Source organism: Mesorhizobium sp. B2-3-14 (genome assembly GCF_006442175.1).
GTDB classification, from domain to species: domain Bacteria; phylum Pseudomonadota; class Alphaproteobacteria; order Rhizobiales; family Rhizobiaceae; genus Mesorhizobium; species Mesorhizobium australicum.
Map to the genome: position 1 here is coordinate 57672 of NZ_VFVP01000014.1, position 55369 is coordinate 113040.

Annotated in this window: 52 protein-coding genes, 1 tRNA gene and 1 pseudogene; 18 read left to right on the plus strand and 36 right to left on the minus strand. The window is 65.3% G+C overall.

Annotation, left to right across the window (positions count from 1 at the left end; all coding sequences use genetic code 11):
• Positions 1-84: 84 nt before the first annotated feature.
• Genes FJ950_RS26500 through FJ950_RS26510 form a run of 3 tightly spaced genes read left to right on the plus strand, consistent with a single transcriptional unit; the run spans position 85 to position 1695 of the window.
• On the plus strand, positions 85-681 hold the full coding sequence (locus FJ950_RS26500; protein WP_015314667.1) for an NADPH-dependent FMN reductase: 597 nt from the start codon (positions 85-87) through the stop codon (positions 679-681).
• 26 nt (positions 682-707) lie between these two features.
• Positions 708-1391 carry an orotidine-5'-phosphate decarboxylase gene (gene pyrF / locus FJ950_RS26505; RefSeq protein ID WP_181171452.1) on the plus strand — a complete coding sequence of 228 codons (684 nt, stop codon included), beginning with the start codon at positions 708-710 and terminating at the stop codon, positions 1389-1391.
• Positions 1392-1407: 16 nt separating this feature from the next.
• Positions 1408-1695 carry a DUF1330 domain-containing protein gene (locus FJ950_RS26510; protein WP_023781950.1) on the plus strand — a complete coding sequence of 96 codons (288 nt, stop codon included), beginning with the start codon at positions 1408-1410 and terminating at the stop codon, positions 1693-1695.
• Here FJ950_RS26510 and FJ950_RS26515 read toward each other — a convergent pair.
• The 8 genes from FJ950_RS26515 to FJ950_RS26550 all read right to left on the minus strand — a co-directional run bounded on the left by FJ950_RS26515 (position 1692) and on the right by FJ950_RS26550 (position 11322).
• A complete protein-coding gene (locus tag FJ950_RS26515) occupies positions 1692-2750 on the minus strand; it encodes a D-alanine:D-lactate ligase-like protein (protein WP_140619796.1) in 1059 nt (352 codons plus the stop codon). The two genes, FJ950_RS26510 and FJ950_RS26515, sit on opposite strands and share 4 nt — an antisense overlap.
• A gap of 140 nt (positions 2751-2890) precedes the next feature.
• On the minus strand, positions 2891-3772 hold the full coding sequence (locus FJ950_RS26520; RefSeq protein ID WP_140619798.1) for an SMP-30/gluconolactonase/LRE family protein: 882 nt from the start codon (positions 3770-3772) through the stop codon (positions 2891-2893).
• The gene (locus FJ950_RS26525; RefSeq protein ID WP_140619800.1) at positions 3772-4410 is read right to left on the minus strand and encodes a 2-dehydro-3-deoxy-6-phosphogalactonate aldolase; all 639 of its coding nucleotides are present in this window, start codon (positions 4408-4410) and stop codon (positions 3772-3774) included. Before FJ950_RS26525 ends, FJ950_RS26520 begins: the two co-directional genes overlap by 1 nt.
• Positions 4407-5366, minus strand: coding sequence for a 2-dehydro-3-deoxygalactonokinase (locus FJ950_RS26530; RefSeq protein WP_140619802.1), 960 nt, complete (start codon positions 5364-5366; stop codon positions 4407-4409). The genes FJ950_RS26525 and FJ950_RS26530 overlap by 4 nt, the downstream gene beginning before the upstream one ends.
• Entirely contained in the window at positions 5363-6130 is a 768-nt protein-coding gene (locus FJ950_RS26535) for an SDR family oxidoreductase (RefSeq protein WP_015314674.1), read from the minus strand. The genes FJ950_RS26530 and FJ950_RS26535 overlap by 4 nt, the downstream gene beginning before the upstream one ends.
• Before the next feature lie 169 nt (positions 6131-6299).
• On the minus strand, positions 6300-7649 hold the full coding sequence (locus tag FJ950_RS26540; RefSeq protein WP_140619804.1) for an EAL domain-containing protein: 1350 nt from the start codon (positions 7647-7649) through the stop codon (positions 6300-6302).
• A 209-nt stretch (positions 7650-7858) separates the two neighbouring features.
• Complete coding sequence (locus FJ950_RS26545) at positions 7859-10090, minus strand: GtrA family protein (RefSeq protein ID WP_140619806.1); 2232 nt, start codon at positions 10088-10090, stop codon at positions 7859-7861.
• Positions 10087-11322 (minus strand): glycosyltransferase family 2 protein, encoded by a 1236-nt coding sequence (locus tag FJ950_RS26550; protein ID WP_140619808.1) that lies wholly within the window; start codon positions 11320-11322, stop codon positions 10087-10089. Before FJ950_RS26550 ends, FJ950_RS26545 begins: the two co-directional genes overlap by 4 nt.
• Before the next feature lie 219 nt (positions 11323-11541).
• Here FJ950_RS26550 and gshB point away from each other — a divergent pair, with 219 nt between their 5' ends.
• Entirely contained in the window at positions 11542-12483 is a 942-nt protein-coding gene (gene gshB / locus FJ950_RS26555) for a glutathione synthase (protein ID WP_015314678.1), read from the plus strand.
• Between the two features lie 170 nt (positions 12484-12653).
• Here the strand turns inward: gshB and FJ950_RS29610 are convergent, their stop codons facing one another.
• A complete protein-coding gene (locus tag FJ950_RS29610; protein ID WP_210242368.1) occupies positions 12654-12875 on the minus strand; it encodes a hypothetical protein in 222 nt (73 codons plus the stop codon).
• Between the two features lie 233 nt (positions 12876-13108).
• Here FJ950_RS29610 and FJ950_RS26565 point away from each other — a divergent pair, with 233 nt between their 5' ends.
• Positions 13109-14641 carry a YifB family Mg chelatase-like AAA ATPase gene (locus FJ950_RS26565; RefSeq protein WP_140619809.1) on the plus strand — a complete coding sequence of 511 codons (1533 nt, stop codon included), beginning with the start codon at positions 13109-13111 and terminating at the stop codon, positions 14639-14641.
• 25 nt (positions 14642-14666) lie between these two features.
• Here FJ950_RS26565 and FJ950_RS26570 read toward each other — a convergent pair whose 3' ends face one another.
• From FJ950_RS26570 to FJ950_RS26595, 6 genes are all read right to left on the minus strand, one after another.
• Positions 14667-15287 (minus strand): class I SAM-dependent methyltransferase, encoded by a 621-nt coding sequence (locus FJ950_RS26570; RefSeq protein WP_140619811.1) that lies wholly within the window; start codon positions 15285-15287, stop codon positions 14667-14669.
• A 177-nt stretch (positions 15288-15464) separates the two neighbouring features.
• The gene (locus FJ950_RS26575; protein WP_140619813.1) at positions 15465-17648 is read right to left on the minus strand and encodes a malate synthase G; all 2184 of its coding nucleotides are present in this window, start codon (positions 17646-17648) and stop codon (positions 15465-15467) included.
• A gap of 136 nt (positions 17649-17784) precedes the next feature.
• The gene (locus FJ950_RS26580) at positions 17785-19827 is read right to left on the minus strand and encodes a hydantoinase/oxoprolinase family protein (protein WP_140619815.1); all 2043 of its coding nucleotides are present in this window, start codon (positions 19825-19827) and stop codon (positions 17785-17787) included.
• Positions 19828-19947: 120 nt separating this feature from the next.
• On the minus strand, positions 19948-20574 hold the full coding sequence (locus tag FJ950_RS26585) for a CDGSH iron-sulfur domain-containing protein (protein ID WP_140619817.1): 627 nt from the start codon (positions 20572-20574) through the stop codon (positions 19948-19950).
• A 171-nt stretch (positions 20575-20745) separates the two neighbouring features.
• Complete coding sequence (locus tag FJ950_RS26590; protein ID WP_140619819.1) at positions 20746-21117, minus strand: hypothetical protein; 372 nt, start codon at positions 21115-21117, stop codon at positions 20746-20748.
• A gap of 116 nt (positions 21118-21233) precedes the next feature.
• Positions 21234-21470 carry a DUF1127 domain-containing protein gene (locus FJ950_RS26595; protein ID WP_015314698.1) on the minus strand — a complete coding sequence of 79 codons (237 nt, stop codon included), beginning with the start codon at positions 21468-21470 and terminating at the stop codon, positions 21234-21236.
• Between the two features lie 235 nt (positions 21471-21705).
• Here FJ950_RS26595 and FJ950_RS26600 point away from each other — a divergent pair, with 235 nt between their 5' ends.
• Positions 21706-23226 carry a winged helix-turn-helix domain-containing tetratricopeptide repeat protein gene (locus tag FJ950_RS26600; protein ID WP_140619821.1) on the plus strand — a complete coding sequence of 507 codons (1521 nt, stop codon included), beginning with the start codon at positions 21706-21708 and terminating at the stop codon, positions 23224-23226.
• Between the two features lie 32 nt (positions 23227-23258).
• Here FJ950_RS26600 and FJ950_RS26605 read toward each other — a convergent pair whose 3' ends face one another.
• Genes FJ950_RS26605 through cysK form a run of 3 tightly spaced genes read right to left on the minus strand, consistent with a single transcriptional unit; the run spans position 23259 to position 26251 of the window.
• The gene (locus FJ950_RS26605) at positions 23259-23615 is read right to left on the minus strand and encodes a hypothetical protein (RefSeq protein WP_015314700.1); all 357 of its coding nucleotides are present in this window, start codon (positions 23613-23615) and stop codon (positions 23259-23261) included.
• A 49-nt stretch (positions 23616-23664) separates the two neighbouring features.
• The gene (locus FJ950_RS26610; RefSeq protein ID WP_140619823.1) at positions 23665-25152 is read right to left on the minus strand and encodes an aspartate aminotransferase family protein; all 1488 of its coding nucleotides are present in this window, start codon (positions 25150-25152) and stop codon (positions 23665-23667) included.
• A 13-nt stretch (positions 25153-25165) separates the two neighbouring features.
• The gene (gene cysK, locus FJ950_RS26615) at positions 25166-26251 is read right to left on the minus strand and encodes a cysteine synthase A (protein ID WP_140619824.1); all 1086 of its coding nucleotides are present in this window, start codon (positions 26249-26251) and stop codon (positions 25166-25168) included.
• 197 nt (positions 26252-26448) lie between these two features.
• On the opposite strand from cysK, the gene FJ950_RS26620 reads away from it, so the two are divergent.
• Positions 26449-28491: a BTAD domain-containing putative transcriptional regulator gene (locus FJ950_RS26620; RefSeq protein WP_246681376.1), complete on the plus strand. Its 2043-nt coding sequence runs from the start codon at positions 26449-26451 to the stop codon at positions 28489-28491.
• A 100-nt stretch (positions 28492-28591) separates the two neighbouring features.
• Complete coding sequence (locus FJ950_RS26625; RefSeq protein ID WP_181171149.1) at positions 28592-28768, plus strand: hypothetical protein; 177 nt, start codon at positions 28592-28594, stop codon at positions 28766-28768.
• Positions 28769-28806: 38 nt separating this feature from the next.
• Here FJ950_RS26625 and FJ950_RS26630 read toward each other — a convergent pair whose 3' ends face one another.
• The 11 genes from FJ950_RS26630 to FJ950_RS26680 form a co-directional block, all read right to left on the minus strand.
• Entirely contained in the window at positions 28807-29115 is a 309-nt protein-coding gene (locus FJ950_RS26630; protein ID WP_140619828.1) for a UBP-type zinc finger domain-containing protein, read from the minus strand.
• 68 nt (positions 29116-29183) lie between these two features.
• On the minus strand, positions 29184-30863 hold the full coding sequence (locus tag FJ950_RS26635) for an FAD-dependent oxidoreductase (RefSeq protein WP_140619829.1): 1680 nt from the start codon (positions 30861-30863) through the stop codon (positions 29184-29186).
• Between the two features lie 152 nt (positions 30864-31015).
• Positions 31016-31100 (minus strand) — tRNA-Leu (locus FJ950_RS26640).
• Positions 31101-31173: 73 nt separating this feature from the next.
• Positions 31174-31794 carry a 2,3-bisphosphoglycerate-dependent phosphoglycerate mutase gene (locus FJ950_RS26645; protein WP_140619831.1) on the minus strand — a complete coding sequence of 207 codons (621 nt, stop codon included), beginning with the start codon at positions 31792-31794 and terminating at the stop codon, positions 31174-31176.
• A gap of 87 nt (positions 31795-31881) precedes the next feature.
• On the minus strand, positions 31882-32721 hold the full coding sequence (dapB, locus tag FJ950_RS26650) for a 4-hydroxy-tetrahydrodipicolinate reductase (RefSeq protein ID WP_140619833.1): 840 nt from the start codon (positions 32719-32721) through the stop codon (positions 31882-31884).
• A complete protein-coding gene (locus FJ950_RS26655) occupies positions 32718-34577 on the minus strand; it encodes an ABC transporter ATP-binding protein (protein WP_015314709.1) in 1860 nt (619 codons plus the stop codon). Before FJ950_RS26655 ends, dapB begins: the two co-directional genes overlap by 4 nt.
• Before the next feature lie 77 nt (positions 34578-34654).
• Positions 34655-35701, minus strand: coding sequence for a glucokinase (locus tag FJ950_RS26660; protein WP_140619834.1), 1047 nt, complete (start codon positions 35699-35701; stop codon positions 34655-34657).
• Between the two features lie 183 nt (positions 35702-35884).
• Positions 35885-36970 (minus strand): penicillin-insensitive murein endopeptidase, encoded by a 1086-nt coding sequence (mepA, locus tag FJ950_RS26665; protein ID WP_140619836.1) that lies wholly within the window; start codon positions 36968-36970, stop codon positions 35885-35887.
• Between the two features lie 64 nt (positions 36971-37034).
• Positions 37035-37943: an SDR family oxidoreductase gene (locus FJ950_RS26670; RefSeq protein WP_140619838.1), complete on the minus strand. Its 909-nt coding sequence runs from the start codon at positions 37941-37943 to the stop codon at positions 37035-37037.
• A complete protein-coding gene (gene queG / locus FJ950_RS26675) occupies positions 37940-39094 on the minus strand; it encodes a tRNA epoxyqueuosine(34) reductase QueG (RefSeq protein ID WP_140619840.1) in 1155 nt (384 codons plus the stop codon). The genes FJ950_RS26670 and queG overlap by 4 nt, the downstream gene beginning before the upstream one ends.
• On the minus strand, positions 39075-39767 hold the full coding sequence (locus tag FJ950_RS26680) for a glutathione S-transferase family protein (protein WP_015314714.1): 693 nt from the start codon (positions 39765-39767) through the stop codon (positions 39075-39077). The genes queG and FJ950_RS26680 overlap by 20 nt, the downstream gene beginning before the upstream one ends.
• 232 nt (positions 39768-39999) lie before the next feature.
• On the opposite strand from FJ950_RS26680, the gene FJ950_RS26685 reads away from it, so the two are divergent.
• Positions 40000-40806, plus strand: coding sequence for an undecaprenyl-diphosphate phosphatase (locus tag FJ950_RS26685; RefSeq protein ID WP_015314715.1), 807 nt, complete (start codon positions 40000-40002; stop codon positions 40804-40806).
• A gap of 118 nt (positions 40807-40924) precedes the next feature.
• On the opposite strand, the gene FJ950_RS26690 is transcribed toward FJ950_RS26685, so the two are convergent.
• Together FJ950_RS26690 and rsmI are read right to left on the minus strand one after the other, a co-directional pair.
• Positions 40925-41302 carry a YraN family protein gene (locus FJ950_RS26690; protein WP_015314716.1) on the minus strand — a complete coding sequence of 126 codons (378 nt, stop codon included), beginning with the start codon at positions 41300-41302 and terminating at the stop codon, positions 40925-40927.
• Between the two features lie 81 nt (positions 41303-41383).
• A complete protein-coding gene (gene rsmI / locus FJ950_RS26695) occupies positions 41384-42280 on the minus strand; it encodes a 16S rRNA (cytidine(1402)-2'-O)-methyltransferase (protein WP_140619842.1) in 897 nt (298 codons plus the stop codon).
• Positions 42281-42447: 167 nt separating this feature from the next.
• Here rsmI and FJ950_RS26700 point away from each other — a divergent pair, with 167 nt between their 5' ends.
• Together FJ950_RS26700 and FJ950_RS26705 are read left to right on the plus strand one after the other, a co-directional pair.
• Complete coding sequence (locus FJ950_RS26700) at positions 42448-42633, plus strand: hypothetical protein (protein ID WP_015314718.1); 186 nt, start codon at positions 42448-42450, stop codon at positions 42631-42633.
• A 7-nt stretch (positions 42634-42640) separates the two neighbouring features.
• Positions 42641-42829, plus strand: coding sequence for a hypothetical protein (locus tag FJ950_RS26705; RefSeq protein ID WP_015314719.1), 189 nt, complete (start codon positions 42641-42643; stop codon positions 42827-42829).
• A gap of 104 nt (positions 42830-42933) precedes the next feature.
• Here the strand turns inward: FJ950_RS26705 and FJ950_RS26710 are convergent, their stop codons facing one another.
• From FJ950_RS26710 to FJ950_RS26730, 4 genes are all read right to left on the minus strand, one after another.
• A complete protein-coding gene (locus tag FJ950_RS26710) occupies positions 42934-44103 on the minus strand; it encodes a PLP-dependent aspartate aminotransferase family protein (protein ID WP_140619844.1) in 1170 nt (389 codons plus the stop codon).
• Positions 44100-45539, minus strand: a complete 1440-nt coding sequence (locus FJ950_RS26715; RefSeq protein ID WP_140619846.1) for a pyridoxal-phosphate dependent enzyme — start codon at positions 45537-45539, stop codon at positions 44100-44102. Before FJ950_RS26715 ends, FJ950_RS26710 begins: the two co-directional genes overlap by 4 nt.
• A gap of 837 nt (positions 45540-46376) precedes the next feature.
• Entirely contained in the window at positions 46377-47720 is a 1344-nt protein-coding gene (locus tag FJ950_RS26725; RefSeq protein WP_140619850.1) for an FAD/NAD(P)-binding protein, read from the minus strand.
• 31 nt (positions 47721-47751) lie between these two features.
• The gene (locus FJ950_RS26730) at positions 47752-48240 is read right to left on the minus strand and encodes an Rrf2 family transcriptional regulator (RefSeq protein ID WP_140619852.1); all 489 of its coding nucleotides are present in this window, start codon (positions 48238-48240) and stop codon (positions 47752-47754) included.
• A 633-nt stretch (positions 48241-48873) separates the two neighbouring features.
• Between FJ950_RS26730 and tauA the strand changes: the two genes are divergently transcribed.
• From tauA to FJ950_RS26750, 4 genes and pseudogenes are all read left to right on the plus strand, one after another.
• Positions 48874-49887 (plus strand): taurine ABC transporter substrate-binding protein, encoded by a 1014-nt coding sequence (gene tauA, locus FJ950_RS26735; RefSeq protein WP_015314724.1) that lies wholly within the window; start codon positions 48874-48876, stop codon positions 49885-49887.
• Between the two features lie 109 nt (positions 49888-49996).
• Positions 49997-50770, plus strand: a complete 774-nt coding sequence (locus FJ950_RS26740; RefSeq protein WP_140619854.1) for a taurine ABC transporter ATP-binding protein — start codon at positions 49997-49999, stop codon at positions 50768-50770.
• Positions 50767-51627: pseudogene (locus FJ950_RS26745) on the plus strand (ABC transporter permease subunit). The gene FJ950_RS26740 and the pseudogene FJ950_RS26745 overlap by 4 nt, the downstream one beginning before the upstream one ends.
• Positions 51628-51646: 19 nt before the next feature.
• Positions 51647-51835 (plus strand): hypothetical protein, encoded by a 189-nt coding sequence (locus FJ950_RS26750; protein WP_140619856.1) that lies wholly within the window; start codon positions 51647-51649, stop codon positions 51833-51835.
• 51 nt (positions 51836-51886) lie between these two features.
• On the opposite strand, the gene FJ950_RS29615 is transcribed toward FJ950_RS26750, so the two are convergent.
• On the minus strand, positions 51887-52072 hold the full coding sequence (locus tag FJ950_RS29615) for a hypothetical protein (RefSeq protein WP_015314728.1): 186 nt from the start codon (positions 52070-52072) through the stop codon (positions 51887-51889).
• A gap of 309 nt (positions 52073-52381) precedes the next feature.
• Between FJ950_RS29615 and FJ950_RS26760 the strand changes: the two genes are divergently transcribed.
• From FJ950_RS26760 to FJ950_RS26770, 3 genes are all read left to right on the plus strand, one after another.
• Positions 52382-52750: a septal ring lytic transglycosylase RlpA family protein gene (locus FJ950_RS26760; RefSeq protein WP_015314729.1), complete on the plus strand. Its 369-nt coding sequence runs from the start codon at positions 52382-52384 to the stop codon at positions 52748-52750.
• Between the two features lie 288 nt (positions 52751-53038).
• Positions 53039-54316, plus strand: a complete 1278-nt coding sequence (locus FJ950_RS26765) for a polyhydroxyalkanoate depolymerase (RefSeq protein WP_140619858.1) — start codon at positions 53039-53041, stop codon at positions 54314-54316.
• A 159-nt stretch (positions 54317-54475) separates the two neighbouring features.
• Positions 54476-55090: a transglutaminase-like cysteine peptidase gene (locus FJ950_RS26770; RefSeq protein WP_140619860.1), complete on the plus strand. Its 615-nt coding sequence runs from the start codon at positions 54476-54478 to the stop codon at positions 55088-55090.
• Positions 55091-55369 lie beyond the last annotated feature (279 nt).

Here is a 55369-nt window from a genome sequence, read left to right on the forward strand (position 1 = left end):
CCTACTGCCCTACTGCCCTTCCCCCCATCCAGCCGTTGATTTGATCGAACCTTGGCTGTACGTGTCCCAGAACAAGGGTGGCCAATGGCAGTGATCCCGAAAATCCTCGTCTTCGCCGGCTCGGTGCGCAGCGGCGCCTATAGCGGCAGGACCGCCGACGTGGCACAGAAGGAACTTGCGGTGCAAGGTGCCGAGGTGACCCGTATTTCGCTTGCCGATTACCCCTTGCCGATCCTCGACGAGGACCTGGAAAAGGAAAACGGCGTTCCGGAAAACGCCCAGAGGCTGGCGCGGCTGATATCAGCCCATGACGGGCTGCTGATCGCCACGCCGGAATATAACGGTTCGATCCCACCGCTGCTCAAGAACACGATCGACTGGGTGAGCCGGGTGCGACGGGATGGCGGCCGGTCGGTCAGGCCACTTGCCGGCAAGGTCGCCGGCCTCTGCTCGTCCTCCAACGGGCGCTTCGCCGGCATCCGCTGCATCAACCATTTGCGTGCCGTGCTGGTGCGCTGCCAGATGGAAGTGGTGACACCGGAATGCTCGGTGCCGGAGGGTGGCGACGCCTTCGACGGGGACGGCCATTTCCGTGACGAAAGACTGCACAAATCGATGGAGCACCTATGCCGCACGCTGATCGAAACCTCGCGCATGCTGTCGACCAGGGTCGAGGCGTGACCGCCGCACCCCTGCAGCCTCATTGCATGCAGGAGCGATTGATCGTCGGCCTCGACGTGCCGACCGTGAAGGAGGCCGAGCAGGCGGTGCGCGAGCTCGAAGGCGTCGTCTCCTTCTACAAGATCGGCTATCAGCTGGCTTTTGCCGGCGGCATCGACTTCGCCAGGGAACTGGCCAGCGGCGGAACGAAAATCTTCCTCGACATGAAGCTGCTCGACATCGACCACACGGTGGCCAAGGGCGTCGAGAACATCGTCAGGATGGGCATGACCATGCTGACCATCCACGCCTATCCCAAGGCGATGCAGGCGGCGGTGGAGGCGGCGCGCGGCAGCGAGCTTTGCCTGCTCGCCGTCAGCGTGCTGACCTCGATGGACGAGCAGGACATGATCGACGTTGGCTATGAATATGACCCGCACACGCTGGTGCTGCGGCGGTCCGAACAGGCGCTCCATGCCGGCATGGGCGGCATCGTCTGCTCGGCCGCGGAAGCCGAAGCGGTGCGCCGCATCGTCGGCCCGGACATGGCAGTGGTGACGCCGGGCATCCGACCGACGGGGAGCGACCATGGCGACCAGAAACGCGTGGTGACGCCGGCGCAAGCGGTCCGCAACGGCGCCAGCCATCTTGTGGTGGGCCGCCCGATCGTCGCGGCAAACGACCGCCGCGCGGCAGCGCAGGCGATCCTCGACGAAATGCGCTCCGCGTAGAATAAGGGAGAGAACAATGCCGAAGGGATACTGGATCGCCCGCGTCGATGTGCGCGACGCCGAAGGCTACAAGGATTACGTCGCGGCGGCAAAACCAGCTTTCGAGCGCTTCGGCGCGAAATTCCTGGCCCGCGGCGGCGAGCATGAGAAAGCCGAGGGCCCAGGGCGGGCGCGCAATGTGCTCATCGAGTTCGAATCGCTCGCCGCCGCGCATGACTGCTACCACTCGCCGGAATATCAGCGCGCGGTGGCCATCCGCCAGAAGGTCGCCGACGGCGAGATCGTCTTGGTCGAGGGTATCTAGCGCAAAAGCCTGTTCGCCGCGGTTTCAGCCATCGCGTCGGCCAAGCTCAACCCCCATTGCTGGCGGCAATAGGCGCGGAAGTCGAAGCAGGGCAGGCCGGGACAGACCTCGAATTCGATCAGGTGAACCGTGTCGTCGGCCTCGACGCGCAGGTCCATGGAAAACACATCGCGCAGGCCGAGCCCGGTGATCAGCCGTTCGGCGATCCCCTTGATCCTCGCATCGGCCGCCGGCTGGCTGTCCGCGACCGCAGCGAGTTCGGGTTCGGCGTATTGCCCGGCAGCCTTCGCCGCCTCGCCGGTGGCGCCATAGAGAGCCAAACTGTCTTCCATGGTCTGGAAATCACCTCCCGACTCGACAAAGGCGACGCCGAGCGCTTCAACGCCGGTATCCGGCATCAGCCCAAGGAAGCTGGCGCGGACGTTGCGGCCGGCGACATAGGGCTGGACGACGACATCGTCGCGATAACAGGCGAAAACACGCCGGCTAAGCTCCAGCGCGTGAGCGAAATCGGTTACGCGCGAATCCGGCCAGATGCCGATCTTGGCGCCGAGGCGGTTGGGCTTGACGAACCAGCCGGCGGCGGAGGCCGGCGCCTCGACCAGCCATTTGCCATCCCGCGCGAGACCGGCCTGCGGCACCGGCAGGTCGAGCGCGCCAAGCACGGCGCCGGAGCGGAACTTGTCCTGGCAGAGCGCGAACAGCGAATCGTCGGCGCCGATGGTGTTGAAACCGCTCAGTCTTGCCAAAGCGGGTGCCGCGCCGCCACGGAAATAGGCGACGCCGTCGGTCAGCGTCCAGACCAGCGCGCTTCGCGGATCCTCCCCGTCGAGCACCTTGGCCGCATCGTCGAGCACCACCGGCGCAAAGGACAGGCCGCGCGCCTCGCAGGCGGCGGCCAGCGCATCGAATTCGAGAGCGAGATCGGTCGACTGCGCCAGATAGGACGAGATTTCGGCGGCACGCCGCGATGCATGACCGTCGGCGAGCAAGCGGTCGAAACAAGCCTTTTCAGGCTCGTGGACAAGGACCAGTTTCGGCTTGTGCGTTGGCATGATGTGGCGGTTCCCGACGGTGCGATGACCTACCATCGCACGGCCCGCACAATCGGCTTTCGCGAAATCGACGCGCCCCGGACGCCTGCGTGACAGCGCCAGGATTGAGACCAAGGCCTCGGGGCTCGCGTCCGGCAATGTCAGGCGATCAGGACGCGGGGTTCCAGGCGGCCATTGACAGGAATGTCCAGCAGGAAGGTCATGCCGCCCTGCAGGTCGAGCAGACGCTGCTTTTCATTCTTGCCCGACCAGGCCGAGGTCACGGCCAGCCGATCGGCATTCCTGCCGACGAAGGCCGGGCAGGATGGCTGCGTCACCGGCATGGCGACCGTGCGGACGAGCTCGCCGTCCGGCCCATAGGCCTCGATGACGCTGCCACCCCAGACGGCGTTCCACAGGATGCCGTCGCGGTCGAGCACCGAACCGTCGATATAGCCCTTGGCCGAGCGGTGATCCACGAAGATCTTCGGCTCGCCGACGGGCAGGCCGGTCGCCGGATCGCAGGCAACGCGCATCAGCAATCCGGTCGAGGTGTCGGTGTAGTAAGCAAGCGTGCCGTCTGATGAAAAGCAGATCGAGTTCGAGACGGTGATATCCGAAAACAGGCGGCGCAGTTCGCCTTTGAAAAACCAGTAGATCGAGCCCGCGCCCTTCTCCTCGCCCTTGCCCATGGTACCGACCCACAAGGCACCGCAGGGATGGACGCGGGAATCGTTGGAACGGGTGACCGGGTTGTCGGCCTCGATGGCGGTGTGCAGCGTCATTCCGCCGGTGGCGACGTCGCGGACAAAAAGCCCGGTTTCGGTGGCGATCAGCTGTCGCTTGTCATCGATGATGGCGATCGCGCTTGCCATCTGGCCAAGCTCGTGGATTTTCAGCGCGCCGCCTGCCAAGGGCTTTTCCAGGAGCTGGCTGTTGACGATGTCGAACCAGAACAGCGCATCCGTGCCGGGATCGTAACTTGGCCCTTCGCCGAGCTGGCAGACATGATCGGAAAAGACGGAAACGATCGGTTCACTCATCATGCTTCTCCGAATACCGCGTCCCAGGCAGCGACGGCTGCGTAGGCGCGCGCCGCCACATCGTCGACGCTCATGCCTGGCTTGAACAGGCTGGAGCCGAGCCCGAAGACCGTCACGCCAACCGCCTTGTAGCCGGCAAAGTCCTTTTCCGAAACGCCACCGACCGCGCCGACCAGAGTCTGCGCCGGCAGCACGGCCCGGATAGCGGAAATGCCCGATGCGCCGAGCACGCTGGCGGGGAAGAATTTCAGCGCCGAGGCGCCGAGCCGGATCGCCTGGAAGGCCTCGGTGGGAGTGAACACGCCAGGCATGGTGACCATGCCGTAATGCGCGGCGCGGCCCATCACCTCGGCATCGATGTTGGGGCTGACCAGCAGTCGTCCGCCGGCCGCGTGAAGACTATCGACATCGGCCGCAGTCAGCACCGTGCCGGCGCCGACCAAAGCTGTCTTCGGCAGCACTTGAACAAGCCTGGCGATCGACGAAAACGGCTGGGGCGAATTGAGCGGCACCTCGATAGCCTCGATGCCGGCATCGAACAATGCCTGGCCGATGGCGATCGCCTCGCTTGCCTTGAGGCCGCGCAGGATGGCGACCAGACCGCGCTTAAGTTTTGGAAAGGGTGCGGTCTCGGTCATATGGCGGCTCCACTTCTGGCAATCATGCCATTCTCCCGCGCGGCCTCGATGAGACCGGCGCGTACAGCCTCGTCCGCGTCGACTGTCCGCACACCAAGCCCGGCAAGGCCGAGGGCGGCCTGGTAGAGCCCGGCCAGCGCGCCCGAGGCAATCAGCACGACCGATGTCGCGCCGGCGCCATGCCGGCGCCGGGCAGACGCGATCTCGCCGCCGATCAGCAGGCCGGACAGGCAGGCGGCGGCATTATCGGCCTGGAGGTCCTGGAGCAGGCCGGCGGCGCGGATGGCAAACAGCCGAGAGGTGACATCGCCGCCATCGCCTAGCGCTGTTTCGCACCAGCGGCGGAAGAACGGATTGTCTGGAGCAACCGGGCTTGGATGTTCACCCAGCGAATGGCGCAGGATCGAGTGCGCGGCAAGCACGGAAAACAGCTCGCCCGTCGGCCAGGTGCCGAAGCCGGCGACGGCGCCGTCCTCCACCAGCACCCATTTCGAATGCGTGCCGGGCATGCAGACCAGTTCGCGGCCCCTGGCGGGCAGGCCGGCGCCGGCAAGCTGCGTCTCCTCGCCGCGCATGACATCGGGCGCGTCGGCCAGGCGCTGGGCAAGGCCGGGAATGATGCGGATGTCGCGCTTCTGCCCGGGCACCCTAGCGGCGCCGCCGAGAATGGCACCGAGCGGCGACGGAACGCCGACATAGGGTGCCTCCAGCCAGCCCTGGCGGGAGCCGGCCATGCCGCAGATGATGACTGGCAATTCCTCCGGCGCGCCCATCGCTGCCAGATGGCCCTCCAGAACGTTGGCGAAGCCCTTTTCGCGCGCGGTGATCAGGCCATCGTCGCCGCGCCGCTCGGCAAGCACCTTGCCGCCGCCGTCGATCAGCCAGGCCCGAAGCCGGGTCGTGCCCCAATCGAGCGCCGCGACTGCCGGCACGCTGCTGGCAAACCCCGGGCTCACAGGAAACCTCCATCGACGATCAGCATCTGCGCGGTCAGCATGCGCGAGGCATCCGAGGCCAGGAACAGCACCGTGCCGACCATGTCGTCCGGCCGCATGACGTCCCTGATGCACTGCTTGGCGACATGGGCGGCAAGCGCCTGTTCAGTGACCCAGAGCTGCTTCTGCCGCTCGGTGATCACCCAGCCGGGCGCGATGGCATTGACGCGGATGCGGTCGGGCCCGAGCTTGCCGGCCAACCCCTTGGTGAGGCCGAGGATGCCGGCCTTGGCGGCGGTGTAGGCCGGCAGGTCGGGATGATTGATCAGATAGGACGTCGAGGTGAAATTGATGATTGAGCCGCCGCCGGCGCGCTTCATGCCCGGCGCCACCGCCTGCGCGGTGAAGAAATGCGGCCGCAGGTTGATCGCCTGGTTATTGTCCCAGAACTCCACCGTCACGTCTTCGACGGCGTGACGTTCGTCCCAGGCGGCGTTGTTGACCAGCACGGTGACGTCGCCATGCGCTTCGGCCGCCTTCGCGGCGGACGCCCGCAGTGCTTCGATATCGCGCAGATCGGTCCTGAGATAGAGCGGCCGACGGCCGAGCTCTTCCTCGATACGGTCGGCGAGTGCGATGCTGGGCTTGTCGGCGATGTCGATGAAGGCGACCTTGGCGCCCTGGCGCATGAACCCTTCGGTCAATGCCGCGCCGATGCCGGAGCCGCCGCCGGTGATCAGCACCGAAGCGCCTTCGAGGTCGGCAAAACGCGCCGATGGCATCATGATTTTTCGTCTCCCGGGTCAACCGGCGCGCATCCTAGCCAGACACGTCCGGCGGGCAAGGGCGAAAAGACCGATTTCGGGCCTTATGTCTGACAAAAAGGCGATCGCGCCCGCGCTCGACCCCGCCAGGCGGCATCGCCGCATCGCGGGCAGGGCCGAAACCCGCCGCTCAGATTGCCTTGGCGCGCAAGGCGCCACGGAAGGAATCGCGGAGGTAGCCCAATGTGGCGTCGGCATCGGCCGGCTTGCCGAACAAATAGCCCTGCCCGCCGGCGCAACCGAACTGGACCAGGCGATCGGCCTGCGCCTCCTCTTCGATGCCTTCGGCGACCACATCCATGCCGAGCCCTTCGCACATGGCGAGGATGGCGCGGATGATGTGTTCGGACGGCCGGTCGTCGAGAATGGAGGAGACGAAGGCTCGGTCGATCTTGAGCTTGTCGAAATGGAATTCGCGCAAGCGGCCGAGCGAGGACTGGCCGGTGCCGAAATCGTCGAGCGAGACACGGATGCCAACGCGGCGCAGGTCCTCGACGATCTGCGCGGCCGAGGCCGGGTCGTTCATCAGGCCGGTCTCGGTGATCTCGATCTCCAGCCGGCGCGGGTCGAAGCCGGTGCGGTCAAGGATCGCCAGTATGTGCAGGCCGGTGTTCTGGTCGACGAGCTGCGAGGGCGACAGGTTGAAGGACAGGAACAGGTCTTTCGGCCAGCTCCTGGCGGCCTCCGTGGCCTTACGCAGCACAAGCTGCGACAACGGGCCGATGATGCCGCGCTCCTCGGCGATGGGGATGAAGACGGTCGGCGGCACCGAGCCGAGGTCGCGGTCTGTCCAGCGCGCCAGCGTCTCGAAGCCGATGGTGCGGCGCGTGGTGAGATCGACGATCGGCTGGAAATGCGGCTCCACCTCGCCGGCCGAGACGGCGCGGCGCAGCGCCTGTTCGATGCGGGTGACGCGCTTGGCGGCCTCCTCCATCTCACGGGTATAGACGACGACGCGGCCGCGACCGGAGCGCTTGGCATGGTAGAGCGCCGTTTCGGCCTTGTTGATGAGGATCTCGGTGGTCTCGTCGCCGGAATAGAACAATGAGCAGCCGACCGAGGCCGAGAGCCTGGCGGTGCGTTCGCCGACATCGTAGGGCGCCGACAGGATCTCGATCAGCATGCGGGATTTTTCCGCCGCCGCCTCCTCTGAGAACACAAGGGGGTAGAGGAAGGCGAATTCGTCGGCGCCGATGCGGCAGACCGTCGAATGGCCGTCCATCGAGGCGCGCAGCCGCATCGCCACCTGGATCAGGATGTCGTCGCCGGCCTTGTGGCCGAACAGGTCGTTGATCGGCTTGAAACCATCGAGGTCGAGAATGCCGACGGTGAAGGGCGCGGGATCGTCGGAACGGTCGCTGATCAGGCGATCGACCTTGTCGAAGAAGCGGCGATGATTGCCAAGCCCGGTCAACGGATCGGTGAACGCCAGATCCGTGCTTTCCCTGTTTGCCTGACCGGTGCCAAACGGAGTTTGCATCGGTGTCCCTGTTCGTCCCTGCTTTTGTCGTCGGAATTTATTTTCCAGACTGGCAGCAAACCCTTTAGGAAACGTATCCCACGGACCGATTTTTGTGGCCGGAGCATGATCCGAAAAATGGGGTCCGGCTTTCGCCGCGAGCCGTGCCCAAACCGTAAGCCGGATACCTCCGTGGAGCCGGCTACAAGATACGTCAAGCGCTTGGATTTTCAGCCGTTTGTCTTGACGCGATACAGTTCCAGGGGTCTTCCCTTGGTCTCCGCCACCGGCTCCAGCCAGTCCGGCACGTCCCCGCTCATCAACCTGGCCAGGAAACCGTCCGGCGCCCTGGCCAGGAGCAGGCGGCTTTCCGCATTGCCACGGCAGAGTGCGACAAGGCCGACATGATGCCTTTCGACAACGGTTCTGGCATCGGCATCCGAGCCCAGCAAGGCATCGAGCGCGACCAGATTTCCGGCGACGTTGCGGTGGTAGAGTCCGGCCAGCACGCGGTGACCGGTAAAGGCCAGTATCGGCGAGCCAAGATTCGAGAGCGAAAGCACGGTTGTGGCCGGCATCCGGCCGAGCGCCGCGAACGATGCCTTGCCGAGGCAAGCCGTGTCTGCGGCCTTGGCACCGGTGGCAGCCGCGTCGGTTTGGAAAGCACTCGACGCCGCCCCGGCAGCGCCTGCCCAGATTGCATTTACCGATATCAGCCAGGCCGCGGCCATCCTGAGTGCGGCGCTGTTGGACGGACTGGTTTGCGCACGCTGCCGCCAGCAGGCGATCCATGCCGCAAGCGGGATCACCGCGAAGGCGATGGAGAAGGTCGAGCCGCGAACTTCCCAGGCGCTGACCAGGAACGCCATAACCAGCAGCGAGCCGACAAGGCTGTCCTGCCGACGCCAGCCATGGCCGACGCGGAGCGCCATCAGGATGATGGCCACCAACGGCGTGGCAAACCGTGCCACCGCTCTGGCCGGATCATTGGTGACGATCTGGAACAGCGGCTGCGCCTCGTCGATATGGCTGAGCCACATCTCCTTCAGGCGCGGATCGAGGTTGGCATAGGGCGAGGCCAGGCATTGCGGGAACAGGAATACAACCACAGCCGCAAGGGCTAGCCCAAGCAGGCCGAGCGAGGCCAGGCGGCCGGCGACGGTGGCACTGGCGGCCTTCCACGAGGCGATGGCCGCCAGCCCCGCGCCGGCAAGTCCGGCGACGGCGAACTGCACAATCGAAAATGTGTCGCACTGTGCCTGGGTCCATGCGGATGCCGGGACGGTGGCGACGAAGACGAGAGCCGAAACAGCGGCGACGCCCAGGCCAAAGTCCCTCGCGGTCAGCCTTTCCCGAGCACCATTGCCAAGGGACAGCAGCGCGACAGCGGCGCCAAGGGTTCCGGCGTAGGGAGCGCTTTCCATGCCGATGGCCACGCTCAGCGTGGCGCAGATGCCCGAGAGCAAGGCGGCCGGCCGCAGCAAGGGAGCCTCGAGCAGCAAGGCAAGGCTCGCCAGGATCAGCGTCAGCTGCACATTGTGATGATCCAGCGAACCTGGGGAGAAAATACCGAGGTAATAGAGCGCGGCGCCACCGACGACGGCGGCGGGCAGGACAGCGTGGCCGCCGGCGAAAGCGCGCGCGGCGCGGATAATGAAGAAGACCGCCAGCCAGAACAGCAGGGCAGGCCAGGCCACCTGCACGACCTGTTCAGCCAGGGCGACGTTGCCCGTCAGGGCCGATACGGCAAGGACGCCAAGGGCCAGTGGCGCGTCGAGCAGCCGCGACCAATGCATGACGAAGCCGCCGTCCAGTCCCATCCTGTACTGGTGCAGGTCGAACCAGCCCTGGCCGGCCAGAAGATCGCGGACCTCGACCAGTTGCAGCAGGCTGTCATTGTCGCCCGCCGGGTTGGCCAGTTGCGGAAATCCGGTCACGGCAAAGACCGTGAGCGGCACCAGGGCCGCGAGCAGCGCCGCCAGCATGTCCGCCCGCCAGGAGGGACGGGCGGTGTCCTTGGAAGGCATCGCGGCATGTCCAGCGGTCATTTTGCCGGGATAGCCGTGGCCGCGCGCCGGAAACACCCAAAGCCTCGAAACCAGATAACTGATGGTGCTTGTCACGACCGTCGTCAGCGCCGACATCGCGACGGGCGACAGGCCGAAACGCGTCACCGCCACCTGCGAGACGAGGCCGGCAAAAGCGGCGCATCCGGCTTGCAGGGCAAGATAGCGCGGGAACGCGACCTTGTGATCGTGTTCCGCACCGAACGTCCAGCCCCGCTGCGCCCGATAGGCAACGACGAACGCCGTCGCATAAGCGACGGCACTGCCGGCGAACGGCGGAACGCCCAGCGAAACCAGCAGCCACGAGAGCGCGAAAAACAATCCCGCCGCACCGATGCCCACCACCATGAAGCGGAACGGGCGCGCCTGGACAAGCGCCGGCAGCACGTCGGTCATTGCTGATCGCGTGCCGTCGCTTCCCGCGACAGCCCGGCCTTCAGCCGCTTGACAGGGATCTCCAGGACACCGAGCAGGAATGCCGAAAAGAAGACCTGGAACGAAATGACGATCAGGCTCAAGCCCAGCACGACGATGCGCGGAATTTCGGAATCGTTCAGCGGACCGAAGCCGAGATGGGCCCAGCGCGCCACGGCATAGAGGCAGAACAGGAAGCCGGCGGCAAAGCAGATGCCGGCATTGGCGGCGAGACGGTCGGTGCTGATGGTCCTGGTCAGCCAGTCCGACCCGCGGCTTGGCGGCAGGATGCCGGTAATTTCGGCGTAGTATCGCGAAATGGCACCGAAGGTGATGAGCTGGATGCCGGTGACGATCATGAAACAGGCGGCGACGAAGGTGTTGAGATCGAGCGAAAGATTGTCGACCACCCGCAAGGGGCCGAACACCAGCAGCGCCGCGAACAGCGTGCCGAGGCCGGAAAGCACCGCCCCTGGAATGAAGAACATCCAGCGCGGATTGTAGACCAGCAGGAATTTGAGATGCCGCCAGCCGTCGCGCCAGGTCCTGAGATGCGGCGGCCTGCTGCGGCCGTCGGGCTTGAGCGTGGTCGGCACTTCCTCGATGCGCAGCCCGGCAAGCGCGCTGCGCACCACCATTTCGCTGGCGAATTCCATCCCGGTGGTCTGCAGATCGAGCTTCCTGATGCTGCCGGCGTTGAAGCCGCGCAGGCCGCAGTGGAAGTCGCCGGTCTTGATGCGGAAGAACAGGCGGCCGACGAAGCTCAGCACCGGATTGCCGAGATAGCGATGCAGAGCCGGCATGGCGCCAGCCTCTATGCCGCCGTGGAAGCGGTTGCCCATGACCAGGTCGGCGCCGCCGCGCAGCCGCGCCACGAATGCCTCCAGTGCACCGAAATCATAGCTGTCATCGGCATCGCCCATGATGATGAAGCGTCCCCTGGCGGCAGCGATGCCGCCCAGAAGGGCCGCGCCATAGCCCTTCTGCGCCACCGGGACGACACGAGCACCGCCTTGCGCTGCGATCTCCCGCGAGCCGTCGGTGCTGCCATTGTCTGCGATCAGCACCTCGCCCGCTATGCCGGATTGGTCGAGAAAGGCCTTGGCCTTGCCGATGCAGACGGCGAGCGTCTCGGCCTCGTTGAGGCATGGCATCAGGATGGTGAGTTCGAGCTGCTGGGTTGAGGCTGCGCGGACGGCAGTGAGCGCGTTCATGATCGTCGTTCCATCGGGTGCCCGGCGCTGCGTCAGGTCGGCCGGCTGCATTCGGAGCTTACCGTCGCACGGCAAGGCTTAAGAAAGCGATGATGTCAGTCCTCGTCTTGTCTGCAACCGGCAGGCGCGCCTTGCTGATCCCAATGTTCAAAAGGTCGCGATTGGCAGAACGCGCCGCGACGCTTATATCGCTTGCGTCGACTATGCTGGGGACCTGCCATGAAGTTGAAAATCGCCGTCCAGATGGACCATGTCTCCACCGTGTCGATCGCCGGCGACACCTCGTTCGCCCTGTCGCTGGAGGCGCAGCGGCGCGGTCACCAGCTGTTCCACTACACGCCCGACCGGCTGTCGATGCGCGACGGCAAGGTGTTTGCCCGCGTCGAGGAGATGACGGTGCGCGACGAAAAGGGCAGCCACTATTCGCTGGGCGAAAAGGTGCGCACCGACTTGTCCGAAATGGACGTCGTCCTGCTGCGCCAGGACCCGCCCTTCGACATGAACTACATCACCACGACCCACATCCTCGAGCGCATCCATCCAAAGACGCTGGTCGTCAACGACCCGGCCTGGGTGCGCAACAGCCCGGAAAAGATTTTCGTCACCGAGTTCCCGGACCTGATGCCGGACACGCTGATCACCAAGGATCCGCTCGAAGTCGCCGCCTTCCGCAAGGAATTCGGCGACATCATCGTCAAGCCGCTCTACGGCAATGGCGGCGCCGGCATCTTCCACATGCTTGAAGCCGACCGCAATCTCGCCTCGCTGCTCGAAATGTTCGGCCAGATGTTTCGCGAGCCCTATATCGTGCAGCGTTACCTGAAGGATGTGCGCAAGGGCGACAAACGCATCATTCTGATCGACGGCGAGCCGGTCGGCGCCATCAACCGGGTGCCGGCCGAGCACGACTCCCGCTCCAACATGCATGTCGGCGGCCGCGCCGAGAAGACCGAGTTGACGACACGCGAGCGCGAAATCTGTGCCCGCATCGGGCCGTCGCTGAAAGAGCGCGGCTTCATCCTGGTCGGCATCGACGTCATCGGCGACTACATGACCGAGATCAACGTCACCTCGCCGACCGGCGTGCGCGAGGTCAAGCGTTTCGGCGGCGCCGATATCGCCAGCCTGTTCTGGGACGCGGTGGAGGGGAAGCGGACATAATTTGTTTTCAGTTTGTGTTAACCATGTTCCGCTTTTGCAGCCGGGTACAACCGGCGCGCAACCTGTGCGGCTACCGGTTGCGCCAATGTTCCCGATTTGGTCAAGAGGCCGGCGAAACCCTTGGCGCAAAGCCGCCGGACGATCGCGTCGTCTGAGGACTACGCGGTCCGTTATGACGATATTGTCGGGTGAACGACAAGGCCGCGCTCGAGCGCGCCGCGGCGATCGCCGGAGCGGGCGGCCGCGACACGGACTTCCTGGAGGGCCTTGGCGTCGCGGTCCGGCGGACCGATGCCACACGACGCTTTCTCGAACTGCAGGCCGCGCGGCAAGGCAGGCGGACTCCTCGACGTGATCACCGACGAGCGCAGGGACGCCTTCGCGACGCGCATCGAGGCCGCCGGCATGGAGCTTCTCAGCCACAGCTTCCGCAACGGTAGAAATGAGCAGGGCTGGACACCTTCCTGGCGATGAGCCGTCATGATCGGGTGTGCGTCTCCATGCGTTTACTCCGCTTTGTTCCTGTAATGTTCTTGCCTTGACCTGAAATCTGTGGTTGTCTTGCGTTGACGTCGCTCGCGGCCTGTTCACAGAGGCAAGGGCGAGCCGGCATCGGGGGCAGACAATGGTGGCGCGGGTTCGTACGGTTGCTTTCCAGGGCATCGAGGCAGTGCCGGTCGACGTGCAGGTGATGATCGCGCCCGGCAAGGTCAACATGCATATCGTCGGCCTGCCAGACAAGGCGGTGGCGGAAAGCCGCGAGCGGGTGCAGGCGGCATTGCATGCGTCGGGCCTGTCGATGCCGTCGAAGAAGGTGACCGTCAACCTGGCGCCCGCCGATCTGCCGAAGGAAGGCAGCCACTACGATCTGCCGATCGCGCTCGGCTTGATGGCAGCCCTTGGCGCCATTCCGGGCGACATGCTGGCTGGCTATGTCGTGCTGGGCGAGCTGTCGCTCGACGGTACGATCACCGCCGTTGCCGGTGCCTTGCCGGCGGCGATCGGCGCCAATGCCGAAGGCAAAGGGCTGATCTGTCCCTTCGCCTGCGGGCCGGAAGCGGCCTGGGCGGGGCGGGATTTCGACATTCTCGCGCCGCGCAGCCTGATTGCGATCGCCAATCATTTTCGCGGCACGCAGGTGCTGTCGCGCCCGGAGGCCGGCATCCGCGCCGCACCGCGCGACCTGCCCGACCTTGCCGACATCAAGGGCCAGGAGACGGCGAAGCGGGCGCTGGAAGTGGCGGCCGCCGGCGGACACAATCTGCTGATGATCGGTCCGCCGGGCTCAGGCAAATCGATGCTGGCGCAGCGCCTGCCGTCGATCCTGCCGCCACTGGCGCCGAAGGAACTGCTCGAAGTCTCGATGATCGCCTCGGTGGCTGGCGAACTCGGCGAAGGCAAGCTGACCGACCGGCGGCCGTTCCGCGCCCCGCACCATTCGGCCTCGATGGCGGCGATGGTGGGCGGCGGCCTGCGCGCGCGGCCGGGCGAGGTGTCGCTCGCTCATCACGGCGTGCTGTTCCTCGACGAGTTCCCCGAATTCACGCCGCAGACGCTCGATGCGCTGCGCCAGCCGCTTGAAACCGGCGACTGCATGATCGCACGGGCCAACCATCGCGTCACCTATCCGGCCCGCATCCAGCTGGTGGCGGCGATGAACCCGTGCCGCTGCGGCATGGCCGGCGAACCGGGTTATCGCTGCCTGCGCGGCGATCGTTGCCGCACCGATTACCAGGCGCGCATTTCAGGTCCGCTGCTCGACCGCATCGATCTCAGGATCGAAGTGCCGGCGGTCTCGGCCAGCGACCTGATCCGGCCGGATCGAGCGGAAAAGAGCGCCGACGTGGCGTCGCGCGTGGCGCGTGCCCGCACCATCCAGCGCGAGCGTTTCGAGCGGCTCGGCGTCAACAGCGCCACCACCAACGCGCATTGTTCTCCTGCCGTCATCGAGACGATCGCCATGCCGGACGCCGCAGGCCTGTCGCTGCTCAAGGATGCCAGCGAAAAACTCGCCTTTTCGGCGCGGGCCTACCACCGGGTGCTCAAAGTGGCGCGCACGCTCGCCGACCTCGACGCCAGCGAATGTGTCGGCCGCATCCATCTGGCCGAAGCGATTTCCTATCGCATGAGTTCGGAGCGCATGGCGCAGGCGGCGTAGCCGCGTTCCGCCCAGCTCCGGTTACCTATCGCAAGGTCCCGATGAAATGCAGGCGACGGTCGAAAAACACGCTGGCCGGGAACGGATAGAGCGACAGCTTCTCACGCCAGGTGCGGGGTGTGATGCCCGCGGCGGCAAAAATGGCGTCCCACTCGGCCTTCGAGAGATAGTTGTAAGGCAGGCGCACATTGTGCCCCTTGTTGCCCACCCAATCCATGAAACGAAGCGTCTGGTAAGCCGCGAAGCCTTCGCGCAGGTGATCCTTGATGACAACGCCCTTGCGCGCCACCCGGGCCGCCTCGCGCACGAGATGGCCCGGGTGGTCGGCATGATGCAGCACATCGACAATCGTCACCCAGTCATAGGAGCCATTCGCGGCGGGAATGGTGCTGCCATCGAACAGTTCTACCGGGATATGGGTTTGCGGCCTGATCAGCACGTCAATGCCGCGAAACGTCAGCCCCGGCTTTTTTTCCATGATCGCCTTGGCGATGGAGCCGTCGCCGCAGCCGAGATCGAGAACGGTGCCGGCCGGGCCCAGTTCGTCGGCCAGCCGGTCGGACAGGATGCGCACGCGGCGCTGGAAAACCGCCCGGTCATGGACGGAATTCAACAGTTTCTTTTCGATCGCCATCGTGTTGGCCATGCCAATGCTCCCGAGCCTTCCAGCCAGCACTAACTGAAAAAAGCAAAGGAACCGTATCCAGCCATAAGAGCCTGCCGCCTTCGGCACGACATTGCCGCTGGGGCTGACGCCGCCGTCTTCGCCGCTCGATGGCCGACTACGCGGACCGGCGACATCCAGTCGGCGCTCCAAACCCTTTCAACGTGGCATCGCCCTACCTTGACGGGCCTTCAACTCCAGCCTGCGCTTGTGCAGCACAGGCTCGGTGTAGCCGTTGGGCTGGCTTGTTCCCTTGAACACCAGGTCGCAGGCGGCCTGGAAGGCGATGGAAGCGTCGAAGTCGGCGGCCATCGGCCGGTAGAGCGGGTCGCCGACATTTTGCAGATCGACAATTGCCGCCATGCGCCGCAAGGAATCCATTACCTGGATTTCCGAGCAGACCTTGTGGCGCAGCCAGTTGGCGATGTGCTGCGAGGAAATGCGCAGCGTGGCGCGGTCTTCCATCAGGCCGACATCGTTGATGTCGGGAACCTTGGAGCAGCCGACGCCCTGGTCGATCCAGCGCACGACATAGCCCAGAATGCCTTGGGCATTGTTGTCGAGTTCGCGCTGGATCTCGTCGGGCGTCCAGTTCGGCCGCACGGCCACCGGCACCGACAATATGTCGTCGAGCTTGGCCTTGGGCCGGCTCTTCAGCGCCGCCTGGACCGCATGGACATCGACCTTGTGATAGTGCGTGGCGTGCAGCGTCGCCGCCGTTGGCGATGGCACCCAGGCGGTGTTGGCGCCGGCCTTGGGGTGGGCGATCTTCTCGGCCAGCATCGCGGCCATCAAGTCGGGCATCGCCCACATGCCCTTGCCGATCTGGGCGTGGCCGGCGAGCCCGCATTCCAAGCCCGTGTCGACGTTCCAGGCCTCATAGGCGGAAATCCAGGCGGCCTGCTTCATGTCACCCTTGCGGATCATCGGGCCGGCTTCCATCGAGGTGTGGATCTCGTCGCCGGTGCGGTCGAGGAAGCCGGTGTTGATGAACACCACGCGCTCCCTCGCGGCGCGGATCGCTTCCTTGAGGTTGATTGTGGTGCGCCGCTCCTCGTCCATGATGCCCATCTTGATGGTGTTCCGGGCCATGCCGAGCAGGGCTTCGACACGGTCGAACATCTCGACGGCGAAGGCAACTTCCTCCGGGCCATGCATCTTGGGTTTCACGACATACATCGAGCCGGCGCGGGAGTTCATCCGCCGTCCCTTCGGCCCGACATCGTGCAGCGCGATCAGGGCCGTCATCGCCGCGTCCATGATGCCTTCCGGCACCTCGTTGCCGTCGCGGTCCAGGATTGCCGGATTGGTCATCAGGTGGCCGACATTGCGCACCAGCATCAACGAGCGGCCAGGCACTGTCACCGTGCCGCCGGCAGGGGCGATGTAGGCGCGGTCGGGGTTGAGCTTGCGGACGAAACTCTTGCCGCCCTTGCTGATTTCTTCGGCGAGGTCGCCCTTCATCAGGCCGAGCCAATTGCGGTAGACCACGACCTTGTCCTCGGCATCCACGGCCGCGACCGAATCCTCGCAGTCCTGGATGGTGGTCAGCGCCGATTCCAGGATGACGTCGGCAATGCCAGCCGGATCGGTGCGGCCGATCTGGTTGTCGCGGTCGATGACGATCTCGACATGCAGCCCGTTTTTCACCAGGAGCACGGCTTGCGGATTGGCGGTGTCGCCGCGATAGCCGACGAATTGCCTGGGATCGGCCAGCGTCGTCGAGCCGGCGCCGGCGCTGAGCTTCAGGGCGGCGTTGGCAATCGACAGGCCGTTGACCCCTGCCCATTTGCCCGAGGTGAGCGGCACCGACTGGTCGAGAAAGTCCTTGGCCCAGGCGATGACCTTGGCGCCGCGCGCCGGGTTGAAGCCCTTGCCCTTCTCAGCGCCATCCGTTTCGGGGATGGCGTCCGTGCCATAGAGCGCGTCATAGAGCGAGCCCCAGCGTGCATTGGCGGCGTTGAGCGCATAGCGCGCGTTCATCACCGGCACCACCAGCTGCGGTCCGGCCACGACCGCGATTTCCGGGTCGACATTGTCGGTCGAGACGCTGAAGGCCGGCCCTTCCGGCACGAGATAACCGATCTCCTTCAGGAACGCCTTGTAAGCGTTCATGTCGATGGGCGCGCCATTGTCGCGATACCAGCCATCGAGCTTTTCCTGCATGGCATCGCGTTTTGCCAGCAGCGCCCGGTTCTTGGGCGCCAGATCATGGACGATGACCGAGAACCCGTCCCAGAAACGCGCCGCTTCGATGTCGAGGCCGGGCAAAGCTTGGTCGACGACGAAGTCATGCAGCTCGCGGGCAATGCGCAATCCGGCGATCTCGATGCGATCGGTCATCAGGCTACTCCAGATGAAAGGCTTTGCGGGCGTTTGGCATGTCAGGGGTGCAGGGTCAATTCAGCTTAGGGTGTAGGTGGGGCATTTTGGGCGGTTGGCCAATCTCCCCGAGGAGGGCGGAGATGGCTCTTCTTCCTCAAACCGCAATCCTCGGCCTGCCCGAGGCCACCGCCACGATATGCGCTTCGATGAACATGCGCTGCGCTTCGACAGTCGAAACCCGGAACTCCGTCGCCACGTCGATCTCGGCGCTGTCGGTGCCGGCATCAAGAGCCCGCTGGGCGACAATGGCGCGCACATCGGCCTCGGCGGCCGCGATCGCCGCCGCCTCGTCGAGGAAATCGCGCACCATCTCACCCGAGGCAAGCCGGAACAGGCCTTCCTTGGGCTGGCTGACGCGGGCCTCCGCCGAAACCCTGACCTGGCCGACGACGGCGCCGAGCGCGTTGGCGACGTCGGTATCCCGGGGCACGACGCAGTCATTGCCGACCAAGGGCGCCAGGCCGGCATAGTGCAGCGGCGCCGAAGCGCCGAGCCCGATGACGGGCCGGTCGAGCGCGACGCTGAGGCGGGCGATGCCGGGGTGGGCATCGACGGCGCGCTGCACCAGCGCATGCGCCACCGTCGCCGCGCCGTCGAGCCCGTCCTCGGCAAAGGCTGTCTCCAGGATGTATTCGGCCGACCAGCGCGTCAGGGTCAAGAGCACCCGTTCAGAGATCGCTTCCGGGGAGGCCGCGATCGCCTGGCCACGGCCGTCGCGCCTGCGGGCGAACAGTTCGGCGCCAAGGCGGGCGGCGGCGGCATCCCAGTTCGCCTGTTTGCCAAGCACGTGCGCGGCGTCCGACGGGGTGAAGCCCGAGATATGCACCAGCCCGCGCGAGACCAGCCGGTTCAGCGTGGCATTCTGGGCATTCGAGGTCAGCAGCCTGTCGAGGGCAAGCGGCGTCGCGCCGATCGCTTCGTAGAGCTTTGCCTCGGGGGCGGTCAGCCCCGCGGCAAGCCTGTCGGGCACGCCGGTGCGGACCGCGAAGCGGCCATCCATGCGGCCGGTGTTGGGCGCGCGCAACTGGCGTTCGAGTTCCGCTGTCACCGCCTCGCCATGCGCCATGCCGGACAGCGCCAGCGGCACCAAGCGGCGCGGCCCGAGCAGGATTTTCGGATTGAGCGCGCCATCCTCCAGCATCACTTCGGAATCGCCGCCGAGGCCGAAAGTGCGCATCGCGACCGCCTCGACCATGGTGCGGAAACCACCGACGGTGGCGCCTTCCGGATCGAGCCGCGGCCGGCCGCCGTCGAGGACCGCCACGTCGGTGGTGGTGCCGCCAATGTCGGAGACCACCGCGTTGTCGAGCCCGGTCATGTGGCGGGCGCCGACCAGGCTGGCGGCGGGGCCGGAGAGGATCGTCTCGATCGGCCGCTGGCGGGCAAACGCCGCCGAAACCAGCGCGCCATCGCCGCGCACCACCATCAACGGAGCGGCGATGTTGCGGGCCTGAAGGAACCCCTCGGTCGCCGCCACCAGCCGGTCGATCATCGAGATCAGCCTGGCATTGAGCAGCGTGGTGAGCGCCCGGCGCGGACCGCCGAGCTTGGCCGACAGCTCATGGCTCGCCGTAACCGGGAGGCCGGTCCTGTCGCGGATCAGCTCGCGGGCGGCGATCTCGTGCGCCGGATTGCGGGTGGCGAAATAGGCACAGACGGCAAAGCCGGACACCGACACGCCGAGTTCCGGCAGCATTGCCTCCAAACCGGACAGGTCGAGCTTGGCGGCATTGCCATGCACATCATGACCGCCCGCACAAAACACCACCGGGTCGGTGCCGAGTGCCGTCTTCAAGCCGTCGCGAGCAAGATCGGCCTCGGAAAAGCCGATCATGACCAGCGCCACGCGGCCGCCCTGGCCCTCGACCAGCGCATTGGTGGCGAGCGTCGTCGACATCGAGACCAGTTTGATGTCGGCCGGATTGGTACCCGCCTTTTCCAGCACCGCATCGACGGCGCCCGAAATGCCGACGGCCAGATCATGCCGCGTGGTCAGCGCCTTGGCCTTGGCCAGCACCTTGCCCTTGTTCGGCCCCTCCCGTGGACCTTCGGTCTCGGACCACAACACGGCATCGGTGTAGGTGCCGCCGGTGTCGATGCCGAGGAAGAGAGGGGCAGACTTGGTCTTGGCGGTCATTTTGGGCGAAAGTCCGGGCAGATTGTTTGGTTGCCTGCCCTTAGCCGATACCGGCTTGCGGATAAAGCCGGGAGAGATGGGCCACAAGCGATCTCCCCCCTCGTGGGGGAGATTGGCTACCTACGCCACAAACCCAACCTTCTTGTGCGACCCATCGCAGAACGGCTTGTTGGCCGAGTGGCCGCAGCGGCACAGGAAGACCTTCGTGGTGCGGTCGATCGTGTGGCCGGTGCCGGTGACGATCTCGACATTGCCTTCGAGCTTGAGCGGGCCGTTCGTGGTCGGCGTCACCTGCAGCGGGCCGTCGCGGACCTCCAGCGCCGGCGCGTCCTTCAGCGCCGGTTCTCCGGTGGCGGCAAAGCCCGCCTTGATATGGCTGTTGTCGCAGAACGGCTTGTTCTGGGAGGCGCCGCAGCGGCAAAGCGTGGCGCGGAAAAACGTCTCGGCGCCGAGCACGATCTCGGCATGCACCGCCAGCGGGCCGTTTTCGCGCAGCCGCACGGTGTTGACCACGGGCGGCTTTTCCCGCGGGCCGCCATCCTTGCGCGCATAGGTGATGGCGCCCGAGGGGCAGTTCTCGGCCAACCCGACGATCTTCTCGACGCTGGCCGCCTCGGGATGAATCCATTGGCCCGGCGCGTTGGGCTCGAAGACATGCGGGTCGCCGAGCACGCAATTGCGCGAATGGATGCAGCGCTTGCCGGAAAACCCGACGTCGATTTTTTCGCCCTCGACCGTGCCGGCCATCGCGGTGCTCCTGTTGCCTGGAGTACGCCGCGCCTGAATGCACAGGCGCGGCGTGCCCTTGGTATGGTCTTGTTTCGATGCATGTCGTCGCGCCGAAACCGGAACCGATTTTGGGCGGCATGCATGGCCAGGCTATGGCTCGAACAGGAAACCCGTCAAGCCGGCAACCGGTCAGGGGACCAGATCGATCTCCTCGGTTTCGCCGCCGCTGCAGGTGTAGCAGCAATCCTCGCATTTTTCCTTGTTGCCGGGGCCGACGCCCCAATAGGTGCCCTCATCGCCATCGACCCAGGCGCCGTAGCAGATCGATTCGCCTTCGTTGCAGGAAATCGGCAGCTGCTTGGTCTCGCCGTCGTCGAGATAAAAATCCTTGCCACTGCCAGGCCAGACATAGTCGCGGTCCTGGCTGTAGAGTTCCAGACGCATGGCGTTGGGATGGCTGTTCTTGACAGCGAAGGTGACGTCGCCGGCCTGGGCGGCCGATGCAGACAGGACGGCAAGCGAAAACGCGGCGGCGAGCCGGCGCACGGATGTGAACGACATGGAAACCCCCGATGTAGAATCGGCCCCCACGGCCGATAGGGGATCATGGCACGACACGGCCCGCCGCTAAAGGGATGATGCCGGCGATTGTTTCCAGATTGTCGCGGCATTTCGCCTTAGCGCTGCCAGAATGGCAGCTTGGCGATCTCAGCCTTGGCCTGCAATTGCGTCAGGCCAATATCGTCGATCAGATGCGGACTGACCTCGGACATTCGCTTGAGGTCCCAGCGAAAGCGTGTCCGCTCGCGCCAGCTTGCCACCATGCTTCGCAGGGAGCGCGGATGCGACGATCGTTGGACGGGCACACCCGGCCGCACTGCCCGATGCTGGACCGATGCGATTGTATTGTTCATGGCAACCTCCATTGGGTTTGGCGGCCCACACCGTTGGGAACCGTGGACCTCACCCGGAAAGAGATTGAATTCTGCAGGATACGAGCGGCGCCGTAATTAAGCCCTCCCAAATAGTTCTCAAAAGTTCCAAACTTGCGCTAACTCTTTGTTTTGACGCCACTCTCGGGAGGGCTAGCCACGCGTTTCCCGGCAAAACCGCTTCGCACTTTTCCCGGAATTGTCTATAGATGCGCCAATGCAGGGAGAGCGCTTCGCCTTTGGTCCGTTCGTGCTTGATCCGGGTGCGGGAACGCTGCTTCGGAACGACGATCCCGTTGCCGTTGGCTATCGCGGGCTGAAGCTGCTTGCGGCGCTCGTGGCAAAACCCGGCGAAATCCTGGGAAAAGCCGAACTGATGGACGCGGCGTGGCCGGGCACGGCCGTCGAGGAAGGCAACCTCACCGTCCAGATCGCGCAGCTGCGCAAGCTGCTCGGCCCGCCTGGCATTGTGGGTGAAGGGGGCGGGGAATGGATCACGACCGTTCCGCGCGTCGGCTATCGTTTCACGGGGGCCGTGAAACAGCTCGCCGGCGCCAAGCCAAAACCCTTGCCGCTGCCGGACAAGCCTTCGATAGCGGTGCTGCCCTTCGTCAATTTCGGCAACGATGCCGGGCAGGACTCTTTCTGCGACGGCTTGACCGAAGACCTGATCACCGACCTGTCCAGGATCTCCGGCCTGTTCGTCATCGCGCGCAATTCGACTTTTGCCTACAAGGGAAAGGCAATGGACGTGCGCGAGATCGCCAGGGAACTCGGCGTTCGTTATCTGCTGGAGGGCAGCGCGCGGCGCGATGCGGGGCGGGTGCGCATCAACGCGCAGCTGGTCGACGCGGCCAGCGGCGACCATCTATGGGCGGAACGCTTCGACCGCGGCCTGGACGATATCTTTGCCGTCCAGGACGAGGTGACCGCCAAGATCGTGGAGGCGCTGCTCGGCCGGCTGCGCGCACCGCCGCCACGCAACCGGCCCGCCAATCTCGACGCCTACGACCAGTGCGTGCGGGCGCGCAAGCTGATCGATGATTCGCCGCAGACCGCACGGGAAGCGCATCTGATGCTGACGCGCGCGGTTGCGCTCGATCCCCACTACGCCGAGGCCTATCGCTGGCTTGCCATGAACCACTGGATGGGATGGGTGCATTGGGGCGAGCCTATCGACCCTAACCGCCGCATTGCCCTGGAGCTGGCGCGCAAGGCGGTCGCGATCGATCCCAACGATGCCGGGTGCCACTGGGTGCTCGGCAATTTGCTTGCCTATGAGCATGAGTTCGCCGAGTCGGAGGCCGAATTCGCCAGGGCGTTCGAACTCGACCCGAACGAGGCCGATGCGTGGGCGACATTGTCCGACATAACGACCCTGGCCGGGCGGGTCGAGGAGGCCCTGGAGCAAATCCGCAAGGCGTTCCGGCTGAACCCGTTTCCACCGAGCTGGTACTATCTGACGCTCGGCCAGGCGCAATATGCGGCGCGCGACTACGCAGGCGCCGTCGAGACGCTGCGCCGGGACGAGACCTACCGCACCAGCTCACGCCGCTTCCTGGCGGCAAGCCTTGCGCAACTTGGCCGGCTCGAGGAGGCACGCACGGAGGTGGAACTGTTCCTCGTCGGCAACCCGCATTTCACGACCCGCCATTGGGTCTGGACGGAGCCCTTCCGCGACGACGCGACGCGCGAGCACTTCCTCGATGGCTTTGGCAAGGCCGGCCTTCCCGACTGACGCGCCGGGGTGGCTCCTGCACCGAAGCGCCGCTACGGCACCAGGTCGATGGTTTCGGTCGTGTGCTCCACGCAGATGAAGCAGCAGGTATCGCAAGGCTGGTCGTTGTCTGGCCCGACGCCGGCGGAAATCTTGTCATTGCCATCGACCCAGGCGCCATAGCAGATGCGTTCGCCCTGATTGCAGGAGATCGGCACTGATTTCTGCGAGCCCGGATCGACAAGGAACACCTTGTCGTTGCCCGGCCAGACGGTCTCGCGATCGCGGCTGAACAGCTCGACCGCGACCCCCTCCTTGCGCAGGTTCTTGACGAAAAAGGCCATGTCGGCGGCCTCGGCCGAATTGGCCAGGACCAGTGCCGCCAGCGCAAGCATGCGAAACAGCGTCACCGCCGACCTCCCCGAATCACCGCGGGCAGGTTCGCACGGCGGCCCGGAACTAGGAAGACACGTGGCCCTGCGCGGTGATCTCACGTCCCAGCCTCACCACTTCACGCACCAGCAGATCGAGATCGTCGCGTCGGGTGCGATGGTTGGTGATCGCCACACGCAGCCAGTGCCCGCCATGCACGGTGGTGTCGGAGAGTGCAGCGATGCCTTGCTCCTGCAGCCGCAGCATGATCTCGGTGTTGAGCGCCTTCAGCGCTTCGCCCGCCAAACCGGGCTGGTAGCGGAAGCAGACGATGTTGATGGTCGGCGCCGCCGCCAGCTCCAGCGAAGGCTCGGCCTCGATCAGTCCGGCCAGATAGGAGACCTGCGCGATGTTCTGGTCGATCAGGCGGCCGAATTTTTCGACACCATGTTCCTTCAGTGCCATCCACACTTTCAAGGCGCGAAAGCCGCGCGACGTCTGCAGACCATAATCGTGCAACCATTCGCCGGAAGCGAGGCCGCGCGGCGTCGATTCCAGATATTCCGGCGTCACCGCGAAGGTCCGGCGGTGCGCGGCGGCATCCCTGACCAGGGCACAGCCGACCTCGAAGGGCGAATGCAGCCATTTGTGGGGATCGAGCGCGACCGAATCGGCCCATTCGATGCCGGCGACGCGGTGGGCGTTTTGCGGGGCGATGGCGATCAGCGCGCCGATGCAGCCATCGACATGGAACCAGAGGCCTTCCTCGTGAGCGAGTTTGGCAAGCGCCCGCAGGTCGTCGGTCGCCCCAGTGTTGACCGTGCCGGCATTGCCGACGACGCAGGCCGGTTTGAAGCCGGCGGCCCGGTCCTCGACGATCGCCGCGCGCAAGGCGTCGATATTGATCCGCAGCCCGGCATCTGTCGGGATGCGGCGCAGCGCCCGATTGCCGAGGCCCAGCGCTTCCATCGCCTTGCGGTGGCAGGAATGGATCTGGTCCGAGCCATAGAAGCGCAGCGGCTTCTCGATGGCTGAAACGCCGTGCTCGCGCACGTCGACGCCGGCCTTGACGTTGCGCGCCACCGTCAGCCCGATGATGTTGGCCATCGAGCCGCCGCTGACCAGCGTGCCGGAGGCCGAGTCTGGAAAGCCCAGCATCTGCTTGCACCAGTTCACCACCTGGCCGTCCATCAGTCCGGCGGCATGGTTGCCGCCACCGAGGTTGGAGCCCTGGATCGCCGCGAGGAAATCGCCGAGCGCGCCGGTGAAGTTGCTGGACCCCATATACCACGACCAGAACCGTGGATGGATGTTGCCCATCGGATAGGACATCACGGTGCGGGAGACCTCGCCATAGACGACGGCAAGCGGTGCCGGCGAGCGCGGCAGGGGTGCGGTGAAAAGATCCCGCACCTCGCCGGGCATCTCCCGCCAGACCGGACGGTCTCGCACGTCGCGCAGATAGTTGACGGCTTCATCGACGGCCCGGCGCGACAGGGCCTGCACTTCGGCCCAGTCAGGCGGATCAAGCGTTTCCTCGGCCACCATGCCAGCAGATTCCCGCGCGACGTCCATGGCGATCTCCCTATCAAGCCGGGAACTGGCAGCCGGGCGTCGAGCGCGAGAGCGCCAGCTCATCGGCATCCATTTCAGCCTCGACGCCGTCGAACAGCGGCGTCGACATGTAGCGCTCGCCCGTGTCGGGCAGCATGCACAGGATCACCGATCCGGCCGCCGCCTTCTCGGCGACCTGGCGCGCGACGGCGAAGGTGGCACCGCCGGAAATGCCGGTGAAGATGCCTTCCTTCCGCGCCAGCGCCCGCGCCCATTTGATGCCCTCCGGACCGGCGATCGGCATCACCTCGTCATAGAGGCTGGCGTCGATCGCCTCCTGCAGCACGTTGGGGATGAAGTCCGGCGTCCAGCCCTGGACGGGATGCGGCTCGAAGGCCGGGTGGCTGGCGGCTGGCGCGCCATCGGCACCGCGCTGCTGCGCCTTGCCGCTGCCGATCAGTTGCGCGTTGGCCGGTTCCGAGAGCACGATGCGGGTGTCGGGCCGTTCGCGGCGCAAGACCCGCGCCACGCCGACGACCGTGCCGCCGGTGCCATAGCCGGTGACGAAGCAGTCGAGCCGCGAGCCGGCGAAATCGTTTATGATTTCGCGCGCGGTCGTCGACTCGTGGATGGCGGCATTGGCGGCCGTCTCGAACTGGCGGGCAAGGAACCAGCCATTGGCCTCGGCCAGTTCGACCGCCTTCTTGTACATGCCAAAACCTTTTTCGGCGCGTGGCGTCAGCACCACCTTGGCGCCCAGCATGCGCATCAGCTTGCGGCGCTCGACGGAAAAGCTGTCGGCCATGGTAACGACCAACGGATAGCCTTTCTGCGCGCAGACCATGGCAAGCCCGATGCCGGTGTTGCCGCTGGTCGCCTCGACCACGGTCTGGCCGGGCTTCAGCGCGCCGCTGCGTTCGCCCTCTTCGATGATGTTGAGCGCCAGCCGATCCTTCACCGAGGCGCCCGGGTTGAAGAACTCGGCCTTGACGTAGATGGTCGCATGCGCCGGTGCGAGATTGTTGACGCGCACAACAGGCGTGTCGCCGACGGTGTCCAGGATGCTATCGAACAGGCGGCCGCGCCCTGCGGTGCTCCTGATTTTCTGTTTGTTCAACATGGTTGATCTCCTCGATCCTGTTCATCTTCACGGGCCGGTTACAAACCGGCGGCCTGGGCGGCGAGATTTCGAGACCTTGCCGCGCTAAGACTGACGTTCCGGCGATGCGGCAATGACCGCCACTGGATGCGCCTTGTCGCTTTTGGTGATACACAAGGGGCCGGCAGGCCAGCGTGGGAGCAGGCGTGGAAACGGACGTGGAATCCGCAGCATCGAGGCAGGACAGCGGCCTGCCGTGCCTGTCGGTGCGGCTGCTCGGGCCGCTGGCGATCACGCGTAACGGCCTGCCAACGGCATTGCCGGCCTCGCGCAAGCTGCGAGCGCTGCTTGCCTACCTCGTGCTGGCGCCACATCCGGTCGGGCGCGGCCGCTTGTGCGAACTTCTGTGGGACGTGCCGAACGATCCGCGAGGCGAGCTGCGCTGGTGCCTGAGCAAGTTGCGCGGCGCCCTCGATACGCCGGGCCGGCGCCGTGTCCGCACGCACGACGATACGGTCGCGCTCGATCTCGACGCCTGCCTTGTCGATGCGTTGGAGATCAGCCATGCCGCCACGCACGGGGTCGGCACGCTGGATGCGCAGCAGTTGCGCGCGCTGGCCAAACTCTTCGCCGGCGATTTTCTCGACGGGTTGGAGCTCGAACGCAATCCGCACTTCAACAGCTGGCTAATCGGCCAGCGTCGCCGCTTCCGGTCGATCCACGCGGCGGTGCTGGAACAGCTCGTCGCCAGTCTCCCCAATGATTGCGGCGAGGGCATAGCGCATCTCGATAGATGGGTGGAACTCGCGCCTTTCGACGGTCGCGCGCATACGGCGCTGCTGGCGAGCCTCGCGAGGCGCGGCGAGATCGCCGCGGCCGAGAAGCATCTGGTAGTGGCGGCACAGTTGTTCCAGTCGGAAGACCTGGATTTCGCCCCGCTGCAATCTGCCTGGCGGGCGATCCGCGACCAGCAGTCGGCTGCCTCGCCGCGGACGCTGCCGGCCTGCCGGTCCACAGCATCGCAATCGGGGTTCCCGCTAGACCCGCCCAACCCTGGTCCGCCCGCTCCTGATCCTGTCGAGCCGAGCCACGCGTCGCTGGCGGTGATGCCTTTCGTCGAGGAAGCCGGTCCGCGCGGCGGGCTCGCCGACGGCCTCACCCACGACATCATCACCCGTCTCGCCAAGCTGCGGGATTTCTTCGTCATCGCGCGCGGATCGGTGTTCGCGCTGGCCGACAAAGGTATTGCGCCCGAGGAGGCAGGCCGCCGGCTGAAGGTCGACTATGTCGCCACGGGAACGGTGCGCAGCATGGCCGGCCGCCTGATCGTCAGCGTCGAACTCGTCGAGGTGCGTACTGCCAGGATCGTCTGGGCCGAGACGTTCGAGCGCCGTCCGGACGACATCTTCGCCGTGCTCGACGACATTGGCGACAGCATCGTGTCGTCGATCTCGTCCGAGATCGAGACGGTCGAACGCAACCGCGCCCTGCTCAAGGCTCCCAACTCGCTCAATGCCTGGGAGGCCTACCACCGTGGCCTCTGGCACATGTACCGTTTCACGCAGGCCGAGAACGAAACGGCACGGCACTTCTTTGCCAGCGCCCTGCGGCTTGATCCGACCTTCGCCCGCGCCTATGCCGGCCTGTCCTTCACCCATTGGCAGAACGCCTTCCAGCGCTGGGGCGACCGCGATCGCGAAAGCGCGCTGGCCTTCGAGAGTGCCGGGCAGAGCTTGCTGGTCGATGACCACAATCCGGCCGCGCACTGGGCGATGGGGCGGGCGCTGTGGCTGCGCGGCGAACAGGACGGCTCGCTCGGCGAACTGGAACAGGCGGTCAAACTCAGCCCCAATTTCGCGCTCGGCCATTATGCGCTGTCCTTCGTCCATTCGCAGTCGGGCGACCCGCGGGCGGCGATCGGCTCCTCCGACCATTCGCGCCATCTCAGCCCTTTCGATCCGCTGCTGTTCGGCATGCTGGGGGCGCGGGCCATGGCGCACGTCCGGCTCGGCCAGTTCGAGGAGGCGGCCGGATGGGCGCTGAAGGCAGCCGCCCGGCCGAACGCGCACGCCATCATCCTGGCGATCGCGGCACATTGCCTGGCACTGGCGGGGCGGCTCGAAGAGGCGCGCGGCTTTGCCGCCGCCATCCGCAAGACGTTGCCGGACTACCGCGCCGACGATTTCATCGCCACTTTCCGCTTCGAGCCCGATGCCGAGGCGTTGTTTCGGCAAGGCGCCAGGCGGATCGGGCTCGGCTGAATTTCGTGCTTGAACACCTGCGTTAACGAAGTCGGAAGGAGTTGCTTAACCGTTCACGGCTATGTGACCTCGCGGGGGGGTCCATGGCAAAGTGAGTATGATGAGCGACAGCCCCGACAAGCGCAGCGAATGGCGCGCCATCCTTCATGTACAGGCCCGCATCGCCGTGCTGTTCGTTCCGGTCGTGGCCAGCCTGCTGCTCATCGCCGCCCTTGCCGGCAACGATCGCAAATCCGCTCCGGATGTCGACCGAACTGTTACGGGCTCGGTGCGATAGTCAAGCCGAACCCGCTTTTCCCCGGCTCTTCGAGGCACTCAATAGAAGCGCGGGATCGGGCCGTTCTGCGGGGTCGTGCGGTCGCCGAGGTCGAGAAAGACCTCGTCGACATAACACCAGCCCCAGCCTTCCGGCGGGTCGTAGCCCTCTATGACGGGATGGCTGGTGGCGTGAAAATGCTTGGTGGCGTGGCGGTTTGGGGAGTCGTCGCAGCAGCCGACATGGCCGCAGGTGCGGCAGAGCCGCAGATGCACCCACCACGAACCGCTCTTCAGGCACTCCTCGCAGCCGAGCGCGCTCGGCGTTACGTCCTTGATCCCAGCGGCGTGCTTACATCCATCCGCCATCACACTCTCCCGACCTATCTCTCAATTGAAGCATGATCTTTTCCGAAACCGGTTCCCAACTTTCGGGGTCATACTTGAGGCGCGTCGGCCTGGCTGGCGTCCCGCGCAAGAAATGCATGCAACGCCGCCACCACCTGGGCGCCCTCGCCGACAGCCGCCGCGACGCGTTTGACCGAGCCGGAGCGCACGTCGCCGATGGCGAACACGCCGCTGCGGCTGGTCTCCATCACGCCATGCGCCGATGCTATGTCCGATCCGGTGCGGATGAAACCCCTGGCATCCAGCGCCACGTCGGATTGGGCGAGCCAATCGGTGTTCGGGTCGGCGCCGATGAACAGGAAGAGATGGCGGATCGGCCGCGTCGTCGAGGCGCCGCTCGAGCGGTCGCGCCAGCGTACGGTGGCAAGATTGCCTGCCTCGCCGTCCAGCGCCTCGATTTCGGCGCCGGTCAGCACCTCGATGTTCGGCTGCGCCCTGATGCGCTCTACGAGGTAACGCGACATCGAGGCCTCGAGACTGCCGCCACGCGCCAGCAGCGCCACTTTCCTGACGTGGCTGGCCAGATAGACGGCCGCCTGGCCGGCTGAATTGCCGGCGCCGACCAGCGCCACTTCCTGGCCGCCGCAAAGCCGTGCTTCGATGGGCGAGGCCCAATAATGCACGCAGGTGCCCTCGAACTCGGCGAGATTGGCGACATCGAGGCGGCGATAGCGCGCGCCGCTGGCGATCACCACCGAGCGCGTGCGCACCGTCTCGCCGTCGCCGACCGTGAGCTGGTAGCGCGCGCCGTCGTCGGCGGCACCGAGCAGCTTCACCTCGTCGGGAATGACCATCTCAACGCCGAATTTCTGCGCCTGGTTGTAGGCGCGCGCCATCAGCGCCATGCCGGTAATGCCGGTGGGGAAGCCGAGATAGTTCTCGATGCGCGCGGAGGCGCCGGCCTGGCCGCCGAAGGCACGGCAATCGAGCACGATCGTCGACAGCCCTTCCGAGGCCGCGTAGACCGACGCCGCCAGACCGGCCGGTCCGGCGCCGACGATGGCGACGTCATAGACCTTGCTGGCGTCGACCGGCCGCAGCAGGCCGATGCAGCGGGCGAGGTCCTTCTCCGCCGGATTGAGCAGCAGCCTGCCATTCGGGCACAGCACGACCGGCAGGTGGTGGGGATCGACATGGAAGTGCTCGAACAGCGTCTTCGCGCAAGGATCGGTTTTGGAATCGAGCACGCGGTGGGGCTGGCCGCTGCGGGCGAGAAAGCCTTGCAGGCGAAGCACGTCGCCATTGTCGGCAGGTCCGACGATGATGGGACCGATCGTGCCGCTCTCGAGCAGCCCGACGCGGCGCAGGATCAGCGCCCGCATGATGCGCTCGCCGAGATTGGCCTCCTGCACCATCAGGTCGCGCAGCCGCTGCGACGGGATGACGAACGCCTCGACCGGCTCGGCCGCCTGGGCATTGACCAGCGACGGACGGGCCGAAAGCTGCGCCAGCTCGCCGGCGAAGCTGCCCGGGCCATGCGTGACGATCGTCTCGCGCCGGCCGAATTTGCCGTCCTGGGTGATGTCGACCTTGCCCGCCAGCACCACGATCAGCCCCGGGGACACATCGCCGGCCTCGAAAATGTGCTCGCCGGCGGCATAGGCGCTGGCCTCGCCGAACCGCCGCATGCGCTCGATTTCCGCCTCGGCGAGGACGGGAAAAGCCTGGTCGCGGCGGGCGCCGAAGATCGCGGTGCTGGATTGAGACATGATTGCGAGCGTAGCGAAGGGGACGCGCGGTTTGAAGCGGTTTGTTCGGGGACTGGCCAGGAGGGCAGGTCATCGGGCAAGAAAAAAGCCCGGACGAACCGGGCTTTTTTCTCAGGGTCTCTGAACCGATCGAATGGTTCGAAACGGGAATTTGGTGCCCAGAAGAGGACTCGAACCTCCACTCCTTGCGGAACACGGACCTGAACCGTGCGCGTCTACCAATTCCGCCATCTGGGCTGGTGCGGGCTCAATAAGCGGGCAAGCGATTGCTGTCAACGCGCTTTTTTAAACCCGCTGCTCGCTTGCCGGCTTAGCCTTCCAGCACTTCCTTCGAAGCCACGGTCGAATCGGCGTTGAGCTGGTAGATCACCGGCACGCCGGTGCCGAGTTCCAGCTTGACGATCTCCTCGCCTGACTTGCCGTCCAGCGCCATGATCAGCGCGCGCAGCGAATTGCCGTGGGCGGCGACCAGCACCGTGCCGCCACGCAGCACATGCGGTTGCAGATCGTGCAGGTAATAGGGCCAGACGCGGGCGCCGGTGTCCTTCAGGCTTTCGCCGGCGGGCGGCGGCACATCATAGGAGCGGCGCCAGACATGCACCTGCTCCTCGCCCCATTTCTGGCGCGCGTCGTCCTTGTTGAGGCCGGAGAGGTCGCCATAGTCGCGCTCGTTCAGCGCTTGGTCGCGAACGGTCTGCAAGTCGCTCTGGCCGACCGCGTCGAGAATGTGCTGGCAGGTTTTTTGCGCCCGGATCAGCGCCGAGGTGAAGGCGATATCGAACTTCAGGCCGCGCGCCTTGAGTTTTTGGCCGGCGGCCTTGGCCTCGGCATGGCCCTGCTCCGTCAGGTCGACGTCGCGCCAGCCGGTGAACAGGTTCTTCAGATTCCATTCGCTCTGGCCGTGGCGCACGAGCACGAGGGTTCTCGACATTTTTGCTCCTCTGGGGTCCGGGCATTCCAGGAAAAGTGTGTAGTGGTTTTCCGTCCTGCGTAAGAACGAAGATGGTTCAGGGTCGTTTCAGGCAAGCCCAAGCACGTCCCGCATCGAATACAGTCCCGGCTTCTGGCCATGCGCCCAAAGTGCGGCCTTGACGGCACCGCGGGCGAAGATGGCGCGGTCCTCGGCATGGTGCGACAGCGTGATGCGCTCGCCGGTGCCGGCCAGGATCACGCTGTGGTCGCCAACCACCGAGCCACCGCGCAACGTGGCAAAACCGATCGAGCCGGTTTGTCGCACACCCGTATGGCCGTCGCGCGAACGCACATCATTGCCGGCCAGCGCGATGCCGCGCCCGGCGGCGGCCGCTTCGCCGAGCAGAAGCGCCGTGCCCGAAGGCGCGTCGACCTTGTGCCTGTGGTGCATTTCGAGGATCTCGATGTCGAAATCGTCGGCGTCGAGCGCGCGTGCCGCCTGTTCGACCAGCACCGCCAGCAGATTGACGCCGAGGCTCATATTGCCCGACTTGACGATGGTCGCGTGGCGGGCGGCGGCAGCGATTTTCGCGTTGTCGTCGGCCGAACAGCCTGTCGTGCCGATGACATGGACGATGCGCGCCTGCGCCGCGTAACCGGCGAACTCGACCGTCGAGGCCGGGGTGGTGAAATCGAGCACGCCGTCGGCCCTGGCGAAGACCGGCAACGGATCGCTGCCGATCGCCACGTCGATGCGGCCGACGCCGGCGAGTTCCCCCGCATCCTTGCCCAGGTGAGGCGAATCCGGGCGCTCGACCGCGCCGATGACGCGGGCGCCCGGAATGGCGTGGATGGCGCGGATCAGCGTCTGGCCCATGCGGCCGGCCGCGCCGGCCACCACAAGGCCCATATCGCCGGCCGGCTCGCCTGATGTGGTCTCGCTCATGGCGTGCTCCCGGCGATGTCCTGGGTCTCTAGTTCCTGAACCGAAGTTTCGGCCGGGGCGCTGTCGTCGACAAGCCCCAGGCCCTTGACGCCCTGTATCCGGTGGAAACGGGCATAGACGCTGTGCGGGTCGGCCATCAGCGAGGCATGCGTGCCCTCTTCGACCAGATGGCCCTGTTCCAGCACGATGATGTGGTCGGCATTGACCACGGTGGACAGGCGGTGCGCGATGACGATGGTGGTGCGCCCTTCCATGACCTTGGTGAGCGCCTGCTGGACGCGCGCTTCCGCCTCGTTGTCGAGCGCCGATGTCGCCTCGTCGAGCAGCAGGATCGGCGCCTGGCGCACAATGGCGCGGGCAATCGACACGCGCTGGCGCTGGCCGCCGGAGAGCGTGGCGCCATTCTCGCCGACCGGCGTGTCATACCCTTGCGGCTGCTGGCGGATGAACTCGTCGGCCGCGGCCAGTCGCGCGGCCTGTTCGATCTCGGCATCGGTGGCCGAGGGGCGGCCATAGCGGATGTTGTCGCGGATGGTGCCCTCGAACAGATAGGGCGCCTGCGAGACATAGGCTATCGAGCCGCGCAGCGACTGTTTGGTGACCTTGGAAATGTCCTGGCCATCGATCTCGATCGTACCGCTCTCGACGTCGTAGAAGCGCTGCAGCAGCGCCACCAGTGTGGTCTTGCCGGCACCGGAGGCGCCGATGACGGCGGTCATCTTGCCGGCGGCGGCGACAAAGCTGAGGTCCTGAAGGACAGGCGTCTCCTCGACATAGCGGAAGGACACGTTGTTGAAGCGCACTTCGCCCGTGGTGAAGTTTGCCTTGGTGGCGCCAGGCGCGTCGCCCTGCTTCGGCTCGAGGTCGAGCAGCTCGTAGATCATGCGTGCATTGACCAGAGCCCGTTCCATGCCGACCTGCATGCGTGCCAGGCGGCGCGCCGGATCATAGGCCAGGATCAGCGCCGTGATGAAGGAGAAGACCGCGCCAGGCGGCTGCCCGAGAACCAGAGCCCGGTAACCGGAATAGGCGATGACAGAGGTGACGGCGAAGCCGGCCAGCATGTCGGAAATCGGCGACAGCCGTTCGGAGACGCGGGCAATCTTGTTCGAGCGCTGTTCGGCGTCGCTGGCGAGCTTGCCGATGCGGCTGGACAGTTCGTCCTCCATGGTGAAGGCCTTGACGATGGCGATGCCTTGCGTGGCTTCCTGCACGGCGCCGATCAGGCGCGAATTGATCAGCACGGATTCGCGGGTAATGCGCCGCACGCGACGGGTGAGGTAGACGACGGCCCAGATCAGCGGCGGTCCGATCAGCAGCGAACTGAGCGACAGGACCGGATCCTGGTAGACCATGACGCCGAGCAGGCCGAGCAGCGTCACCGCGTCGCGGGTGATCGAGGTCAGCGTCAAGGACAGGAGGTCGCGGATGCCGCCGACGTTTTCGTTGACCTGCGCCGCCAGCCGGCCGGAGCGTGTATCATTGAAGAAGCCGACGCCGAGCTTCATCAGGTGATCGAAAATGCGCTTCTGGTAGCGCGCCACCAGATTGTTGCCGATCTTGGCCAGCGCCACCGCCTGGCCATAGCCGGCAAAGCCGCGCAGCAGGAAGGCCGCCATGAAGCCTGCGCAGATCCACACGATCGCGTCGCCACGCCGTTCGTAGAAGATCTGGTTGACCATCGGGGCCATGATCCAGGCCGTGAAGGCGGTCGTGCCCGAAACGATCAGCGAGCAGGTGATGACCATCACATAAGTCCAGCGATAGTCGTGGCTGTTCTCAGCGAGAATGCGGCGCAGCACCGCTGTGACCTCGCCGGGCCGGGCTTTCAGCTTGTTTGGAGTTTGAAGTGTCAAATCAGAGGGCTTTGTCGGTTTCGCTTCCCGTGGCCGGGCAATTCGGCACCCCTATTACCGCCAAGCAGCCGGCTTGCCTATGCCTTGGGGTGACTAACTTCGTCGCGCCAGCGCCGGCCCGATGTCTGGACGCCGAACAGCGAGGGGTTCCTGGCATAGGCGGCAAGGCCGAGAAGGGCGGCGAGCGGATGGGTGATGACGTAGACCGGCATGGTGCGCATCAGCGCGCTGTGCGGCGCCTTGTCCTCGAAGGCGGCGCGGAAATTGCCCTCCTTCAGCGCCGGCACGATCTTTTGCGCGATGCCGCCGGTGAGGAACACGCCGCCCCGGCTCATGAACACCAGCGCCAGGTCGCCGGCGGTGCGGCCGAGGCAGGTGACGAAGGTCTCGAGCGCTTCCTGCGCCACCGGATCGGTCTTGGCCAGTGCCGCACCGGTGACTTCGGCCGGCGTGGTGAAGGGCGACGGCTTGCCATCCGCCCTGGCCACGGCCCGGTAGACGTTGACGAGACCGCGTCCGCACAGGATCTGTTCGCCCGAAATGCGGCCCTCGAGCTTCTCGATATGCGGGAAGACCTCGAAATCGCGCGGCGTGCGCGGTCCGATGTCCATATGGCCGCCTTCGCCGGGCACCGGGATCCAGTGATGCAGCGCGTGGACCAGCCCGGCGACACCGAGCCCGGTCCCGGGGCCAAGCACGACGCGGCCGGCATTGGGCTCCGGCGTGCCGCCGCCGATCTTTTCCATATGCTCTTCGCCAAGCGCCACGACGGCCAGCGCCTGCGCCTCGAAATCGTTGAGCACGACGATGTCGCTCAGCCCAAGATTGGCGAACATCTGCCTCGGCTTGACCACCCAGGGACAGTTGGTGAGCTCGATCTCATCGCCGTCGACCGGGCCGGCCACGGCCAGCACCGCCGAATTTGGCCGGACCGACGAGCGGTCGAGCACCGCCGCCTGGATCGCCTCGTCGATGGTGTTGTAATTGGCGGTCTGGACGATGATCGGCTCGCCGGCCTCGGAATTGGCGTCGAGCACGATCGAAAACCGCGCATTGGTGCCGCCGATATCGCCGATCAGGATCGGAAACCGCAGCAAAGTCTCGTCATCGCCTGTGCTTGGCATGCTCTCGTCCGTCCCCCGGCGCCCGCGACGGCATTCGCGGTTCCTGCGTTGACTAGCGCATGAGTTTGAAAAGGGAAACGGTTTTCGGACCTGGTGGCGCGCAAGGAGAAGCTCTGCGGCCAAACGGCCACTGTTTCATGAAAACGGGGGCTAAACCGATTGAGCCTGCGGGTGGCGCGCCAATCACTTCGCTGGCGGCCGTGGCCGCGGCACCGGCACGCCGACCTCGGGCGTCGCGGTGAAGGCGTTCACCGCGCTTGGCAGGCCGGCGGTGCCGCTTGCCGTGACGGCGGGCAGCGACGGCGCTTCCGGCTCAGGCACCGCCACCGCGACCGGCACGGCGTCGCCGTGATAGGTCGCGGCCTCGGCCGAGGCAGGTCCCGGCGCGTCGAGCACCGCGCGGCATTCCTTGGGCAGGTTGGCCATCGTCATCAGGTCACGTGCCTTGGGCGCATCCGGGTTCTTGTTCGGCCGCCACGGCTCCTGCGTGAACCACCAGGCCAGCGGCTTGCCGCAGCCATCATCCTCCGGCGTTGCTTCCTGCGCCTTGCAATTGGGCGAGCCCGGCTGGCAGCCGATGCGCATGTGGAAATGGTAGTCGTGGCCCCAGAACGGCCTGATCTTGCGTAGCCACGAGCGGTCACTCTTGACCGTGTCGCAGAGCTTTTTCTTGATGCCGGGATTGACCAGGATGCGCTCGACCTCCGGATAGCTCGCCGCGCGCTTCAAAAGCCGCGTGTGCGCCGGCGTCCACAGCGCGTCTTTCACAAGATGCGTCTTGTCGTCGACCATCAAGGTGGCGCTCATGGTCTCGCGCTGCGCCCTGGTCATGGTGCGGTCGGGCATCGGCGTCAGCCAGATGTCGGCGTCGAGCCCGATCTGGTGCGAGGCATGACCTGATAGCATCGGGCCGCCGCGTGGCTGCGCGATGTCGCCGATCAACAGGCCCGGCCAACCGTCGGCGACGGCGTCGCGCGACAATCTCTCGATCAGCGCGATCATCGCCGGATGGCCCCAGCGGCGGTTGCGCGATGGCCGCATCACCTGCCAGGTCGGACCATCCATGGGAATGGCGACGCCGCCGGCAAAACAGCCCTTGGAATAGAAGCCGAAGGATTGCGGGGCGGTGGCCGTCGGCAGCTTCTCGGCGCCGAACAGGTCTTTCGCCCGCTCCTCGGCCGCTGCCGGCTGCGCGGCCAGGCCTGCCAGAGCCAGCGCTGCCGCCAATACCGCATTTCTGGGGCAAAGCGACCGCATCGATGATTTCATGAACCGCACCCCCGTGGCTGCAATCGCCGCATCATACCACGCCAAGCGCCACGCTTCGATCATCCTATCCCTTCACGCCCCTCATCGGGCTGCGCGGCGCACCGTCACGCCAGTCGCCGCTTGCCCACATATGGTCGAAAGCGGCGCGATAATCGGGAAAGCGAAACCGATAGCCCGCCGCCTTGATCGCCGCATTGGCGACCCGCTTATTCTCGCCATAGAAGGACCGCGCCATGGGCGAAAGTTGGGCGGTGTCGAAGGGAATTTCGGGCGGCGGCTCAACGCTCATCAGATGTGCGGCGTAGGCGACGACATCCTGCGGCGGCGCCGGCTCATCGTCGGTGACGTTGAAGATGCCGCCTCTATTGCCGCTGATCAGATGCCACAGCGCGCCTGATATGTCGTCGCAATGGATGCGGTTGAACACCTGGTCCGGCTTGACCAGCCGCCTGGCAGTGCCGTTCTCCAGATTGACCAGCGCGTTGCGGCCGGGACCGTAAATACCGGACAGCCGCAGGATCGCCACTGGGCGCCCGATGTCCTCGCCAAGCCTCTGCCAGGCCCGCTCGGCCTCGACCCGCATCACCGAGCGCTTCGACACCGGCCGGCAGGCGGCCATCTCGTCGACCCAGGCGCCGCCATGATCCCCATAGACGCCAACGGTCGAGAGATAGCCTATCCATTCCAGCGCCGGCATCCCTGCGATTGCCTGGCGAGCGGCATTCAACACCGGATCGCCGGCTTCTTCAGGGCCGACCGAAACCACCAGATGCGTGGTTTTCTCCAGCGCAGCGCCGATTTCGTTCGTCAACTTGCCGTCGAACAGCAGCGGGACGATGCCGGCCTGGCGCAGCGCTTCGAATTTTTCCTCGGAGCGTGTCGTGCCGAAGATGCTGGCGGCTCCCCTATTGGCGCGGGCAAAGGCCGTTCCGGAATAGCCGGCACCGAAGATGAAGACCTGTTTTCCGCTCATGGATGCGCCCTGCTTGGCCGCGCCAGGCGCCATTCCTCGCGCACCGCCGCGTCGTCCTCACTGTTCAAGCCGTTCGCGGCCCGTTCGGCATATTCGGTTTCCGGCACCAGCCGCGCCAGCGCCCATATTGCCGCGCCCCGCACCAGCGGCGAGGCATCGCCGAGCAGGTCCCGGACGACGCCGACGAGCGCGCCGTCGCAGGAATTGCCGGCGGCGATCAGCACGTTGCGGACGAAACGGTCGCGGCCGATGCGTTTGATCGGCGAACCGGAGAAGAAGGCGCGGAAGCCGGCATCGTCGAGGGCCAAGAGATCGGCGAGCGGCGGCTCGCGCAGATCGTCGCGCGCGGCGAGCTTGGCCTCGGACGCGGCGCGGGCGAATTTGTTCCAAGGACAGGCGGCGAGGCAGTCGTCGCAGCCATAGATGCGGTTGCCGATCTTTTCCCGAAATTCATGCGGGATCGGCCCCTTGTTCTCGATCGTGAGATAGGAGATGCAGCGCCGCGCATCGAGCCTGTAGGGCGCGGGGAACGCGTCGGTCGGGCAGGCGTCGAGGCAGGCGCGGCAGGAGCCGCAATGGTCGATCTCGGGCTTGTCCGGTTCCAGTTCGGCCGTGGTGAAGATGGTGCCGAGGAACAGCCAGGAGCCGTGCTCGCGGCTGACCAGGTTGGTGTGCTTGCCTTGCCAGCCCAGCCCCGCTGCTTCCGCCAACGGCTTTTCCATCACGGGCGCCGTGTCGACGAAGACCTTCACGTCGCCGCCGGCGCGCGCGACGATCTTGCCGGCGATCTCCTTCAGCCGGCCCTTCATGACCTCGTGATAGTCGCGGTTTTTCGCGTAGACCGAGATCGCGCCGCGATCGCGCCTGGCCAGCACGTCGCGCGGATCATGGTCCGGCCCGTAATTCATCGCCAGCACGACGATCGAGCGCACGTCGGGCCACAGCGTGGATGGCTCGCCGCGGCGCGCAATCGTCTCGGCGATCCAGTCCATCGAGCCGTGAAAGCCGTCGGCGACGAATTCGGCCAGGCGCGCCGGCGCCAGCGGGATGGCATTGGGGGTGGTGACGGCGACCGCGTCGAAGCCGGCGCGCCGCGCCTCCGCGTCGATCAGCGCGCGCAGTTTCGACGCGTCAGAAGTCGAGATCCGCATAGTGCGATACCGGCGACAGGCCGCGCACGCGGTCGGTCAGGAGCGGCCGGAAGGAGGGCCGCGACTTCACCCGCGTGTACCATTCGCGCGCGGCGGGGTGTTCGCGCCAGTCGATCTCGCCGAGATAGTCGAGCACCGACAGCGTCGCGGCGGCCGCCAGATCGGCATAGGTGACCCTGCCGCCGGCCAGCCAATGACGGGTGCCCGCCAGCCAGTTGGTGTATTTCATGTGCTGGCGGATGTTGGCACGCGCGGCGCGGATGGCGCCTGAATCGGGCGAGCCGCCGCCCGCCGTTTCCGGCATCACCGGCTTCAGCACGCGTTCGCGCACCAGATGGCGCGTCACTTCGCTTTCGGCCTTGTTGAGATACCAGTCGATCAGCCGGCGGATTTCGGCGCGCTGCATCGGGTCCTCGGCGAACAGCCGCTTGTCGCGCTTGAGCACGCCGCGCGTCTCGTCGAGATATTCGGAAATCACCGTCGCGCCGATGATCGGCACGTCGCCTTCGGCCAGCAGGATCGGCAGTGTTCCGGCCGGATTCAGCGCCAGGAACTCCTTGCGCCGCGTCCACGGCTTTTCCTCGATCAGCGCCAGCTCCTCGCCATACTCGCCAAAGGCGAGGCGGACGAAGCGGCAGGTGGCGAACATGGGATGGTGGAAAAGCGTCAGCATGGTTCCGCGATGATAAAGCGCACTGGTGTCGTTCAGAATCCGGAATTCGCGCGTCGCGCTCGTCCCAGGTGTGGCGAATTCCGGATTGCCACACTGGCGAATCGCAGGGCGCACCGGTAAGTCTTGGCTGCCCGGCTAGCGGGCCGTCAGGGGTGTTGCGACCTATAGGGGGACTTCGGCGCCATGACAAGCAAGCCATTCTGCTAGCCATCACGCCAATGCCGAGGTAGAAATGGAAAGCCAGACCATCGTCGAAGCCCTGCTGCTTGGCCTACTGGAGGGATTGACCGAATTCATCCCGGTGTCCTCGACCGGCCACATCCTGCTCGCCGGCCATTTCCTCGGGTTCCAGTCGACCGGCAAGGCCTTCGAGATCCTGATCCAGCTCGGCGCCATCCTGGCCATCCTCAGCGTCTATTTCCGGCGCCTGTGGCAGATGCTGCTCGACCTGCCGCATGACCGGCTGACGCGGCATTTCGTCATCGGCATCCTCATCGCCTTCCTGCCGGCGGCGATCATCGGCGCGCTGGCGCATGATTTCATCAAGACGGTGCTGTTCGAATCACCCCGACTGATCTGCATCATGCTGATCATCGGCGGCGTCGTGCTGCTGGTCGTCGACCGAATGAACCTCAAGCCGGTCTATCGCGACGTCGAGCGGTTCCCGACCAGACTCTACCTGCAGATCGGCCTGTTCCAGTGCCTGTCGCTGATCCCCGGCACGTCGCGTTCGGGTTCGACCATCGTCGGCGCGCTGCTTCTGGGTGTAGACAAGCGGGCGGCGGCGGAATTTTCCTTCTTCCTCGCCATCCCGACCATGGTCGGCGCCTTCGCCTTCGACCTGTTCAAGAACCGCAACGTGCTGACCTCGGCCGATCTGCCGATCATCGCCATCGGCTTCGTCGCCGCTTTCGTCACGGCCTTGGTCGTGGTGCGCTACCTGCTCGACTACGTCTCGCGCAACGGCTACTCGCTGTTCGGCTGGTGGCGCCTGGTGGTGGGGATCGTCGGGCTGGTGGCGTTGATGATCTGGGGCTGAACGTGCGTTGTTGCAGGCCCCTCACCGGGATTGCCAACCGAATTGAGAGGGGCAATTCGGGGCAACCCGACCTCTCCCCTAGCGGCCGGATGAGGGGGCTGCCTCGCACGGATTTCTGTCAACTCCTTCCGTAAAACGCATTCGGGACATGCACCGGCCAGCGCCACGGCAGCACGGCGACCATGTCGAAGCGCATTGACAGCCTGCCATAGTCGGGCTGGCGGGACAGCCAGATATCGGCAGCACCCTCGATGCGGCGCTCCGATTCGTGACCGATCGCCTCCATGGCCTCTATCAGCGTGCGGCGCGCCTTGACCTCGACGAACAGGACGAGGTCGCCGCGCCGCGCAATCAGGTCGATCTCGCCGAAGCGGGTGCGGTGGCGGCGCGCGAGAATCCGGTAGCCCTTCAACATCAGCGCGGCCGCCGCCAGCCATTCGCCGCGATGGCCGCGCCGGTAGGCCTTTTGGCGGCTGGCGCTCGGGCGCTCAGCCACCGCTGGTTTCTCGTTGCTCGGCCATGACTTTTGGACAAACGGAACCGTTTGTCCGAGAAAACCGGTTTCCGCTTTTCGCGATCATGGTCTGTCCTTGAGCTCGAGCAGCCGCCGATATAGCGCCTGCTTCTGGCCGCCGGTCATTTTCGCCGCTTCCGCCGCCGCCTTGGAGGCGGGCATTTCAGCGGCGAGCGACAAGAGCAGGCGATCGATGTCTTCAGGTTCGTCGGCCTTGGCCTCGGCGGCGCCGACGCAGACGACGATCTCGCCCCTGGGCGTATCGGCCCCCGCGTAGTGGTCGGCGAGCGCCCGCAGCGTGCCGGTGCGCATCTCCTCGAACGTCTTGGTCAATTCGCGGCCGACAGCGGCCTTGCGCTCGCCGCCCAGCGCCTCGACCATGGCGCCGAGCGACTCGGCCAGCCGGCGCGGCGATTCGAAGAAGATCAGCGTCGCCGGCACGGCTCTCAGCGCCTCCAGCCGGGCCAGGCGTTGTCCGGATTTAACCGGCAGGAAGCCGGCGAACAGGAAAGCGTCCGACGGCAGGCCCGACGCCGTCAGCGCGGCAAGCGGCGCCGAGGGGCCGGGGATCGGCACGACGCGGATGCCGTGGTCGAGCGCCTCGCCGACCAGCCGGTAGCCGGGATCGGAGACCAGCGGCGTGCCGGCATCCGAGATCAGCGCAACGCTCTGGCCGGCTTCGAGCGCCGCGATCAGCTTCGGCCCGGCCTCGCCCGCATTGTGTTCATGATAGGCCGTGGTGCGCCGGCGGATGCCATAGCGGTCGAGCAGCACGCGCGACACACGCGTGTCCTCGCAGGCGACGATGTCGGCGGCGGCCAGCGTCTCCAACGCGCGCAGCGTGATGTCGGCGAGGTTGCCGATCGGCGTCGCCACCAGATAGAGCGCCGGGTCAAGCGGACGGGCCGCGATCTCGGTCTGCCCGACCACATAGCTGCGCTTGCCCGTCTCGCCAGTCACCGATGCCGTCTCCGTTCAGCCCTGTTTGGCCTGCCAAACCCATTTGGCATGGCTGGCGCCGGCTTGCAAAACTCACACCGATGTAAGGCAATCGCCATTCCTTCGCCACAGTAGGGAACGAAACCGGTTTTGGCAGATTTAGCCCCTGATTCCCAAGGGAGGACAGGATGGACAGCCTGACGATACAGGACGCTTTCGAGCCCTACTATGCCGGCCGCGGCCGAATTGCCGCACGCCAGGACAAGCGGCTGCCAGCCCGGGACGACACCAGCCTGACCAAGCAGGCCGCGATTGCCTTGCCGACGGATGTCAGGCTTTCCGACAACAAACCCGACAGCACGACGGAGCACTGACCGGACGATGCCCAATCGCTTCGATATTTTCATCACCCGTCTCGAAACGAAAACCGCGCGCCACGGCGTGCCGCTATCTCCGATAGGCGACCAGCACCGAGGGCGCCGCGACAAGGACAACGCCAAGCCGGTGCGCTCCGGAGAGTCCCACGCCGAGAAGGATCGCGGAAAGCATCGCCACAAACACGACGCCTGATCTGGTTCAGATCGGCGAGACGACAGTTCATCGTCGTGGGCGGAGCAAGGCGCGACGCAGCGCATGCCCGCGAGCAACACGGGCCTCGGTCAGCCGAAAGGCACTCAGCCTCCCAGCGCCCGATCCAGATCGGCGATCAGATCGTCGCCATCCTCGATCCCCGCCGACAGCCGCACCAGCGAATCCGATATGCCGATCTCCGCCCGCTTCTCGGCGGGAATGGAGCCATGCGTCATCAACGCCGGGTGCTCGATCAGGCTCTCCACCCCGCCAAGACTTTCGGCCAGCGTGAACAGCTGCGTGCGTTCGAGAAAGCGTTTTGTGCCAGCAAGATCGCGATCGAGCACAGCCGTGATCATGCCGCCGAAGGCATGCATCTGCTGGACCGCGATGGCGTGCTGGGGATGGCTGGCGAGGCCGGGATAGATGACGCGGCGCACATCTTTTCGCGCTTCCAGCCATTGCGCGATTTTGAGGCCGTTGGCGGAATGACGCTCCATCCTGAGCGCCAGGGTCTTCAAACCGCGCAGCGCTAAGAAACTATCAAACGGGCCGGATATGGCTCCGATGGCGTTCTGCAGGAATTTCAGGCGATCGGCCAAATCCTCTTTGTCGCCGACAACTGCGACGCCGCCGACCATGTCGGAATGGCCGTTCAGATATTTCGTCGTCGAATGGACCACGATGTCGATGCCGAGCTCCAGCGGCCGCTGGATGTAGGGGCTGCAGAAGGTGTTGTCGGCGACGGACAAGATCCCCTTGCGCTTCGCCAACGCCGCGACGCCTTCGAGATCGACGATGCGCAGCAATGGATTGGTCGGCGTCTCGACCCAAAGCATTTTTGTTTCCGGCCGGATCGCGGCTTCAACCGCGGCCAGATTGGTGAAATCGACGAAGGAAATTTGCAGATTGGCCGAGCGCTTGCGCACCCGCTCCATCAGCCGGAACGAGCCGCCATAAATGTCGTCGGTGGCGACGATATGCGCGCCGGAATCGAGCAATTCGAGCACCGTGGCGATCGACGCCAGGCCGGAAGCGAATGCGAAAGCCGCCGAGCCGCTTTCGAGATCGGCCACGGCGCGTTCGAAGGCGAAGCGTGTCGGGTTCTGGCTGCGGGCATATTCGAAACCCCTGTGCACGCCGGGCGACTGCTGGCCATAGGTCGAGGTGGCGTAGATCGGCACCATCACCGCACCGGTGAGCGGGTCGTGGCTCTGACCGCCATGGATGGTGCGCGTCGAAAACGCCAGGCGGTTCTTTCCGGATGTTGTCATCGTGCGCGCCTCAGATGGTTGATCAGGTCGATGCGGGTAATCAGGCCGACGAACTCGTCGCCGTCGAAGATGATGGCAACCTCGTTGCGGTCGAACACCGGCAGCAGCGCGTCCAGCGTCTGGCTGGCCTGCAGCGTGTGCAGGTTCGAGGTCATGGCTGTGCGCACCGGGCCGTTGAAGCGCTCCCAGCGCCCGTCGTAGGGGCCGTCGACATGGGCAAGGATGTCGCTCTCGTCGACGATGCCGACGAGCTTGCCATTGTCGAGCACCGGCAGTTGCGAGACATCGGAGCGGCGCATGCGTCCGTAAGCATTGAGCAGGCTCTCGTCCGGCCCGACATAGACAGTGTCGCCGGTACGGTGAGTGCGCATCACGAGGTCACGCAGGTCGCCATGCTGTTCATGTTCGGCCAGTCCCTGTTCCGCCAGCCAAAAATCGTCGAACACTTTTGACAGGTACTTGTTGCCGCTGTCGCAGACGAAGGTGACGACGCGCTTGGGCACCGTCTGTTCGCGGCAATAGCGCAGCGCCGCCGATAGCAGCGTCCCGGAGGAAGAACCGGCCAGGATGCCTTCCCGGGACAACAGATCCCGCACCGCCAGCATGCTCTGCTTGTCCGTGATGGAATAGGCCTTCTTGACCAAAGACAGATCGGCATTGGGCGGCACGAAATCCTCGCCGATACCTTCCACGGTCCAGCTTCCCGCCTCTTCCATCTTGCCGGTCTTGATCAGCGGCGCCAGCACCGAGCCGACCGGATCGGCCAACACCATCTCCGTCTTCGGCGACACCTCGGCGAAGTAGCGGCCAAGTCCGGTCAGCGTGCCGCCCGAGCCGACGCCGACCACCACCGCGTCGACATCCCCGTCAAGCTGCGAGAAAATCTCCGGCCCGGTGGTCGTCTGATGCGCCAGCGGGTTGGCAGGGTTGGCGAACTGGTTGGCGTAGAAGGCGCCGGGGAGTTCGGCAGCGATTTTTTCCGCCATGTCCTGGTAGTATTCGGCATGGCCCTTGCCGACATCGGAACGCGTCATGCGCACTTCCGCGCCGAGCGCGCGCAGATGCTGGATTTTCTCGCGCGACATCTTGTCGGGCACGACCAGGATGATGCGGTAACCCTTGGGAATGCCGACCTGGGCGAGGCCAAGGCCGGTATTGCCGGCTGTCGCCTCGACGATGGTGCCGCCGGGCTTCAGCTTGCCCTGTTTTTCGGCCGCCGCGATCATCGACAGCGCGATACGGTCCTTGATCGAGCCGCCAGGGTTCTGGCTCTCGAGCTTGATGAACAGCCGGCATTTTCCGGTGTCGAACTTGGTCAGCTCGACGATGGGCGTCTGCCCGATCAGATCGAGCAACGACGCATAGGGCGGCCGGAGGCGCGAGAGCGCCCTATCCGAGGAGCCACTGTCGGCCGTGGTTTTTCTATGCTCACTCATGTCGGAGCCTCCATGGGTCAACCCTAGCGTCTTTTCCAGCCGATCGCAGTTGGAAAGAAGATAGATCGTGCCAATCCGGTGGCCAGACGGGGAATGAAATTCCATGGGGCCGTCATCCAGGCGAGGCGAGGCGGTGCCGACCGAAACGCCAGCGAGACAGCGCCAAGCCGTGGGACTGGACGGCGGCATGATCCGGTCCAGCGAAGGCGTCGCAACCTGATCACCGGGCAGCAGAATTTTTCCGGCGCCGAGACCGCGCGCGCCGTGTGTGAGGCATTTGGGCTGAACGCCTCCGGCTGGTAGCTGGAGGGACTTCAGTCTTAGTTGAGCAATAGCTAATATATGTGTAGCTTGGTCGTGCGGGGGACGATCCCAATCGAAGCCTAACCCGCGATGGCCGGTGCGACCTGCTTCCAACCCAAGCATCCCCGCACCGGCCATTCTTTTGGTCCGAGGGCATAGGAAAGCACTGGCTCGAAACCGGGCTGAGGAGGCATTGGGTCACTCGACGGAAGGAAGATCGCGCCTTTTGGCAGGCCGATTTGCATCCCCATTACCGCGGTCCATATCAAGCCACGTATATCTCGATTGACTAAAGTAATGGAACGTCCAATGGACAAGCACGGAACGTTCGAAGACCCCTCGGACCAAGGCCTGCTAGCGCGCAAGACTTTAGTCCTGCCGTTTTATAGTTAAGAACGGAAGTTGTTCAGACCGACATAGGGCCGCTCAGGACGAATACCAGACTACGCCCAGCCGAATATGGTGCGATCACGGAAGAGGCTCGCGGCTTAAGGCGGGCACCACTTGCCAAAGACAATCGCCTCCTGGGGTTGTCTACCCCAGCAACCGCTTGCTCAGCCTGGCGCACTGGACTCGGATATCGGGAATGGCGTCGATCTCGAAGAAGGTGCCGCGCGTCAGCGGGCCGACGGCGAGAATTTTTCGCGAAACGGTGCCATCGGCGGCGATGATCTCGCAATTGGCCGAGACGTCGAGGCCGATGCGCAGCGGGTCCGGCCGCGCCAGGCCGCGGTCGACCAGCGAGCGCACCACGCTGTTCGACGAGGTCGAGATGTCGCGCACGATACCGGAGCAATCATAGATGCGGGCGACGCCGAATGTTTCGAGGCGCTGGGTGTGGCGCGACTGGACCTCCACCGCGAAACCGTCGCCCGGCGTGACGGCGACGACGCGCCCGGCGAGCGGCCGGATGCGGCCCGATTGCACGGCCTCCGTCACCCTGGCGTAGACCTCGGGTGCCATGCGGTGACGATGGATGTCCCACCAGGCCTTGGTGTGCTCGACGAAGCGGCGCTTGGCCGAGGCCGGCCAGTTCTGCCAGATCTTCTGGTTGAAGGGGCGCAGGCCGTCCACCACGTCGCGCCAGTCGACGCCGGCCTTCTGGTTCTGACGGATGAGGTCGCGGAACCAGCCGACGAAATAGGAGAGCTGGGTGCCGAGCGGGATGTCGGCGACGTCGAGCTTGATCGGATTGCCCTTGCGATGCGGCGAGGGCAGCAGGCCGCGCCGCGACACCGCGATGATGTCGCCGCGATGGCCGCGCTGCTCCAGGGAAAGGAATGCATCGACCATGCTCAAGCCCGTGCCCAGCACCAGGATGCGGCTGTCTGGATCGAGCGCGGTGTCGCCTTCCGAGCCCATCCGGATCGCGTGGCCCTGCGCGGGCTGTTCGTCATGGCCGGTGGCGAGCACGGCAAGATGGGCGACCACGCTGGTGCCGTTGGCGAGCGCCACCTCGACCCCGGACGCCGTCGGCGTGATCGACAGGCTCTCCTCGCGGATCAGGCGCAGCCGGCCGGTCTCGCGCTCGCGCGTTTCCAGGTCGTCGAGCAATTCCTTGAGATAACGCGCATAGAGGCTGCGCGGCGCATAGACCGGAGCCTGTTCCGGTGTCGCAAGCCCCCGCTCCAGCAGCCAGCGCCAGAAATTGCCGGGATCGTCGGCATAGGCGCTCATGCCTGCGGCGCTGACATTCAGCACATGCGCCGACAGCAGCGTCGAATAGGCAATGCCCTGGCCAAAATGCGGGCGTTTTTCGATCAATGTGACGCGCAGGTCCGGATTGGGCGATTTGAGCAGATGCGCGGCCAGCACGACGCCGCTGGCGCCGCCGCCGACGATGATGATGGAACGGGTCGGGTTCGTTCGCCCGGTCATGCGCAAGCGAGCCCCATGCGAAGTGCCGGCTTCAGGCCTGGACCTTCACCGCGACCGACAGGTCGTTCCGCACTACCGGCAGGTCGTCCCTCGCGACCGGGAGGTCGTCGGCAATGTCGCGCATCTCGGCGAGGCTGCGCTGGTCGAGCACCTCGGCGATCGCCTGCCGGACTTCCAGCATCAGATGTCGGACTTGGCATGTCGCCTCGTTGCAGTCTTCACAGCGCTGATACTGTGTGCGGCTGGCGCAGGGGATCGGAGCCAGCGGACCGTCGAGGACGCGCACGACGTGGCCGACCTTGATCTCGTCGGCGGGCCGGGCCAGGCGATAGCCGCCCTCCTTGCCCTTCCGGCTCTGGACGAAGCCGGCATTGCGCAGCTCGCCCAGTATAGCGTCGAGGAATTTCTTCGGGATGTTGTTGCCGGTCGCGATATCGCCGACGAAGGCGAGCCGTCCGGCCGGCATGTGCGCGAGATGGACGAGCGCCTTGAGGCCGTACTTGCCTTTTTTGGTGAGCATGAACCGAACGTTTCTTTGTCGTGCGATGGCCTTAGGGCATCCGTTGCGAAACGCCTCGCGTGCCTCCCCGCCGCGCCGAAGCCTCCATGACACATAAATTCCAGTGACATGATATACAAGCCAATTGCGGTTAATCTTGCTTGATTTTCAACTCGTTGCGGCGATTTTAGGCCCGCCTTGTGATTTCGAGGACACAGACGCCAGGGTTGCTCGCATGACGGCCCGCGGCTGGGAAACCGACGACGCCAGCGATCTCCACCATACGCTTGGGATGGCCTGTCATCGGCACCTCGCTCCTATGTTCATAAGGTTAATATACTTAAGTGCCGGCACGTGGAACCTCATTCTAAATTCCGTACCATTCGAAGCATTAGTTGCTGGAGATCGGGAAAACCCGGAATTCTGGTTTGAACCTCTCTGTATCTGCAACGGTCGAGGTCGAGCCCTCGGGCAAAGTTGATGGGCTCGCCGCTCTTGGACGACGGCAACCGTCACTTCCGCCGTGGCGGCCCGCCGCCAGTGGCTTTTTTCCAACAAGCTCTCCTTCCTTGGAAGGATTTAACTCTACAAGAACCATGGAATTAGAGAACTATGGACATGCAATCCGGTTTTACCTTTTCATGGAGCCCTTTGATGCCCACCATTTCGCGACGCATTCTCCTTCTGTCGTCGGCCGCCCTCGCCGGCGCCGCCTTCCTCAGCCCGGCGCTCGCCGAAGACCTGAAGATCACCATCGGCTACCAGACGGTGGTCGAACCCTCGAAAGTGCCGCAGGCCGATGGCGCCTATGAAAAGGCGACCAAAGCCAGCATCGACTGGCGCAAATTCGATTCCGGCGCCGATGTCATCGCTGCGGTCGCCTCCGGCTCGGTTGATATCGGCTATGTCGGCTCGAGCCCGCTGGCGGCCGCCGCCAGCCGCGAACTGCCGATCCAGACCATTTTCGTCGTCGGCCTGATCGGGCAATCCGAGGCGCTGGTCGCCCGCAACGGCGCCGGCATCGAGAAGGTCGCAGACCTCGCCGGCAAGAAGGTCGCCGTGCCGTTCGTGTCGACGACGCATTACAGCCTGCTTGCCGCGCTCAAGCACGAGAATGTCGATCCGAAATCGGTCCAGATCCTCAACCTGCGGCCGCCGGAAATCGCCGCCGCCTTCGCGCGCGGCGATATCGACGCCGCCTATGTCTGGGACCCAGCGCTGGGCCAGATCAAGACATCCGGCAAGGTGGTGCTGGATTCCTCGCAGGTCGCCGCCTGGGGCGCGCCAACCTTCGACGCCTGGATCGTGCGCACCGACTTCGCCGAGAAGAACCCGGAAGCCGTGCGCGACTTCGTCAAGGTGACGGGCACCGCCTATGCGGACTATCTCGCCAAGCCCGACGCCTGGTCGGTTTCGTCGCCGCAGGCCGCCGCGATCGCCAAGCTCACCGGCGCCAAGCTGGAAGAGGTGCCGGAGCTGCTCAAGGGTTATGTCTTCCCCACCCTGGAAGAGCAGGCATCCGGGAAGTTCCTCGGCGGCGGTACGGTCAGTGCGATCGCGGCGGCATCCGCCTTCCTCAAGGAGCAAGGCAAGGTCGACGCGGTGCTGCCGGACTATTCGAAATACGTCACTTCGAAATACGTCACCGAGGCGCTGGCCTCGAACTGACGCCTCGCACACGCGGCTCTCCTTCCCACGCCGCGTATTGCCTGTCCCGAAGCCGCCGACGAGGCGCGATTTCGGGGCAGGCGGATATCCTTCCAATCGGCGAGGGCCCATGCCGCATCTCGTGCTCGACAAGATCTCCATCCACTATGACGGCCAGCCGGCACCCGCCGTCGAGCACGTGTCGATCGGCGTTGCCAAGAACGATTTCGTCGTCCTTGTCGGCCGCTCCGGCTGCGGCAAGACCTCGCTGCTCAACGTCGCCGCCGGCCTGGTCATACCGGCGCGCGGCAGTGCCACGGTCAATGGCAAGCCGATCACCGGGCCCGGTTCGGACCGCGCCGTGGTGTTCCAGAACGATGCGCTGTTTCCGTGGCTCACGGCGCGCGAGAACGTCGCCTTCGCGCTCAGGCTGCGCGGTGTGAGGCCAGCCGAACGGGCGCGCCGCGCCGATGAACTGCTGGCGCTGGTCAAGCTCGCTGAAGCCGGCGACAAACGCATCTGGGAGCTGTCCGGCGGCATGCGTCAGCGTGTCGGACTTGCCCGGGCGCTCGCCGCCGAACCCGAATTCCTGCTGCTCGACGAGCCGCTCGGCGCGCTCGACGCGCTGACGCGCGAGCGCATGCAGACGACGCTGCTCGACCTTTGGACGGCAAGCCATGCCGGCGTGCTGATGGTGACGCACGGCATCGAGGAGGCGCTGGTGCTCGCCACCCGCATCGTCGTGCTGGCGCCCGGCCCGGGCCGCGTGGTGCGAACCTTCGAGCCGGGCTTCTCCAGGCGTTACGCGGCGGGCGAGCCCATTCGCGCCATCAAGGCCGATCCGGCCTTCGCGGCGGCGCGCGGCGAACTGACCGACGCGATCTTCGAGGGAGAGGCGGCATGACGATTTCCTCCTACACCGAACGGCCCGGTCCAAGGACAGACGAAACCGACGGCCTGTCGGTGCCCTAGTCGAGGCCACGGGCGAAACGGACGGGCGTTTCGGCCCGCATGGTCAGCGCCGCCACCATCCTGGCGGTGCTGGCGCTCTGGACACTGTCGGCCCGCCTGCAACTGGTGTCGCCGGTGTTCCTGCCCTCGCCGCTTGCCGTGTGGAACAAGTTCATCGTGGTTATCAGCGACGGCTTCGTCGACGCGACGCTGCCGCAGCATGTCGTCGCCAGTCTGGCCCGCGTCTTTGCCGCGCTGGCCGCCGCCATCCTGGTCGGCGTGCCGGTGGGGCTCGCCATAGGCATCAGCACGGTGGGGCGCGGCATCTTCGATCCGCTGCTCGAATTCCTGCGGCCGATCCCGCCGCTGGCCTACCTGCCGCTGGTCATCATCTGGTTCGGCATCGGCGAGCCGTCGAAGATCCTGGTGATCGCCATCGCCATGCTGGCGCCGGTCGCGCTGTCGACCGCCTCGGGCGTCCGCGGCGTCTCGCGGGAGCGCGTCAACGCCGCGCGTTCGCTTGGTGCGACTCGACGCCAAGTGGTCCGCCACGTGATCCTGCCCAGCGCCCTGCCCTCGATCCTGACCGGCCTGCGCATCGCGCTCGGCGCCGGCTGGTCGACACTGGTCGCGGCCGAGCTGGTGGCGGCAACGCGCGGGCTTGGCTTCATGATCCAGTCGGCGGCCCAGTTCCTCGTCACCGACGTGGTGATCATGGGCATATTGGTGATCGCCGCCATCGCCTTCGTGCTCGAATTCACCATCCGCCGCATCGAGCGCGTGCTGGTCCCATGGGCGGGGCGGGAATGATCGGAAAAGGAGAATGACGATGACCCATTCCACCGCCGTGTTGTTTGCCCATGTCAGCGCCTGGCTGCTCGGCCTTGCTTCCGACGAGAAAGCGGCAAGTGACGACAGCCCGCGCTCGCCGGCGCCGGTCCATCTCCGCGCCGGGCGCGATCGCCTGCCACCGCGCGACGAGAGTTTTTACTGGGCCTGGCAGTACTGGTCCCAGTGAACGCAGTCGCCACGGGCGGCGCGCTCGGCAGCGGGCGCGCTTGCTCGAAAATCAACCATGCCCACGGTTCGCCCATACCAGGCCGGCCAGGCCGACCAGCATGGCGGCGAGGCCGATATAGAGCCATTGCGATTGGCCGGTCATGAAACTGCCGCCGACCACGCCGATCCCTTGCAGCGACCACAACGCACCGATCGCCAGCACAATCAACGCCAGCAGATTTTTGGTCAGTCTCATTGTCGGATCTCGCTTTCCCAGTCGATCGAGAGCGGCGCCACAGCCGCGATGAAAGAGCCAAAGGAAGTGGCTCGATGCCAGCGGTTTCTACTTGGAGATTAATCCCGGATCTTGTCAAACGGATCTCGGATATCGGCACGAACATCATCGATAACTGATGAAATCTGGTCCGAAAATCCCTGACAAACTGTTACCCCCTGACTCCAAACGTGTGATCTTGCCATGGAACCGCCAGATCACTGCCGCATTTCCTGCCTTATTTCCCACCTAACGGCTTGGGTCTGTCAAAAACGGAGCCATCCCCCAAATATGAAGACCACGAAACAGACCGCGCTTGTCGCGGTAACGATCGCTGCTGGCCTGATGGTCGGCGCCTCCGCCACTTCGGCAACCGCCGCCGCCGGTCAGTGTGGCCGCGCTTCCTGGTACGCGCTGCACTCGAGGACCGCATCGGGCGAGCGTATGAACCCCTCGGCGATGACCGCCGCCCACCGCACGCTGCCTTTCGGCACCAAATTGCGGGTCACCAACAAGAACAACGGCCGCAGCGTCGTCGTGCGGATCAACGATCGCGGTCCCTTCATCAAGGGCCGGGTGCTCGACCTGTCGAAAGGCGCCGCCGGCCAGCTCGGCTTCATCGGCTCCGGACAGACCTCCGTCTGCATGGCGCGCGTCTGATTTGACCCTCTCCTGACCATGAGCCTTCCCGACCGCGGATCAGCGCAGCAACCGGGAACTTTCGGGATCATGGTCAGGCGGGCGCGAGAGCCTGACACATATCCTACACATTTCGGCACTGCACATTGAGCCGGCTGGGCCGGCCGTGCCCGGTTTTCAAGGCCTTCGGCGAAAGAAGCATTGGTCACGCCACGTGACGTATTGCATCGCAGCAATTAGTTGTTAACTTCCCCGCGAGACATCTAGGGCTCGGCGCTGATCGTCGTCCCTTCGGTCGCGGGGTAACGTATGTTCTACCAGCTCTACGAAATGAACCACGCGGCCTTGCAGCCGGCGCGGCTCTATGCCGACGCGGTCCGGTTGTTCTACTCTAACCCGCTCAACCCGGTTTCGCATACGCCCTGGGGCCGTTCCATCGCGGCCGGCGCCGAACTGTTCGAGCGCACCACGCGCCGCTACGGCAAGCCGCGATTCGGCCTCGCGAAGACGGTGGTCGACTGGAAGAGCGTCGCGGTCACCGAGAAGACCGTCTGGTCGAAGCCGTTCTGCAATCTCGTCCGGTTCGAGCGCGCCGTTCCCGCCGGGCGCAAGGCCGACCCGAAGCTTTTGATCGTGGCTCCGATGTCGGGCCACTACGCCACGCTGCTGCGCGGCACGGTCGAGGCGATGCTGCCCTATGCCGATGTCCACATCACCGACTGGGTCGACGCCCGCATGGTGCCGCTGGCCGATGGCAGCTTCGATCTCGACGATTATATCGACTACGTCATCGACATGCTGCACACGCTGGGTCCGGACACGCATGTGATGGCCGTGTGCCAGCCTTCCGTGCCGGTGCTTGCGGCGGTGGCGCTGATGGAGGCGAAGGGCGATCCCTTCGTGCCTTCGACGATGACCCTGATGGGCGGGCCGATCGACACCCGCCGCAACCCGACCGCCGTCAATCTGCTGGCCGAGGAAAAGGGCATCGACTGGTTCCGCGACAACGTCGTCATGCGCGCGCCCTGGCCAGTGCCGGGCTTCGGCCGCGAGGTCTATCCCGGTTTCCTGCAGCTTTCGGGCTTCATGAGCATGAACCTCGACCGCCACATCATCGCCCACAAGGAATTCTTCATGAACCTTGTGAAGCACGATGGCGACAATGCCGAAAAACACCGCGACTTCTATGACGAATATCTGGCGGTGATGGATCTGACGGCGGAGTTCTATCTGCAGACGGTCGACACGGTCTTCGTGCGCCATGCGCTGCCCAAGGGCGAGATGACGCATCGCGGCACAAGGATCGATCCGTCCGTCATACGCAACGTTGCCCTGTTCACGGTCGAGGGCGAGAACGACGACATTTCGGGTCTTGGCCAGACCAAGGCGGCGCAGGATTTGTGCGTCAACATTCCCGCCGACAAGAAGGCGCACTACATGCAGCCGGCAGTCGGCCATTACGGCGTCTTCAACGGCTCGCGCTTCCGCTCCGAGATCGTGCCGCGCATCGTCGACTTCATCACCAGCTATGGCCGCCAGAACCGCGTCGCGGTGAAGCCGAAGCTGGTCCGCACCGCCAAGCGGTAGGCGGTTTTGAAACGGAACCGGACGCGGGTCCGATTTTGTTGCACAAGTGCCGCTCTGCCTCCCCGCGGGTAACCATGCTGCAAATCAGGCCGACGTCGTAATTGACACGGAGTGTAAATCGCCCTTAACGTTTCGTTAACAACAGGGCGAGCGGGGACAATGAATTCCTCAACCATGCGAAGGCTGCGCGTATGCGCGGCAGCAGGGCTGGCGTTAACGGGGGGCTGGATGGCACCGGCCTGGGCTTCGGGCGCCATGGCCACCGGGGGCCTCACCTCGCAGCCGATCGGCCACTACGATTTCTGCAAGCAGCGTCCAGGCGAATGTTCGATCCGCCCGGCCAATCTCGCGCCGGCGGTGCTGACCGACGGGTTGATGCGCAAGCTGGTCAACGTCACCGCCAGGGTCAACGCCGCCGTCAAGCCGATGAGCGACATGGACATCTACGGCAAGGACGAGGTCTGGGCCTATCCCGACAAGGGCGTCGGCGACTGCGAGGACTACGTGCTGGAGAAGCGGCGCCAGCTGTCCCGCATGGGCATGTCGCTCGCCGATCTCCTGATAACCGTGGTCCGCAAGCCCGACGGCGAAGGCCACGCCGTGCTGACGGTGCGCACCGATGGCGGCGACTATGTGCTCGACAATTTGACCGACAAGGTCAAGTCTTGGGACCAGACCGGCTACCGCTTCCTCAAGCGCCAGGCGATCGACAACACCGGCCGCTGGGTCTCGATCCGCGGCGGCCAGCAGGTTCTGGTCGGCTCGGTGCAGTAGGGCCATAGCGGGGCACCTGCCTGAGGCGGCGCCACCCCAGCGCGGCTATACTATTGCATTCTGCACGGTTGCGAAGCTCGCAGATCGCGGCATGGATCCTCGGGTCTGCGCGTCCGCTTCGCCCGTGGATGACGAACCGTGGAGGTTCCGCCAATCTCTGGGGCCTCTGCCATTGCCGCACTGCCTTGACCCACGGCTCCCTTTGGGGACCCTCCAGAAAATTTCCGCATCCCTCCGTGAACCATTTCCGTTCGCCCGGCGACACACAGCCGTGAACCG

What these genes read in the sequence shown, in the direction of transcription:
- FJ950_RS26500 (WP_015314667.1), top strand. Translation starts at nt 85, where the DNA reads ATGGCAGTGATCCCGAAAATCCTCGTCTTCGCCGGCTCGGTGCGCAGC.
- pyrF (WP_181171452.1), top strand. Translation starts at nt 708, where the DNA reads ATGCAGGAGCGATTGATCGTCGGCCTCGACGTGCCGACCGTGAAGGAG.
- FJ950_RS26510 (WP_023781950.1), top strand. Translation starts at nt 1,408, where the DNA reads ATGCCGAAGGGATACTGGATCGCCCGCGTCGATGTGCGCGACGCCGAA.
- FJ950_RS26515 (WP_140619796.1), bottom strand. Translation starts at nt 2,750, where the DNA reads ATGCCAACGCACAAGCCGAAACTGGTCCTTGTCCACGAGCCTGAAAAG.
- FJ950_RS26520 (WP_140619798.1), bottom strand. Translation starts at nt 3,772, where the DNA reads ATGAGTGAACCGATCGTTTCCGTCTTTTCCGATCATGTCTGCCAGCTC.
- FJ950_RS26525 (WP_140619800.1), bottom strand. Translation starts at nt 4,410, where the DNA reads ATGACCGAGACCGCACCCTTTCCAAAACTTAAGCGCGGTCTGGTCGCC.
- FJ950_RS26535 (WP_015314674.1), bottom strand. Translation starts at nt 6,130, where the DNA reads ATGATGCCATCGGCGCGTTTTGCCGACCTCGAAGGCGCTTCGGTGCTG.
- FJ950_RS26540 (WP_140619804.1), bottom strand. Translation starts at nt 7,649, where the DNA reads ATGCAAACTCCGTTTGGCACCGGTCAGGCAAACAGGGAAAGCACGGAT.
- FJ950_RS26545 (WP_140619806.1), bottom strand. Translation starts at nt 10,090, where the DNA reads ATGACCGACGTGCTGCCGGCGCTTGTCCAGGCGCGCCCGTTCCGCTTC.
- FJ950_RS26550 (WP_140619808.1), bottom strand. Translation starts at nt 11,322, where the DNA reads ATGAACGCGCTCACTGCCGTCCGCGCAGCCTCAACCCAGCAGCTCGAA.
- gshB (WP_015314678.1), top strand. Translation starts at nt 11,542, where the DNA reads ATGAAGTTGAAAATCGCCGTCCAGATGGACCATGTCTCCACCGTGTCG.
- FJ950_RS29610 (WP_210242368.1), bottom strand. Translation starts at nt 12,875, where the DNA reads ATGCGCGTCGCGAAGGCGTCCCTGCGCTCGTCGGTGATCACGTCGAGG.
- FJ950_RS26565 (WP_140619809.1), top strand. Translation starts at nt 13,109, where the DNA reads ATGGTGGCGCGGGTTCGTACGGTTGCTTTCCAGGGCATCGAGGCAGTG.
- FJ950_RS26570 (WP_140619811.1), bottom strand. Translation starts at nt 15,287, where the DNA reads ATGGCCAACACGATGGCGATCGAAAAGAAACTGTTGAATTCCGTCCAT.
- FJ950_RS26575 (WP_140619813.1), bottom strand. Translation starts at nt 17,648, where the DNA reads ATGACCGATCGCATCGAGATCGCCGGATTGCGCATTGCCCGCGAGCTG.
- FJ950_RS26580 (WP_140619815.1), bottom strand. Translation starts at nt 19,827, where the DNA reads ATGACCGCCAAGACCAAGTCTGCCCCTCTCTTCCTCGGCATCGACACC.
- FJ950_RS26585 (WP_140619817.1), bottom strand. Translation starts at nt 20,574, where the DNA reads ATGGCCGGCACGGTCGAGGGCGAAAAAATCGACGTCGGGTTTTCCGGC.
- FJ950_RS26590 (WP_140619819.1), bottom strand. Translation starts at nt 21,117, where the DNA reads ATGTCGTTCACATCCGTGCGCCGGCTCGCCGCCGCGTTTTCGCTTGCC.
- FJ950_RS26595 (WP_015314698.1), bottom strand. Translation starts at nt 21,470, where the DNA reads ATGAACAATACAATCGCATCGGTCCAGCATCGGGCAGTGCGGCCGGGT.
- FJ950_RS26600 (WP_140619821.1), top strand. Translation starts at nt 21,706, where the DNA reads ATGCAGGGAGAGCGCTTCGCCTTTGGTCCGTTCGTGCTTGATCCGGGT.
- FJ950_RS26610 (WP_140619823.1), bottom strand. Translation starts at nt 25,152, where the DNA reads ATGGACGTCGCGCGGGAATCTGCTGGCATGGTGGCCGAGGAAACGCTT.
- cysK (WP_140619824.1), bottom strand. Translation starts at nt 26,251, where the DNA reads ATGTTGAACAAACAGAAAATCAGGAGCACCGCAGGGCGCGGCCGCCTG.
- FJ950_RS26625 (WP_181171149.1), top strand. Translation starts at nt 28,592, where the DNA reads ATGAGCGACAGCCCCGACAAGCGCAGCGAATGGCGCGCCATCCTTCAT.
- FJ950_RS26630 (WP_140619828.1), bottom strand. Translation starts at nt 29,115, where the DNA reads ATGGCGGATGGATGTAAGCACGCCGCTGGGATCAAGGACGTAACGCCG.
- FJ950_RS26635 (WP_140619829.1), bottom strand. Translation starts at nt 30,863, where the DNA reads ATGTCTCAATCCAGCACCGCGATCTTCGGCGCCCGCCGCGACCAGGCT.
- FJ950_RS26645 (WP_140619831.1), bottom strand. Translation starts at nt 31,794, where the DNA reads ATGTCGAGAACCCTCGTGCTCGTGCGCCACGGCCAGAGCGAATGGAAT.
- dapB (WP_140619833.1), bottom strand. Translation starts at nt 32,721, where the DNA reads ATGAGCGAGACCACATCAGGCGAGCCGGCCGGCGATATGGGCCTTGTG.
- FJ950_RS26660 (WP_140619834.1), bottom strand. Translation starts at nt 35,701, where the DNA reads ATGCCAAGCACAGGCGATGACGAGACTTTGCTGCGGTTTCCGATCCTG.
- mepA (WP_140619836.1), bottom strand. Translation starts at nt 36,970, where the DNA reads ATGAAATCATCGATGCGGTCGCTTTGCCCCAGAAATGCGGTATTGGCG.
- FJ950_RS26670 (WP_140619838.1), bottom strand. Translation starts at nt 37,943, where the DNA reads ATGAGCGGAAAACAGGTCTTCATCTTCGGTGCCGGCTATTCCGGAACG.
- queG (WP_140619840.1), bottom strand. Translation starts at nt 39,094, where the DNA reads ATGCGGATCTCGACTTCTGACGCGTCGAAACTGCGCGCGCTGATCGAC.
- FJ950_RS26680 (WP_015314714.1), bottom strand. Translation starts at nt 39,767, where the DNA reads ATGCTGACGCTTTTCCACCATCCCATGTTCGCCACCTGCCGCTTCGTC.
- FJ950_RS26685 (WP_015314715.1), top strand. Translation starts at nt 40,000, where the DNA reads ATGGAAAGCCAGACCATCGTCGAAGCCCTGCTGCTTGGCCTACTGGAG.
- FJ950_RS26700 (WP_015314718.1), top strand. Translation starts at nt 42,448, where the DNA reads ATGGACAGCCTGACGATACAGGACGCTTTCGAGCCCTACTATGCCGGC.
- FJ950_RS26705 (WP_015314719.1), top strand. Translation starts at nt 42,641, where the DNA reads ATGCCCAATCGCTTCGATATTTTCATCACCCGTCTCGAAACGAAAACC.
- FJ950_RS26710 (WP_140619844.1), bottom strand. Translation starts at nt 44,103, where the DNA reads ATGACAACATCCGGAAAGAACCGCCTGGCGTTTTCGACGCGCACCATC.
- FJ950_RS26715 (WP_140619846.1), bottom strand. Translation starts at nt 45,539, where the DNA reads ATGAGTGAGCATAGAAAAACCACGGCCGACAGTGGCTCCTCGGATAGG.
- FJ950_RS26725 (WP_140619850.1), bottom strand. Translation starts at nt 47,720, where the DNA reads ATGACCGGGCGAACGAACCCGACCCGTTCCATCATCATCGTCGGCGGC.
- FJ950_RS26730 (WP_140619852.1), bottom strand. Translation starts at nt 48,240, where the DNA reads ATGCTCACCAAAAAAGGCAAGTACGGCCTCAAGGCGCTCGTCCATCTC.
- tauA (WP_015314724.1), top strand. Translation starts at nt 48,874, where the DNA reads ATGCCCACCATTTCGCGACGCATTCTCCTTCTGTCGTCGGCCGCCCTC.
- FJ950_RS26740 (WP_140619854.1), top strand. Translation starts at nt 49,997, where the DNA reads ATGCCGCATCTCGTGCTCGACAAGATCTCCATCCACTATGACGGCCAG.
- FJ950_RS26750 (WP_140619856.1), top strand. Translation starts at nt 51,647, where the DNA reads ATGACCCATTCCACCGCCGTGTTGTTTGCCCATGTCAGCGCCTGGCTG.
- FJ950_RS29615 (WP_015314728.1), bottom strand. Translation starts at nt 52,072, where the DNA reads ATGAGACTGACCAAAAATCTGCTGGCGTTGATTGTGCTGGCGATCGGT.
- FJ950_RS26760 (WP_015314729.1), top strand. Translation starts at nt 52,382, where the DNA reads ATGAAGACCACGAAACAGACCGCGCTTGTCGCGGTAACGATCGCTGCT.
- FJ950_RS26765 (WP_140619858.1), top strand. Translation starts at nt 53,039, where the DNA reads ATGTTCTACCAGCTCTACGAAATGAACCACGCGGCCTTGCAGCCGGCG.
- FJ950_RS26770 (WP_140619860.1), top strand. Translation starts at nt 54,476, where the DNA reads ATGAATTCCTCAACCATGCGAAGGCTGCGCGTATGCGCGGCAGCAGGG.